Origin of the sequence: Yinghuangia aomiensis (assembly GCF_039542225.1) — a bacterium.
GTDB lineage: Bacteria > Actinomycetota > Actinomycetes > Streptomycetales > Streptomycetaceae > Yinghuangia > Yinghuangia aomiensis.
In genome coordinates, this window is sequence record NZ_BAABHS010000001.1 from 115,344 (window position 1) to 173,014 (window position 57,671).

At 72.5% G+C, this 57,671-nt stretch carries 46 protein-coding genes and 1 riboswitch (2 of these 47 cut by a window edge); of the genes, 30 read left to right on the top strand and 16 right to left on the bottom strand.

The genetic code is table 11. From position 1 onward, the window contains the following. The 6 genes from ABEA93_RS00465 to ABEA93_RS00490 all read right to left on the bottom strand — a co-directional run. Positions 1–29, bottom strand: partial view of a hypothetical protein gene (locus ABEA93_RS00465; RefSeq protein WP_345673175.1) — the beginning only. It extends 124 nt beyond the left edge of the window; the window shows 29 of its 153 coding nt (coding positions 1–29); it begins with the start codon at positions 27–29; the stop codon falls past the left edge of the window. A gap of 66 nt (positions 30–95) precedes the next feature. Beyond that, entirely contained in the window at positions 96–3,914 is a 3,819-nt protein-coding gene (locus ABEA93_RS00470; RefSeq protein ID WP_345673176.1) for an ABC transporter substrate-binding protein, read from the bottom strand. A 308-nt stretch (positions 3,915–4,222) separates the two neighbouring features. Then, on the bottom strand, positions 4,223–5,491 hold the full coding sequence (locus ABEA93_RS00475; RefSeq protein WP_345673177.1) for a S8 family serine peptidase: 1,269 nt from the start codon (positions 5,489–5,491) through the stop codon (positions 4,223–4,225). A 68-nt stretch (positions 5,492–5,559) separates the two neighbouring features. Beyond that, positions 5,560–7,035, bottom strand: coding sequence for a hypothetical protein (locus ABEA93_RS00480; protein WP_345673178.1), 1,476 nt, complete (start codon positions 7,033–7,035; stop codon positions 5,560–5,562). Positions 7,036–7,040: 5 nt separating this feature from the next. Then, positions 7,041–7,484, bottom strand: coding sequence for a hypothetical protein (locus ABEA93_RS00485; protein WP_345673179.1), 444 nt, complete (start codon positions 7,482–7,484; stop codon positions 7,041–7,043). 149 nt (positions 7,485–7,633) lie between these two features. Next, positions 7,634–8,506 carry a helix-turn-helix transcriptional regulator gene (locus ABEA93_RS00490; protein WP_345673180.1) on the bottom strand — a complete coding sequence of 291 codons (873 nt, stop codon included), beginning with the start codon at positions 8,504–8,506 and terminating at the stop codon, positions 7,634–7,636. Between the two features lie 181 nt (positions 8,507–8,687). Here ABEA93_RS00490 and ABEA93_RS00495 point away from each other — a divergent pair, with 181 nt between their 5' ends. Beyond that, the gene (locus ABEA93_RS00495) at positions 8,688–9,455 is read left to right on the top strand and encodes an SDR family oxidoreductase (protein ID WP_345673181.1); all 768 of its coding nucleotides are present in this window, start codon (positions 8,688–8,690) and stop codon (positions 9,453–9,455) included. Between the two features lie 213 nt (positions 9,456–9,668). Beyond that, on the top strand, positions 9,669–10,514 hold the full coding sequence (locus ABEA93_RS00500) for a hypothetical protein (RefSeq protein ID WP_345673182.1): 846 nt from the start codon (positions 9,669–9,671) through the stop codon (positions 10,512–10,514). Positions 10,515–10,623: 109 nt separating this feature from the next. On the opposite strand, the gene ABEA93_RS00505 is transcribed toward ABEA93_RS00500, so the two are convergent. The 3 genes from ABEA93_RS00505 to ABEA93_RS00515 all read right to left on the bottom strand — a co-directional run bounded on the left by ABEA93_RS00505 (position 10,624) and on the right by ABEA93_RS00515 (position 14,907). Continuing rightward, entirely contained in the window at positions 10,624–11,403 is a 780-nt protein-coding gene (locus tag ABEA93_RS00505) for a tyrosine-protein phosphatase (protein WP_345673183.1), read from the bottom strand. 166 nt (positions 11,404–11,569) lie between these two features. Next, complete coding sequence (gene glgX, locus ABEA93_RS00510) at positions 11,570–13,888, bottom strand: glycogen debranching protein GlgX (RefSeq protein WP_425584757.1); 2,319 nt, start codon at positions 13,886–13,888, stop codon at positions 11,570–11,572. A gap of 662 nt (positions 13,889–14,550) precedes the next feature. Further along, positions 14,551–14,907 carry a hypothetical protein gene (locus tag ABEA93_RS00515; RefSeq protein ID WP_345673185.1) on the bottom strand — a complete coding sequence of 119 codons (357 nt, stop codon included), beginning with the start codon at positions 14,905–14,907 and terminating at the stop codon, positions 14,551–14,553. Between the two features lie 497 nt (positions 14,908–15,404). On the opposite strand from ABEA93_RS00515, the gene ABEA93_RS00520 reads away from it, so the two are divergent. The 3 genes from ABEA93_RS00520 (at position 15,405) to ABEA93_RS00530 (ending at position 18,338) form a co-directional block, all read left to right on the top strand. Further along, complete coding sequence (locus ABEA93_RS00520; protein WP_345673186.1) at positions 15,405–15,848, top strand: SDR family oxidoreductase; 444 nt, start codon at positions 15,405–15,407, stop codon at positions 15,846–15,848. A 240-nt stretch (positions 15,849–16,088) separates the two neighbouring features. Further along, positions 16,089–17,357: a L,D-transpeptidase gene (locus ABEA93_RS00525; protein WP_345673187.1), complete on the top strand. Its 1,269-nt coding sequence runs from the start codon at positions 16,089–16,091 to the stop codon at positions 17,355–17,357. Positions 17,358–17,570: 213 nt separating this feature from the next. Continuing rightward, positions 17,571–18,338: an enoyl-CoA hydratase/isomerase family protein gene (locus ABEA93_RS00530; protein ID WP_345673535.1), complete on the top strand. Its 768-nt coding sequence runs from the start codon at positions 17,571–17,573 to the stop codon at positions 18,336–18,338. Between the two features lie 74 nt (positions 18,339–18,412). Here ABEA93_RS00530 and ABEA93_RS00535 read toward each other — a convergent pair whose 3' ends face one another. The 5 genes from ABEA93_RS00535 to gcvT form a co-directional block, all read right to left on the bottom strand. Continuing rightward, the gene (locus ABEA93_RS00535; RefSeq protein WP_345673188.1) at positions 18,413–18,805 is read right to left on the bottom strand and encodes a type II toxin-antitoxin system death-on-curing family toxin; all 393 of its coding nucleotides are present in this window, start codon (positions 18,803–18,805) and stop codon (positions 18,413–18,415) included. Then, positions 18,802–19,047, bottom strand: a complete 246-nt coding sequence (locus tag ABEA93_RS00540) for a type II toxin-antitoxin system Phd/YefM family antitoxin (RefSeq protein ID WP_345673189.1) — start codon at positions 19,045–19,047, stop codon at positions 18,802–18,804. The genes ABEA93_RS00535 and ABEA93_RS00540 overlap by 4 nt, the downstream gene beginning before the upstream one ends. Before the next feature lie 150 nt (positions 19,048–19,197). Continuing rightward, positions 19,198–20,463 (bottom strand): serine hydroxymethyltransferase, encoded by a 1,266-nt coding sequence (glyA, locus tag ABEA93_RS00545; RefSeq protein WP_345673190.1) that lies wholly within the window; start codon positions 20,461–20,463, stop codon positions 19,198–19,200. A gap of 26 nt (positions 20,464–20,489) precedes the next feature. Next, positions 20,490–20,873 carry a glycine cleavage system protein GcvH gene (gene gcvH, locus ABEA93_RS00550; RefSeq protein ID WP_345673191.1) on the bottom strand — a complete coding sequence of 128 codons (384 nt, stop codon included), beginning with the start codon at positions 20,871–20,873 and terminating at the stop codon, positions 20,490–20,492. Positions 20,874–21,020: 147 nt separating this feature from the next. Further along, positions 21,021–22,154, bottom strand: coding sequence for a glycine cleavage system aminomethyltransferase GcvT (gcvT, locus tag ABEA93_RS00555; RefSeq protein WP_345673192.1), 1,134 nt, complete (start codon positions 22,152–22,154; stop codon positions 21,021–21,023). A gap of 433 nt (positions 22,155–22,587) precedes the next feature. Continuing rightward, positions 22,588–22,703: riboswitch (glycine riboswitch) on the bottom strand. 171 nt (positions 22,704–22,874) lie between these two features. Here gcvT and ABEA93_RS00560 point away from each other — a divergent pair. The 4 genes from ABEA93_RS00560 to ABEA93_RS00575 all read left to right on the top strand — a co-directional run bounded on the left by ABEA93_RS00560 (position 22,875) and on the right by ABEA93_RS00575 (position 25,450). Next, positions 22,875–23,306, top strand: a complete 432-nt coding sequence (locus ABEA93_RS00560) for an OsmC family peroxiredoxin (protein ID WP_345673193.1) — start codon at positions 22,875–22,877, stop codon at positions 23,304–23,306. Between the two features lie 137 nt (positions 23,307–23,443). Then, the gene (locus ABEA93_RS00565; RefSeq protein ID WP_345673194.1) at positions 23,444–24,157 is read left to right on the top strand and encodes an enhanced serine sensitivity protein SseB C-terminal domain-containing protein; all 714 of its coding nucleotides are present in this window, start codon (positions 23,444–23,446) and stop codon (positions 24,155–24,157) included. A 57-nt stretch (positions 24,158–24,214) separates the two neighbouring features. Next, positions 24,215–24,913: an enhanced serine sensitivity protein SseB C-terminal domain-containing protein gene (locus tag ABEA93_RS00570; RefSeq protein ID WP_345673195.1), complete on the top strand. Its 699-nt coding sequence runs from the start codon at positions 24,215–24,217 to the stop codon at positions 24,911–24,913. A 63-nt stretch (positions 24,914–24,976) separates the two neighbouring features. Continuing rightward, on the top strand, positions 24,977–25,450 hold the full coding sequence (locus tag ABEA93_RS00575; protein WP_345673197.1) for a hypothetical protein: 474 nt from the start codon (positions 24,977–24,979) through the stop codon (positions 25,448–25,450). Between the two features lie 15 nt (positions 25,451–25,465). Here the strand turns inward: ABEA93_RS00575 and ABEA93_RS00580 are convergent, their stop codons facing one another. Then, positions 25,466–26,971 (bottom strand): DUF885 family protein, encoded by a 1,506-nt coding sequence (locus ABEA93_RS00580; RefSeq protein WP_345673198.1) that lies wholly within the window; start codon positions 26,969–26,971, stop codon positions 25,466–25,468. Between the two features lie 97 nt (positions 26,972–27,068). On the opposite strand from ABEA93_RS00580, the gene ABEA93_RS00585 reads away from it, so the two are divergent. The 15 genes from ABEA93_RS00585 (at position 27,069) to ABEA93_RS00655 (ending at position 47,056) form a co-directional block, all read left to right on the top strand. Further along, entirely contained in the window at positions 27,069–27,743 is a 675-nt protein-coding gene (locus tag ABEA93_RS00585; protein ID WP_345673199.1) for a trimeric intracellular cation channel family protein, read from the top strand. 28 nt (positions 27,744–27,771) lie between these two features. Continuing rightward, positions 27,772–28,134 carry a hypothetical protein gene (locus ABEA93_RS00590; protein WP_345673200.1) on the top strand — a complete coding sequence of 121 codons (363 nt, stop codon included), beginning with the start codon at positions 27,772–27,774 and terminating at the stop codon, positions 28,132–28,134. A gap of 13 nt (positions 28,135–28,147) precedes the next feature. Further along, positions 28,148–29,335, top strand: coding sequence for a cysteine desulfurase family protein (locus tag ABEA93_RS00595; protein WP_345673201.1), 1,188 nt, complete (start codon positions 28,148–28,150; stop codon positions 29,333–29,335). 88 nt (positions 29,336–29,423) lie between these two features. Beyond that, entirely contained in the window at positions 29,424–30,632 is a 1,209-nt protein-coding gene (mnmA, locus tag ABEA93_RS00600; RefSeq protein WP_345673202.1) for a tRNA 2-thiouridine(34) synthase MnmA, read from the top strand. 324 nt (positions 30,633–30,956) lie between these two features. After that, complete coding sequence (locus tag ABEA93_RS00605; RefSeq protein ID WP_345673203.1) at positions 30,957–31,883, top strand: hypothetical protein; 927 nt, start codon at positions 30,957–30,959, stop codon at positions 31,881–31,883. A 517-nt stretch (positions 31,884–32,400) separates the two neighbouring features. Further along, complete coding sequence (locus tag ABEA93_RS00610) at positions 32,401–33,606, top strand: NAD(P)/FAD-dependent oxidoreductase (RefSeq protein WP_345673204.1); 1,206 nt, start codon at positions 32,401–32,403, stop codon at positions 33,604–33,606. A 120-nt stretch (positions 33,607–33,726) separates the two neighbouring features. Next, positions 33,727–34,836, top strand: a complete 1,110-nt coding sequence (locus tag ABEA93_RS00615; RefSeq protein ID WP_345673205.1) for a methionine synthase — start codon at positions 33,727–33,729, stop codon at positions 34,834–34,836. Positions 34,837–34,913: 77 nt separating this feature from the next. Next, positions 34,914–37,163: an NAD-dependent DNA ligase LigA gene (ligA, locus tag ABEA93_RS00620; RefSeq protein WP_345673206.1), complete on the top strand. Its 2,250-nt coding sequence runs from the start codon at positions 34,914–34,916 to the stop codon at positions 37,161–37,163. Between the two features lie 296 nt (positions 37,164–37,459). Further along, positions 37,460–39,604: a putative bifunctional diguanylate cyclase/phosphodiesterase gene (locus ABEA93_RS00625; protein WP_345673207.1), complete on the top strand. Its 2,145-nt coding sequence runs from the start codon at positions 37,460–37,462 to the stop codon at positions 39,602–39,604. A 152-nt stretch (positions 39,605–39,756) separates the two neighbouring features. After that, on the top strand, positions 39,757–40,056 hold the full coding sequence (gene gatC / locus ABEA93_RS00630) for an Asp-tRNA(Asn)/Glu-tRNA(Gln) amidotransferase subunit GatC (protein WP_345673208.1): 300 nt from the start codon (positions 39,757–39,759) through the stop codon (positions 40,054–40,056). Positions 40,057–40,058: 2 nt separating this feature from the next. Then, the gene (gene gatA / locus ABEA93_RS00635; RefSeq protein ID WP_345673209.1) at positions 40,059–41,552 is read left to right on the top strand and encodes an Asp-tRNA(Asn)/Glu-tRNA(Gln) amidotransferase subunit GatA; all 1,494 of its coding nucleotides are present in this window, start codon (positions 40,059–40,061) and stop codon (positions 41,550–41,552) included. A gap of 39 nt (positions 41,553–41,591) precedes the next feature. Then, complete coding sequence (locus ABEA93_RS00640; RefSeq protein ID WP_345673210.1) at positions 41,592–41,825, top strand: hypothetical protein; 234 nt, start codon at positions 41,592–41,594, stop codon at positions 41,823–41,825. Continuing rightward, on the top strand, positions 41,822–43,327 hold the full coding sequence (gatB, locus tag ABEA93_RS00645) for an Asp-tRNA(Asn)/Glu-tRNA(Gln) amidotransferase subunit GatB (protein ID WP_345673211.1): 1,506 nt from the start codon (positions 41,822–41,824) through the stop codon (positions 43,325–43,327). The genes ABEA93_RS00640 and gatB overlap by 4 nt, the downstream gene beginning before the upstream one ends. Before the next feature lie 327 nt (positions 43,328–43,654). Continuing rightward, positions 43,655–43,840 carry a hypothetical protein gene (locus ABEA93_RS00650; RefSeq protein ID WP_345673212.1) on the top strand — a complete coding sequence of 62 codons (186 nt, stop codon included), beginning with the start codon at positions 43,655–43,657 and terminating at the stop codon, positions 43,838–43,840. A gap of 204 nt (positions 43,841–44,044) precedes the next feature. Beyond that, positions 44,045–47,056: a helix-turn-helix transcriptional regulator gene (locus ABEA93_RS00655; RefSeq protein ID WP_345673213.1), complete on the top strand. Its 3,012-nt coding sequence runs from the start codon at positions 44,045–44,047 to the stop codon at positions 47,054–47,056. Between the two features lie 34 nt (positions 47,057–47,090). Here ABEA93_RS00655 and ABEA93_RS00660 read toward each other — a convergent pair whose 3' ends face one another. After that, positions 47,091–48,101 (bottom strand): PQQ-dependent sugar dehydrogenase, encoded by a 1,011-nt coding sequence (locus ABEA93_RS00660; RefSeq protein ID WP_345673214.1) that lies wholly within the window; start codon positions 48,099–48,101, stop codon positions 47,091–47,093. A 214-nt stretch (positions 48,102–48,315) separates the two neighbouring features. On the opposite strand from ABEA93_RS00660, the gene ABEA93_RS00665 reads away from it, so the two are divergent. The 6 genes from ABEA93_RS00665 to ilvC form a co-directional block, all read left to right on the top strand. Next, the gene (locus tag ABEA93_RS00665) at positions 48,316–49,299 is read left to right on the top strand and encodes a 2-hydroxyacid dehydrogenase (protein ID WP_345673215.1); all 984 of its coding nucleotides are present in this window, start codon (positions 48,316–48,318) and stop codon (positions 49,297–49,299) included. Positions 49,300–49,455: 156 nt separating this feature from the next. Next, entirely contained in the window at positions 49,456–50,994 is a 1,539-nt protein-coding gene (locus ABEA93_RS00670; protein ID WP_345673216.1) for a DUF2079 domain-containing protein, read from the top strand. 393 nt (positions 50,995–51,387) lie between these two features. Beyond that, positions 51,388–54,105 (top strand): putative bifunctional diguanylate cyclase/phosphodiesterase, encoded by a 2,718-nt coding sequence (locus tag ABEA93_RS00675; RefSeq protein WP_345673217.1) that lies wholly within the window; start codon positions 51,388–51,390, stop codon positions 54,103–54,105. 248 nt (positions 54,106–54,353) lie between these two features. After that, positions 54,354–56,132 carry an acetolactate synthase large subunit gene (locus ABEA93_RS00680; RefSeq protein ID WP_345673218.1) on the top strand — a complete coding sequence of 593 codons (1,779 nt, stop codon included), beginning with the start codon at positions 54,354–54,356 and terminating at the stop codon, positions 56,130–56,132. 38 nt (positions 56,133–56,170) lie between these two features. Continuing rightward, complete coding sequence (ilvN, locus tag ABEA93_RS00685) at positions 56,171–56,695, top strand: acetolactate synthase small subunit (RefSeq protein WP_345673219.1); 525 nt, start codon at positions 56,171–56,173, stop codon at positions 56,693–56,695. Positions 56,696–56,869: 174 nt separating this feature from the next. Further along, positions 56,870–57,671, top strand: partial view of a ketol-acid reductoisomerase gene (gene ilvC / locus ABEA93_RS00690; protein ID WP_345673220.1) — the 5' portion only. It continues 197 nt past the right edge of the window; the window shows 802 of its 999 coding nt (coding positions 1–802); its start codon is at positions 56,870–56,872; its stop codon lies beyond the right edge, outside the window.

Here is a 57,671-nt window from a genome sequence, read left to right on the forward strand (position 1 = left end):
CTGTCCCGCTGCTCATCCTGCTCGGTCACGCGCAATGCCCCCCAAAGGACAACCCGGAGACCACTTGGACGGGTGCCCGGAAACGAGACGCGAGTTTAGCTCTTGGACACCAGCTCCCACCGCACAATCCCGTCCGCGTAGGCGCCGTCCAACCCGTTCAGCGCACCCTTCTTCTGCACGGCGGTCACGGACAGCTGCCCCATGATCCACCACGGCGGCGCCGCGTCGAGCGCCTTGAAGATACGCATGTACGCCGCCTGACGGTCAGCGGGCGTGGACGCGTTGCGGAGCAGCGTCCAGCCGGCGTCCACGTCGGCGTCCTTGTACCCCAGGTAGTTCGCGGGGGCGCCGCTCTGCGTGACGCCGCGCAGCCAGATGTCGAGATCCGTGCCGCCTTCCCAGCCCCACAGGGCCTGGAAGGTGCGCTTGCTGTACTTCTCGACCCAGGCCGAGCTGTCCAGGACCTCGTACTTGAACGTCACGTTCTGGTAGGCCGCCAGCTGGTTCTGAATCACCTGGAAGGCCGCCAGCTGGCTCTGCGAGCCGGACAGCGTGAACGACAACGGCTTGCCGGCCGCGGCGAGTTCGTCGAACAGCGCCTGCGCCTTGGCGTGGTCCTGCTTGCCCTGCCGCGGCGCGGACGAGGCCAGCGGGGAGGCGTCCGGGACGACGCTGTCGGTGGTCTGCGCCTGCAGCGCCTTCCCCACTTGGTCGGCGTCGAGCGCCGCGATGACCGCCTTGCGCGCCCGCACGTCGTCGAACGGGGCGGTGGCGTCGTTGAACGCCATCATGACGGCGCCCGGACCGACCACCGGAATCAGGTCGAGGCCGACGGCCTGGGCCCTCGACGTGTCGCGTCCGGAACTCGTGAAGGCGACGTCGGCCTGGCCGGCATTGAGCGCCGCCGTGGCGACCTCGGGGGTCAGCACCTTGAAGGTGATCCCGTCCAGGTAGGCCTTGTCGGCGCCCTGCCAGTAGGTGGGATTGCGCGCGAACACCTGGCTCGTCGTATCCCAGCTCTTGAGCACGTACGGGCCGGCGCCGACCGGCTTCTTCCCGAAGCCCTTCGAGTCCGCTTTCATCGCCGTGGGCGAGCCGACGTAGGCCAGCTCGTCGGCGACCACGTGGTCGAACGCCCGGTCGGGCGCGGCCAGCTGGATCGTCAGATGCGTCGGGTCGACGACCGTCAGCGTGACGCCCTTGAGCGTCTGGGCGTGCGGGGACAGCAGGGTCGGGTCGGCGAGCCGCTCCCAGTTGAACTTCACCGCGGCGGCGTCGAGCGGCGTCCCGTCGCTGAACGTGACGTTCGGACGCAGCTCCAGCGTCCACAGGGCGCCGTCCGTGGTGGTGAGCGACTTGGCCAGCTGGGGGGTGACGGTGCCGCTCGCCTGGGTGAAGACCACCAGCGGGTCGTACAGGGCGGACATCCGCTGCCCGTCGGCGTACGCGGCGAGTTCCGCGGTCGCCGGGTCGAGCGAGATCGAGTCGGCCGACACGGCCACGACGATGCTGCCGCCGCGCTTGGGCGCGGGCGTGCCCGGTGTGGTCGGCGGCACGACCGGGACGAGGGGCCCGCTGCTCGCACCGGTGTTGCCCGTGCCCTTCCCGCCGCCGTTGCCGCTGAACGCGGCGGCGATGGCGACCCCGGCCCCGGCCAGCACGGCCAGCGCGGTGACGACGGCCACCGGAAGCCAGACCTTGCGTCCGCCGGGGAGCCGGTCGAGCCGCCCGGGACTGTCCGGCGCGGGCGACGGGGCGTAGCCCTGCTGCCAGGCCGGGGGTTGCGGGTGCGGGTGGGGCTGAGCCTGTGCGTGCGGGTGGGCGTGCGGACTCGGGCCGGGGCCCTGCGGGATGTACGCGGGGGCGCCGGGCGGGGGCAGGCCGGGGCCCGGGTTCGGCCCGGCGGATTGCGGCGACGGCGGCGGAGGGGTGGGCATGCCGACGACGGGTGGGGCGGTCGGGGGTGGGGGTGGGGTGGTGCGGGGGATCGGCGGGGTGGGCGCGGGGGCCGGCCACGCGGCGCCGGGGGCACCGGGCTGCGGGTAGGCCGGGTTGGCGGAGGAGTTGGGGTGCGGGACCGGGGGCGGGTAGGCGGAGAGGGCCCCGGGACCTGGGGGACTCGCGTGCGCACTGCCGGGACTGCCGGGACTGCCGGGCGGGGTGGCGGAGCCGGGGTTGGCCGGCTGCGCGAGGTTCGGGCCGCCGGCGGGGGAGCCCGGGGCGGGGCTGGGGCTTTGGCCTTGGCCAGGGGGGAAGCCGGGCATGCCCGGTGCCGGTGCGCCTGGTGTTCCCGGCGCGCCCTGGCCGGATCCGGGAGGGCCGACCGGACCGGGTGCGGGCGCGGGCACAGGCGGGCCGGGGCGGTCCGGGACGCCGGGGGAGCCCGCCGCGGCGGGGCCGCTCGGCGGAGGCCAGCCTTCGAAGCCGGATGATGCCGGGGTGGGCGGGGGGCCGTAGCCGCCTGCGGGGTGGGGCGGTTGCTGAGCGTGCTGGGCTTGCCAGGGGGTTTGCGGAGCCGGTTGCCCGGGGGCGGGCGGCGGTGGCATCGGGGGTTGGACCGGGGCGGCCTGCGGCGTGTTCGGGGTGCCCGGGGCTTCCGCGGCATCGAACGGGCTTTGCTGCGGCGGGTATCCGGGCGTGGGCGCGGCGCTGCCGGGGGTGCTCGACGTGGGACCGGTCAGACCTCCGTGGGGCGCCCACGGGTTCGGGTCCGGGCGGGGGACGGAGGACGCGCCGGGCGGGGGACCGTAGAGCGAGGCGGGTGCGACACCGGGGCCGGAGGTCGGCGGGACGGCACTGTCCGGGGCTCGGGGCCCGTCGGCGTTCCCGCGCGACGACGCGGCCGGTGCGGATCCGGCGGCTGACGACGGCGTTCCGGACGAGGCCGCGGCAGCTGCGCCCGCTGCGCCTGCTGCTGCGCCTGCCGGTCCGCCCGCGAGCGCACCGCCGCCGGCCGCGGCACCGCCCGCCGCCCCGGCACCCGGCGCCACTCCCGGCCGCGACTGCCCCGCCGCGTTGCCGCCCGACGCCATCGCCTGTCGGGCCAACAGCCCGGCGTGGTCCCGGCGCTCGCGGATCGACGCGAGCACGCCGAGCGGCAGCCACTGGCCCGCCGGACCCGTCGACAGCATGTGGACGAGATCCATCGGCTGCGGACGATCCTCCGGGTCCTTGGCCAGACACGCGGTCACCACGGCATGCAGCTCGTCCGGCAGCCCGCCCAGATTCGGCTCCTGGTGCACGACCCGGTACAGCATCGCCTGCGCGGAACCCTCGCCGAACGGCGCGATCCCCGCTGCCGCACACAGCACCGCGCCCAGCGCGAACACGTCCGCCGCCGGGGTGATGCGCTCCGCCTGCAACTGCTCGGGCGACAAGAAGCCGACCGATCCGACCATGAACCCGGTCCGCGTCATCGTCGCGCCCTCGAGGGCGCGGGCGATCCCGAAGTCGATGACCCGCGGGCCGTCTTCGGCGAGCAGGATGTTCGACGGCTTCAGGTCGCGGTGGATCAGGTCGCACGCGTGGATCGCCTCGAGCGCCTCGGCGAGGCCCGCGCCGAGCACGCGCAGCGCATGGCCGGGGAACGGCCCGTGCCCGCGCACGGCTTCCTCCAGCGACGGGCCCGGGATGTACTCGGTGACCATCCAGGCCGGCGTGGCATCCGCGTCCGCCGCGACCACCGCCGCGGTGTGGAAGGCGCTGACCCGCCGCGACGCGTCCACCTCGCGCCGGAACCGGGCCCGAAAATCCGGATCCACCGACAACTCGGCACGCACGAGCTTGATCGCGACCAGCCGGCCGCTCGGCGACCGGCCGAGGAACACCTCGCCCATGCCGCCCGCACCGAGGCGCGCGACCACCCGGTATCCGCCGACCTCGTGCGGATCGCCCGGCCGCAGTGCGTGGATCATTCGCCCGCCCTTCCCTCGGCGTCGACGCCCCCGGGGCCGCTCCTCCGCCCCGCCGGACCCCGCCCGCTCACCGGCACGCCACACCCGGCCTGCCCGCTCCGATGACGGACGGTATCGCAGGTATCGCCGGGGGGTCAGGGGGTTGCCCCTCAGCCTGGGGACAACCGAAGTCCGCCCCCGGCCCGCACAAAACCGGTCGACGAACGGACGTCGCCGGTCCCCTTCGTGCGCGAGCCGTTACGCGGACGGGGTGGGAGCGCGGGATGCCGCGGGCTCTCATGAATCGGTGTTCGTCGCGGTCGCCGTGGCTACCAAGAGGCCTGCGGCGGGGCCGGAGGCATCGGGGGCGGAGGCGGCGCACCACGACCGCGCCGGGAACGGAAGTAGAGCGCGGCCACGGCGATCAGCACCACTACTCCGCCACCGATTGCCGCGAGCGGAAGGAGGTTGCTGTCGGAGCCTCCCTTGTCGCCGGCGGAGTCCACGGCAGGTGCGGGCGAGAGCGGAGGAGTTGACGCACTGTCGCCTGCGGCCGGTGCGGGTTGCGTCGACGGTGGTGGTGTGGACGGCGGCGGGGGGGTTGGCTTGAGGCCGCGGACGTTGATCAGCGGATTCACATCGGCGGGGCCCGGCGGATCGGTCGACTGCAGTGCATTCCGAGGATTCACGATCCCGAACCCGATTTCGTCGTTCGGGACGACCTCTCCCTTGCCTTTGTGCGCGCTGGTGATGAGCCGATTGATGACCTGGTTGGCGGTCCAGTCGGGGTGAGCGGACCAGACCAGGGCGGCCACTCCGGAGGTGAGGGCTGCCGAACCGGAAGTGCCGTCGGTCATGCAGTACCGCGTCGGTCCGGTGCACGCGGCCGGGATCTGCGTGCCAGGCGCTGCGATCGAGACCCAGAATCCCTGGTTGCTGTTCGACCAAGTTCCGCCGTTCTGGTCCACGGCACCCACGCCCAGTACGCCGGGGTCTCCGGCCGGGTAGATCGGGGCACGGCCGTTGTCGGTCCCGTTGCCGGCACTGGCAACGACCAACTTGCCGCGGCTGAGGGCGTACTGCACGGCCTCGGCTTTCTCCGGCTCGTTGACTGCTCCGCCGCTGGAGATGTTGATGATCCGCGCCTGGGAGTCGGCCGCCGCGCGGATGGTATCGGCGAGTTTGTCCGGATCGAAGATCCCGCTCTTGGGCGTGTCCGGAACCCTGAACGCAAGCACTTTCGCTTCTGGTGCCACCCCCCAGACTCCTTGCCCGCCGCCGTTGACGCCCGAGCCGACAATCATCGAGGTGATGCCAGTGCCATGCCCGTTGTCATCACCGTCACCCAGCGGGGCTCCCGCAATTTGGCCGACCAAGTCCGGGTGCGTGGCATCGACTCCGGTATCCACCACGGCCACGGTGATTCCGTCGCCTCGGGAGATCTTCCAGACTTCGTCGATCTTCCATGCATCCAGGTACCACTGCTTGGCTCGCACGGAATCCGCGAAGGCGGGCTGAGGAACCGCGAGCACGCTCGCACAAACGGCCGTCAGGGCAGCCCCTACAGCACACATGCGTCGCAGGAATCGGGCGGCCATGAATCGACTGTCCTCTCGGTAACGGACGAGGCGGGTGCGCGAGCACCCGCCTCGATCTTGTCAGGGTGTCAGTCGACGACTGGCGGAACTGGCTGCCCGTGAGCGGTCCAGGTGGATTCGTCTTCTTCGAGGTACTCGGCCCGCTGCCGCCGACGGCGGTCCTGGCGGGTCGGACTTGCGGAACTGTTTGGCATGGCACGTCCGGTCGGCGACGCCTCACCCGGATGGGCACCCTCCGGCGGGGTGACACGAATACCCGAACCGCCGCGTGAGAACGAGCGTCCGCCGACGCCCCCCGTTGGCTCCCCGCCTACGGTGCCGCCCGGGGTGCGCACGGACGAACGAGGCGTTCCGGTGCGGCCGCTGCCGCTGCTGGGCCCGGCTGTACCGCCGCTGACCGGCATGCCACCACGGCCGACTCCCTGTGGAGATTCGCCCGGTGACAGTCCTGGCCCGCGCATGGGGGTGCCGCCTTCGATGGGACCGGCGCGCAGGGTGTTGCCGGGGACTCCGCGCGGACTCGCCGACGGGGCTACTTCGCGCGGGTTGTTGACCGCTTTGCCGCCGGACACACCTGGCCTACCGAGTACCGGGGAGCCGGGATTGCCCGCTTCGCCCAGCGCGCCGGGCTTACCGGCCGAGGGGAGTTGCAGAGGGCTTCCGCCCATTGGCGGGACACCGATTGGCGAGCCGTACTTGCCGAGATCGCCAGGCCCGGAAGGCGGAGAGCCCACGGTCGTCAGAGGGCTGGGCTGGTCTGCGTGCAGCGTCCCGTTTCCGGTCAGTTCGACGCCGGTCGGCGGCAATGTGGCGGGTGCAGCGCCACCGCTGTCTGCGGCAACCACGTTCGTGGGCTGCACGCGACCGGAAACGCCGGTGCCCCCGCGCGATGTTCCCTCCGCACTGCCCCCTGCTGCTCCGCGTTTGGCGGCATCTGAGCCGGTTCCGGACGCTCTGTTGCTGCCGCCCCCAGGGCCGTCCAAATCGCTGTTCTCGTAGCTGGCTACGTTGTAGATATTGGCCGGAGGCGGATACTCCGGCGGCACACTGCCGTCCATCACCATCGCCGCATCGTTGTAGCCCTTGGCGATGTTGTTCATGGTGGTGATGGCCTCTTGGCGCTGTAGCTCCACGTAAGTCGCGGCGTTGACTCCGCCGATGGCGTCCAACTCGGTGGGCGCGGCCATGGCCTTGACGGTTTCGACGGTGGCCATTTCCGTCGTTGGGAGCTGTGGCATGGAACCGGCGGTGCCGGCGGCGCTGGCCACATGGCCGAGCTGTTTGCCCATTTCCGTGGAGTATTGCGACAGCTGGTGGGTCGACTCGGTGACGGCATCGGCCCACGTGTGGAAGGAATCCGCAGTCGCGCCGGTCCACCCCTGCCTGGAGTCGGCCAACTTGAGGTTGAGGGTCGTCGCGGCCTGCTTGAGCTGCTCGCCGACGAAGGCAAGTCGCAGGGCGGCCCACGCGGCGTCCTCGTGATTGACGTGGGCGACCATGTCGATGAGCTGCTGGTGCGTGAACCGGCTGAAGTCGGTGGCCATGGGCGTCACCCGAGGCCGCGGGTCGAGTCAGGCGCGGCCGAGGACACGGCGGGCCTGGCCGGGGTAAGGCCGGGCGGGACCGAGTAGCGCTGGATCTCGCCCAGAATTCTGGAGAGTTGGGCGCGGTTGGCCTCGTCGGCCTCCTGGGTCTTGTCGGTCGCCATCTTGACGGTGAGGCGCATAGCCTCGATCTGGCCGTGCACGACTCGGGCGAGGCGGTCGAGTTCGGCGTGGACCCGACCCAAACTGCTCTCGACTCGGGTGACTTCGTCGAATCCGGTGCCGAGTGTCCCGGCTTTGAGCGGCTCGCCCGTCGGTTTCTCCGCCCCCATCGGGCCTTGCTTCAGCGCATCGATCACCTTCTTGATTTCGTTCTCGAAGGTGGTCATGTGCTCGATGTCCATCGCAAATTTCTCGGCACTTCTGCCGATGGATGCGAAAAGATCCATGTGGTGCTGCCTCCCCCGCGGAAGCGCCAACTGGTGTGGTCGGTACCGAGTGTAGCCAACCGGTGTTTCTGTTCGCTGCGCGAGGATCCGCGGGAAGTGGGTCGCGGCCGTGCGCCTGTTCGAGGGTGCCATGCCCCGTCGGAGCGTGACTACCCCGTTACGGCCACCGTTGCCCACGCGCTCGACGACACTCCCGACGGCAGGGACGCGAGCTTGTCCGCGTCCACCGATCCCGGCACGGCCTGGAACGCCACGACGAGCTGGTCGACGTCGCCGGGCAGCGCCAACGTCTCGTAGCTCAGGTTCAGTTCGCCGACCGCGTCGTGCCGGATCCGCTTGGTGCCGAAGGTCTTCTCCCGTACCTCGTGCGCCGCCCACAGCTTCCGGAAGGCCGGGCTCCCGTCCGAGAGTTCGCGGATGAACGCGGCGATCCGGCGGTCGCCCGGATGCCGGGCCGCGTCGAGCCGCAGGTAGGCGACCGTCTCAGCAGCCACGTCCTCCCAGTCCGCGTACAGTCCGTCGCCCCGTGCCAGGAACGCGTGCCGGGCCTGGTTGCGCAGCTCCGGGGTGCGCGTCGCGAAGCCGTACAGCGCGTCGCCCGGTGCGTTCCAGGCGAGCACGTCCATGCAGCGGCCGAGGACGAACGCGGGCGCGTCCAGGAGGTCCAGCATGTGCTGCACCGCCGGCCGCACCGACTGCGGTGTCTCGGGGCTGCTTCCCGCCGGGATGCTGCGGGCGGGGCGGGCGAGGGTGCGCAGGTGGTCCTGTTCGGTGGCGTCGAGGCGCAGGACGCGCGCGACGGCGTCGAGGACCGCGTCCGAGGCGTTCTGGCCGCGGCCCTGTTCGAGCCGGATGTAGTAGTCGACGCTGACCCCGGCGAGCTGGGCCACCTCTTCGCGCCGCAGGCCGGGCACCCGGCGGCGCCGTCCGTAGTCCGGCAGGCCCACGTCTTCGGGCCGCAGCCGACCGCGGCGGGTCCGCAGGAAGTCGCCCAGCTCGTCGTACGCGGTGTCGGTGCTCATGCCCTCGACTCTACGAGCCCCCCGGTCCGCCGCCGCGGCGCAGGGAGCGAAGGTGGTAACCGCAGACCCAGGAAAACCGCAGCCCTGGGTGGCCCGCGGCGGACGCCCGAAAGTGGAGACCACAAGCCGGAAGCAACGCCCCGCCCCTTCGGACGCGGGCCCACCTCCAGGAGCGAACTCCATGACGAACACCTACCCCGCCCTCGCCGGCCGTACCGCCGTCGTCACCGGCGCCGCCAGCGGCATGGGTGCCGCGACCGCGCGGCTGCTGGCCGCCAACGGTGCGGCCGTCGCGCTGCTGGCGCGCCGCGAAGACCGGCTGAAGGCACTCGCCGACGAGATCGTCGAAGCGGGCGGACGAGCCGTCGCCGTCGCGGTCGACGTCACCGACCAGGCGTCGGTCGACGCCGCCGCCGCGCGGGTCCGCACCGAACTCGGCCGTGTGGACCTGCTGGTCAACAACGCGGGCGTCATGCTGCCGAACCCGATCGAGGACGGCCGCATCGACGAGTGGGCGCGCATGATCGACACGAACGTCACCGGCGCTCTGCGCGTCATCCGCGCCTTCACCGGCGACCTGCTCGCCGCCGCGGCCGACGGCGGTGCGGCGGACCTGGTGGACATCTCGTCCATCGGCGCGCACGTCACGTTCCCGAACTACGCGGTGTACGGCGCCACCAAGGCCGCCCTGAGCCACCTCTCCGCGAGCCTGCGCACCGAACTGGGTCCGCGCGACGTCCGGGTCACCAACATCGAGCCGGGCCTCACCGACACCGAACTCGGCACGCACATCGACAACGCTGCGCTCAGCGGCGAACTCGACGGGATGTACGACGCCCTCGGCCCGCTCGCCGCCACGGACGTGGCCGACCTCATCGCGTACGCGACCTCCCGCCCCCGCCACATGAACCTCCGCCAGCTCGTGGTGCTCCCGACGCGGCAGGCGTGACCCGGGTGCCGAGCGGCGTTGCCCGATCGGATGTTCGATGCGGGCCAGGTGTGCGGTGGAGGCCGCGGGCGTCGCCGACCGCCGTCCTACCTGCGGCGACGCTTGTCGGCGCGGCCGTCGGTTCGGGCGCGTGTGCGAGTCGGAAGCCCTCGCCGTTCACTCGTCCGAGAAAGCCTTTCGTGTCCGCTCGGACACCCGAACTACCCTCGCGGCATGAGGACTTCGTCACCACCCGCGGCCGTGCTGCGGCAACTTCTCGCCCTTCGGCGGCGGCTTGCCGCGGATGCGGTGCGCGACGCCGAGCACGAGGCGGCGGTCACCGGGCTCACCGCGCTGGAGTTCGCCGACGCGGGCCTCGTGCCGTTCGATCCGAAGCTGCACATCCTCGTGGCGCGCGGCTTCGACGGCCGTCGGATACCGGGGGTGCGGTACGAACGGACCCGGCGGCCGCCCGCGCCCCTGCCGCTCCGGCTCCCGCCGACCGCGCCCTACGCCCGGGCGGTCGTCGACGCCTGCCGACGGCTCCCGCGCGAGCAGGACGCCCGCTCGGTGGTCCTCGGCAGCGTCCGGACGCGGCTGTGCGACCCGGCCGCGATCGCCGCCGAATGCGAGCGCCTGCCCGCCCGGGAGCGGACCCGGCTGGCGCCGCTTCTCGCCGAAGCCCGGGTGGGCCTGCGCTCGGTGCCCGAGGCCGATCTGCGGCGCGCGGTCACCCGGTCGGAACTCCCCGAACCGTTGTGGAACCCGCACGTGTCCGCCCGCGACGGCGCCTTCCTGGGCCGCCCGGACGCACTGTGGCCCGACGAGGGGGTGGCCGCCGAAGTCGACTCGGTGGCGTACCACGGCTCGCCCCGGGACCAAGCGCGGACCGCGGCCCGCCGGGCCCGCCTGGAAGCTGCCGGGCTGCTCGTCCTGCCGGTCCTGCCGCGCGAGATCCGCGACGAACCGCGGCGAGTCGTCGCCCTGCTGCGCGGCACCCTGCGCCGGGCCCGCGCGGAAACCGCCGCGGGCGGGCGCACCGCCCATCGCGCACTGGTGGTGCAGCATGCGATGTGGTGACCCGCCGGTCCGCGGCCCGGCACGCGGCCCGGCACGTGGCCCGGCCCGGAGCGGAGCGGGCCGACGGTACGCCGGCGGCCGGGATACCGGTGGCCGGGCCTGCGCCGGGTCAGCCCTCCAGGAGCCGGGCCCGCAGCGCGTCGATGCTCGCCTGCGGCACGCCCATGCCGTCGCGGACGTAGTCCTCGACGGTGCCGTAGTGCGTCTCGACCTCGCCGAAGGCGGTGTTCAGGTACTCCTCGCGCACCGAGAACATCGGCCGCAGGTGCTCCGGGTCGAACCCGCGCTCGGCGATCACCGAGAGGATGCGGCTGTTCTTCTCGGTGAGGTGCGCCGCGCTGGCCAGGTAGTCCTCGAGGATCGTCTCGCGCGGCACGCCGAGCAGCGTCAGCAGCACCGCCGACGTCCAGCCGGTGCGGTCCTTGCCCTGCGAGCAGTGGAACACCGACGCCCGCTCGGCCTCCGCCATCCGCGTGAAGACCTTGCGGTACGCCTCGCGGGCGAGCCCGGTGGTCACGAACCGCCGGTACACCTCGCTCATCAGGTCGATCCCGGCCTGACCGCCCAGCGTCTCGCCGGCCCGCTGCGGGTCCGCGAAGACGTCGCCGAACAGCTCGTTGTTGCCCTGCCCCATGACGTCCGCGATCAGCAGGTCGACACCCGCCGGCAGCCGGTCCGGCTCGTTGTCGCGCTCCTGGTCCGACCGCAGGTCGCAGACCAGGCCGATGCCCAGGCGCACGAACGTTTCGGTGTCCGGGCCGTCCAGCGCGGCAAGGCCGTCCGACCGGTAGACGACCCCGGTGCGCACCTTGCGCCCGTCGGCGGTCGCGTGGCCGCCCGCATCGCGGAAATTCGGTGCGGTGGTCAGGATCGGCGTGGGCGCGGTCATCGGCGGCGGGCTCCGTTCGTGCGGCGGTCCGTGCGGTGGCGACGGGGCGCGGATCCGGGCCCGCGCCCTACCAGGGTGACATCCCCCGGATACGGGTGCCGCACAGCCCCTACGGTGGCGTACGCCACCGCATGCGGGTGCGGCCCGGGACCGGGAGACGGTCGGCTCAGGTGGGTGCCCAGACGGCGTGCTCCACCCGCAGCAGCACCGCGGAGCGGCCTGCCACGGTCAGCGCCGATCCGCCCGGGACCGGCTCGTTGAAGCGCGCCATCGGATCGGTGTCCAGCGCGGTGTCCAGGACCATTTCGTAGGAGTGCGCCCACGGCTCGCCCGGCAGCACGAACGGCATCGGCTGCGAGGACGCGTGCAGGATCAGCAGGAAGCTGTCGTCCACGATCCGCTCGCCGCGCGGCCCGCGCTGCTCGATGTCCAGGCCGGACACGTACATGCCGAGCGTCGCCCCGGGCGAGAACCAGTCCCGGTCGGTCATCTCCCGGCCTGCCGGGGTGAACCACGCGAGGTCGCGCAGCCCGTCCGGGAACGACGGCCGCCCGGAGTAGAACGCGCGGCGGCACAGCACCGGATGGCTGCGGCGGAGCCGGACGAGCCGCGCGGTCAGGTCGAGCAGCGGCCGCCAGTGCGGATCGTCCAACGCCGACCAGTCCAGCCAGCTCAGCTCGTTGTCCTGGCAGTACGCGTTGTTGTTGCCGCGCTGCGTGCGCCCCATTTCGTCGCCCGCGACCAGCATGGGCACGCCGGTCGACAGCAGCAGCGTGGTCATCATGTTGCGCAGCTGGCGGCGGCGCAGCAGGCCGACCGCGGGGTCGGCGGTCTCGCCTTCGTAGCCGCAGTTCCACGCCCGGTTGTCGTCGGTGCCGTCGCGGTTGTCCTCGCCGTTGGCCTCGTTGTGCTTGCCTTCGTAGGAGACGAGGTCGCGCAGCGTGAAGCCGTCGTGGGCGGTGACGTAGTTGACCGACGCGTAGGGGTGGCGGCCGTCCTGCTGGTACAGGTCGGACGAGCCGGAGAGCCGGTAGGCCAGCTCGCGCACGTCCGGGCGGGCGCCGCGCCAGAAGTCGCGCACGGTGTCGCGGTAGCGGTCGTTCCACTCCGTCCACAGCGGGGGAAACGCGCCGACCTGGTAGCCGCCCTCGCCGACGTCCCACGGCTCCGCGATCAGTTTGACGCGCGACAGCACCGGGTCCTGGCCGATCACCGTCAGAAACGACGACAACCGGTCGACGTCGTGCATCGAGCGGGCGAGGGCGGCGGCGAGGTCGAACCGGAAGCCGTCCACGCCCATTTCGGTGACCCAGTAGCGCAGCGAGTCGGTGATGAGCTGGAGCACGTGCGGCTGCACGACGTTGAGCGTGTTCCCGCAGCCGGTGTAGTCGGTGTAGTTCCGGCCTCCGTCGCGCAGCCGGTAGTAGCCGCCGTTGTCGATGCCGCGGAAGCACAGCATCGGGCCGTCGGGGCCGCCCTCGGCGGTGTGGTTGTAGACGACGTCGAGGATCACTTCGATCCCGGCGTCGTGCAGGGCGTGCACCATGCCGCGGAACTCGTGCACTTGGCCGCCGCGCCCGCCCGAGGCGGCGTAGCCGGCGTGCGGGGCGAAGTAGCCGATGGAGTTGTAGCCCCAGTAGTTGCCGCCCGCCTTGCGCAGCAGATGTTCCTCGTCGACGAAGTGGTGGACCGGCAGCAGCTCGACGGCGGTCACGCCGAGCCGGACGAGGTGGTCCAGCGCGGCCGGGTGCGCCAGCCCGGCATAGGTGCCGCGCAGGTGGTCGGGGATGCCGGGATGGCGGGCGGTGAACCCCTTCACGTGCAGCTCGTAGATGACGGTCTCGGCCCACGGGGTCTTCGGACGGCGGTCGTGCGACCAGTCGGCGTCGTCCTGCACCACGACCGACTTGGGGACGAACGGCGCCGAGTCGCGCGGGTCGGGGCCGTCCGGCCCGCCGCCGTAGACCGCGTCGTGGAGGACGAACGAGCCGTCGATCGCCCGGGCGTACGGGTCGAGCAGCAGCTTCTGCGGATTCCAGCGGGCCCCGCGCGCGGGGTCCCACGGGCCGTGCACGCGGAAGCCGTAGCGGCTGCCGGGGCCGATGCCGGGGACGTAGCCGTGCCACACCTGGAACGTCCGGTCGCGCAGCGGCAGCCGGGTCTCCCGCAGGCTGCCGTCCGGCCCGTCCTCGAACAGGCACAGCTCGACGGCCTCCGCACCGCCGGCCCAGACGGCGAAGTTCGTGCCCGTCCCGTCCCACCGCGCGCCGAGCGGCACCCGCCGCCCGGGCCACGGCGGATCCGCCCGCCCGTTCACGTACGAGGCCGACACCGCGGCCCCGTTCGCCACCCCCACGGCGGCCACCACCCCGCCCGGCGGCCCGGTCCCGTCCACGCTCCGCCCGCCGGGCACCGCCTCCGGCGCGGGCGCGTTCCCCCGAAACCGCCCGAACCTCCCGACCGCAACCTCCCGCTTACGCCCCATCCGTCGGCCTCCCGCCCGCACACCACCACTTGCAGAGGGGTGTTCCCGCTCCCGCCCCGCACCAAAGGCGCCACGCCCGTCCGGGGGAGGCACGGCCCGCTGACGGGGCATCAGGAAGCGGGCGGTGGACACCCGAACGTGCCCGTCGGCGCACGAGGGGCTCGCATCACGGCGCACGAGGACACCACCGGCCGAGCGGGGGAGGACCACGAACGACGCGAGCCGCCAGGGGCGCCGAGGCAGGCTCGCCCGACCGGGGTCCGCAGCACCACACCACACACGACGCGGCCGGGCCCCCTCGCGCAGCGCTCGCGGCGGAACACCGCCGGGCGCCAACGTCGGCTCGCGCGGCGAAGAGAGCCACCCGGCCGGGCGAGGCTCACAGCGAGTCGGCGCCGGGGCGGAGGAGGAATCGGGGCGACGGGGAGCCCAGGGATCGGCCGACGGCTTGCGCCCACCCACGAGGCCGCAACACCGCGCGCCGCGGTGCCACGCCCGGCAGTAAGGCCGCGGCACCCCGTGTTCTTCGTGCGCTCGTGTCCCGCGGCTCGGGGCGCGGGTCGCTGCCCGACGCCACCGGTGCCCGGCCCGGACGACCCACCGCTCCCGACAACACAACAGCCCGCGACCGCCGAAGCAGTCGCGGACCGTCGGTCGTTCCGTCAGGACCAGAACGGGAAGAAGCCGCCCCAGGCGCCCTGGTTGGCCAGGCCGTGGCTGGTGTTGCCCTGCTGGATGACCACGACGCCGCCGTTGTCCTTCACGCCCGCGGTGTTGTTCTGGTTGTTGGCGCCCGAGCCTGTGGCGCTCTGCTGCGTGGCGTTGTAGTTGCCGTCCACGCCGCCGTTCACGTTGCCGCTGCCCGAGTTCGACGTGGTGGATGTCGACGTCGTCGTCGAGGTGGAGGTGGACCCGTTGTTGGCATCCGCACCGTTGTCCGCGAACGCGGCGCCGGCGCCGAGGAGCAGCACGGCGGCGGCGACGGGGGCGGCGGCGAGGGTGCCGAGAGTGCGCTTCATGAGAGTCCTCCGTGATGGTTCCGGGCCGGCGGCGGCTCGCGCGGAGCGCCTTGTGCGGACCTGGAGTTCGGTGGTGCTGATCGAGTGCCGGACGGGGTGGCCGACCCCTCCGACGCGGCGACGTCGTGTGACCAACTTGTCGCATGCAGTGATCGAAATCCAACGTCTGCGGCGGGGTTCCCTCGCGGGGGTGATCCGGAAGCGCGGAAACCAACGAGTGCGCGCTGCGTGGGGGTGCGTCAGGCTCCGCCGTACGGGACGGAATTCGCCCGTTTCGCCCAGTCTCGTGACTTTATAGACAAGTGCTGGTCAGCCAACCCGGTTGGCGGAGCGCGCAATTGTGCTTCAACTCGATGTGTGCGGCGCACGGCACCAGACTCCGTGCTTCCACCTGCACAAGACCTTCACATTGCCGACGCGGACGCCGATGCCGCCGACTCCGAAGCGCGCCAAGCCACCGCACCGACGCCCCCGCGTACCCGGCTACCGTGGCCCCCATGCCCGTCGTCGTCACCGGCGCCGACCGCCCGCTCGGCCGGGCGCTCGTCCGCCACCTCGCCGCGGCCGGCGTGCCCGACCTGCGCGCCGTCGTCCGCGACCCGCACCGCACCGCCGCGCTGCGCGCCGCCGGTGCGCGCGTCTCGGTCGGCGACCTCTCCGACCCGCTGCGCCTCGGCGCGGTCCTCGAAGGCGCCTACACAGTCGTCCACCTCGACACCGGACCCGGCGGCGACGGCAGCCCGCTCGACACCTGGGACTGGCTCCTCGACGCCGCCGAGGGCACCGGGCTGCGGCGCATCGTCACCGTCCTCCCGCCCGGCACCGCGGCACCCGAATCGCCGTACGAGACCGTCGTCGTGCCCGGTCCGGACACCGCCCCCGACGCCGAGCCCGACCCCGGTTTGGTCGCCGCGCTCGCCGCCGCCGACCGGCGTGGCTGAGATCCGACGGCGGAACGGGACACCGCTGGACAAGCGTGCGAAGCCGCATGGAATCATGCGCCTGACGTCGTGCGAAGTGTTCCGATTCGGCTACGACGCGCCGGAAAGTGAAACCGATGTACGGCTCGTGACGTCAATCAAGCGAACGGTCAGTGGCGCATACCCCGGCACTCCGGCCGTTTTCTCCCCGGCAACCCGGCTCCCACCCGGGCCCAATTCGTACGTGAAGGGAACCCCGAGATGTCCCGTGCACCGATGCCGCGCCCAGGTCGACCACCGGCGCGCTGGCGCGCTCTCGTCGCGCTCCTGCTCGGTGCGATACTCCTGGTCACCGCGTGCAGCTCCGGCGGTGGCGACAAGAAGAAGACGGACAACGCGGCGGCCACGGCGGGCTCCGACCAGCCCGGCGCGCCCGGTTCCTCGAACGCGCCCGGCGCCGGAGGCGACCCCGCCCAGGTGACCGTGACCCCGGCCGACAAGGCCACCGGCGTGGACGTCGGCCAGGCGGTCAGCGTCGCGGTGGGCGACGGCGACAAGCTGGAAAGCGTCAAGGTCACGAACGCCCGCAACGAGGACGTCGACGGCAAGCTCGACGCCGACGGCAAGACCTGGAAGCCCGCGGTCCCGTTCACCTACGGCTCGAAGTACACGGTCACCGCGGTCGCGTCGAACAAAATCGGCCCGACGACCGCCACCACGACCTTCACCACGGTGACCAACGACAAGAAGATCACCGCCAGCTTCTCGCCGGAGGACGGCGCCACCGTCGGCGTCGGCCAGCCGATCTCCCTCACCTTCAACGCCCCGGTCAAGGACAAGGCCGCCGTCGAGAAGGCGCTGTCCGTCACCGCCACCCCGGCCGTGCAGGGCGCGTGGCACTGGTTCGGCAGCCAGCGTGTCGACTACCGCCCGAAGGATTACTGGAAGGCCGGCACCAGCATCAAGGTCGACCTGAACCTGCGCGGCGTGGACGCGGGCAACGGCGCGAAGTTCGAGCAGTTCAAGAGCTTCACGGTGAAGATCAGCAGCACCAAGACGGTCAGCGTGGTCGACGTCGACACCAAGACCATGAAGGTCTACAAGAACGACGCGCTGGTCAAGACGATCCCGGTCACCACCGGCGAGGTCCCGAAGTACGCCACCTGGGGCGGCATCATGGTCGTCCAGGAGAAGTACACGAAGACCCGGATGAACTCGCAGACCGTCGGCCTGGGCAAGGAATACGACATACCGGATGTGCCGTCCGCGGTCCGCATCACCTCGTCGGGCACGTTCGTGCACGGCAACTACTGGGCGGACCCCGCGAAGTTCGGCTCCGAGAACACCAGCCACGGCTGCATCAGCATGACCCCGGACAATGCGAAGTGGTTCTACGACAACGCCGCCACCCCGGGTGACGTCGTGCAGGTCGTGAACGCCAAGGAGAAGACCGTCGCGGCCGACAACGGCTACGGCGACTGGAACCTCTCCTGGGACCAGTGGACGGCGGGCAGCGCGAGCAAGGGCTGACCGACCGGAACCCGGCCGGCATCCGGCCGATCGAGGGACTCCCGCGGCGGGGTCGGGCACGCTTCGGCGGCCCGGCCCCGCCGCCGCGTGTACCGGGCCGTAGAGTCGGCGGCGGCAGGCTCCCGGGCCGTGCCGAGCCGTACGCGCGGCGCCGCGATCCTGCGCCGCCCCGTGTGACCGAAGCGCAGAAGGAGCTGGGACGTGGGCGAGTTCGTGAACCTCGAGGTGGCCGACGGGATCGGCACGATCCGGCTGAGCCGGCCGCCGATGAACGCGCTGAACGTGCAGCTCCAGGAGGAGTTGCGGGCGGCCGCCCAGGAGGCGACCGAACGCGCCGACATCCGCGCCGTCGTGATCTACGGCGGCGAGAAGGTCTTCGCGGCCGGCGCGGACATCAAGGAGATGGAGACCATGTCCTACACGGACATGGTCGACCGCGGCACCGCCCTCCAGTCCTCGTTCACCGCCGTGGCGCGCATCCCCAAGCCGGTCATCGCCGCGATCACCGGCTACGCCCTCGGCGGCGGCTGCGAACTCGCCCTGTGCGCGGACTTCCGGGTCTGCGGCGACAACGCCAAGCTCGGCCAGCCGGAGATCCTCCTCGGCATCGTCCCCGGCGCGGGCGGCACGCAGCGCCTCCCGCGGCTCGTCGGCCCGGCCAAGGCCAAGGACCTGATCTACTCGGGCCGGTTCGTCGACGCGCGGGAGGCCCTCGCGATCGGCCTCGTCGACCGCGTGGTGCCCCCGGCCGAGGTCTACGAGGCGGCGCTGGCGTGGGCCGCGCAGTTCGCCCAGGGCCCCGCGTACGCGCTCCGCGCCGCCAAGGAGGCCATCGACCGCGGCCTGGAGGCCGACATCGACACCGGCCTGGAGATCGAGCGCATGCAGTTCACCGGACTGTTCGCCACCGAGGACCGTGCGATCGGCATGAAGAGCTTCGTGGAAAGCGGCCCGGGCAAGGCCAAGTTCGTCGGCCGCTGAGCCGAAGCAGGACCCGCTGCACCGACGGCCCCGGCCCCGCGAGGGGCCGGGGCCGTCGGCCGTTGATGCGCGGCTCAGCCCTCGGCGCGCAGGGCGGCACGCAACGCCGCTGCGATGTCGTCGACTTCCACGAGCACGCCCTTGGCCACGCCGACCACCAGGTCGAACGCGGCGTCCTCGTCGAGCCGGTCGGTGTCGACGCCGTTGCGCGCGAGGAACACGACGGCGGCCACGAGCCCGGTGCGCTTGTTGCCGTCGACGAAGGCGTGGTTCGCGACCAGCGAGTGCAGCAGCGCCGCGGCCTTCGTCCACAGGTCGGGGTATGCGTCCTGGCCGAAGGCCGACGCGCCGGGGCGGGCCACCGCGGACTCGATCAGCCCGACGTCGCGCACGCCGGGGTTCCCGGTGATCTCCTCGGCCACCGCGATCACGTCCGCGGCGGTGAGCAGGTAGACGGGCGCCGTCATGCGTCCTTCAGCCGTTCGAGCAGGCCCGCGTGGCGCTCGGAGAACTGGCGGGCGAGTGCGCGCACCTGGACGTCGCCGGCCTTCTCCGGCAGGTCCGCGGGGACGATGGCGGCCACGCGGCGCCCGTGCCGGGTCAGGTAGACGACCTGCCCCTGGGCCGCGTCGTCCACCAGCTCGGCCAGCCGGGGGCGAGCCTCGCTGACGGGAACTTCGGTCGGAGTGTGCAGCGGCTCAGCAGTCATGTCTGAATTGTACAGAACAGCCATGGGTTTTGTACTAAGCGTTTTCATGCTGAGCCAAACGAGGGAGGCGCGTCCCGGTCACGGCACCCGGGAACGCCGACGGCCCCGGCGCGCGAGCGCGCCGGGGCCGTCGGATCAGGCAGGGAACCCTCAGAGGTTCGGGTACAGCGGGTGCTTCGCCGCCAGCACCGCGGTGCGGGCCTTGAGGGCGTCGCGCTTGGCGTCGTCGTAGTCGGGCTTGAGGGCCTCGACGATGACGTCGGCGACCTCGACGAAGTCCTCGTCGGAGAAGCCGCGGGTGGCGAGCGCCGGGGTGCCGATGCGCAGGCCCGAGGTCTTCATCGGCGGCAGCGGGTCGTTGGGGACCGCGTTGCGGTTGACCGTGATGCCGACCTCGTGCAGGCGGTCCTCGGCCTCGCGGCCGTTGAGGTGGTTCTCGACCAGGTCGACGAGCACCAGGTGGACGTCCGTGCCGCCGGACAGCACCTTGATGCCGGCCGCCGCCGCGTCCTCGCGCAGCAGGCGCTCGGCGAGCAGCTTCGCACCCGCGAGGGTGCGCTTCTGCCGGTCCTTGAACTCGTCGCCCGCGGCGACCTTGAAGGCCACCGCCTTGGCCGCGATGACGTGCTCCAGCGGACCGCCCTGCAGACCCGGGAACACTGCCGAGTTGATCTTCTTGATCAGCTCTTCGGTGGCCAGGATCGCGCCGCCGCGCGGACCGCCCAGCGTCTTGTGGGTGGTCGTGGTGACGATGTGCGCGTGCGGCACCGGGTTCGGGTGCAGCCCCGCCGCCACCAGGCCGGCGAAGTGCGCCATGTCGACCCACAGGTAGGCGCCGACCTCGTCCGCGATCCGGCGGAACGCCGCGAAGTCGAGCTGCCGGGGGTACGCCGACCAGCCCGCGACGATCATCTTCGGGCGGTGCTCCTTGGCGAGGCGCTCGACCTCGCCCATGTCCACCAGTCCGGCCGCGTCGACCTTGTAGGAGACGACGTTGTACTGCTTGCCGGAGAAGTTGAGCTTCATCCCGTGCGTCAGGTGGCCGCCGTTGGCCAGGTCCAGGCCCAGCACGGTGTCGCCGGTCTGCAGCAGACCGAAGTACACCGCGGCGTTCGCCTGCGCGCCGGAGTGCGGCTGCACGTTCGCGGCCTCGGCGCCGAACAGCGCCTTGAGCCGCTCGATGGCGAGGTTCTCGACGACGTCGACATACTCGCAGCCGCCGTAGTAGCGGCGCCCGGGGTACCCCTCGGCGTACTTGTTGGTCAGTACGGAGCCCTGGGCCTCGAGGACCGCGACGGGCGCGAAGTTCTCGGAGGCGATCATTTCCAGGGTCGACTGCTGGCGGTGCAGCTCGTCGGCGACGGCGGCGGCGACCTCAGGGTCCACCTCGGCCAGGGGACGGTCCAGGATCGTCACGGTGGGTCAGCTCCTCGATCGGGTGCTCAGGCGCCGGTGAAGGCGATGTACTCGTCGGCGGACAGCAGCGCGTCGGACTTCTCCGCCGGGGTGTCCAGGCGCACCTTGATCAGCCAGCCGTCGCCGTACGGGTCGGAGTTGACCAGTTCGGGTTCGTCGACGACCGCCGTGTTGACCTCGACGACCTCGCCGTCGGCGGGGGCGAAGATGTCGCTCACCGACTTGGTCGACTCCAGTTCACCACAGGGCTCGCCCGCGGTGACCCGCGTGCCGACCTCGGGAAGCTGGACGAAGACCACGTCGCCGAGGGCGTTGGCCGCGAACTCCGAGATGCCGATGACGGCCGGGTCGCCGTCCGTCGTCAGCCACTCGTGGTCCTTGCTGTAGAGCAGGTGCTGGGGTGCGCTCACAGGTCCATTCTCCATTCCGGGAGGGCGGCGCCGATCCTCAGGGGATTTCGTGCCGGTTTGCGGGGTTTCGCAGCGGGGGTTCCGCCGGGGTTCCGCTGCGGGTCTTGCTGCGGGTCGTGCGCGGGCCGCCGGGACGGGCGGCCCGGGTCAGGCGCGCTTGTAGAACGGCAGGGCGACCACGTCGACGGGCTCGGCGGTGCCGCGGACGTCGACGGCCAGGCGGGTGCCCGGCTCGGTGCGGTCGACGGGCACGTACGCCATCGCGATCGGCGCGCCCAGCGTCGGCGACGGCGCGCCGGACGTGATCTCGCCGATCGGCTCCTCGGTGTCCGGGTCGAGCACCGCGTACCCGGCGCGCGGCACGCGGCGGCCGACGGCGCGCAGGCCGACGAGGGCCGCGGCCGGGCCCGCCTGCTCGCGCGCGGCGAGCGCGTCGCGGCCGACGAAGTCCTCCGGCTTGTCGAGGCGCACGACGCGGCCGAGGCCGGCTTCGTACGGGGTGCGCGCGGTGGACAGCTCGTGCCCGTACAGCGGCATGCCGGCCTCCAGGCGCAGCGTGTCGCGGCACGACAGGCCGGCGGGGATGAGGCCGTGCGGGACGCCGGACTCGGCGAGTGCGGTCCACAGGCGCTCGGCGTCGGCGGGGGCGCAGAACAGTTCGAAGCCGTCCTCGCCGGTGTAGCCCGTGCGGGCGAGCAGCACGTCCACGCCGGCGACGGTGGCGCGGTCGGCGGCGTAGTACTTGACCGCGTCGAGGTCGAGGCCGGTGAGCGGCGCGAGGATCGCGACGGCGTGCGGGCCCTGCACGGCGAGCAGCGCGTAGTCCTCCGACCGGTCGGCCACGGCGGCGTCGAAGCCGGCCGCGCGGGCGACGAGTTCGGCGGCGACCACGGCGGCGTTGGAGGCGTTGGCGACGACCAGGAACTCGGTGTCGCCGGTGCGGTAGACGATCAGGTCGTCGAGGATGCCGCCGTCGGCGTCGCAGATCATCGAGTAGCGGGCGCGGTCGACGCCGATCTTGGACACGTAGCCGACCAGCGCGTGGTCGAGTGCGCGCGCCGCCTCGGGGCCGGTGACCGCGATCTCGCCCATGTGCGTGAGGTCGAACAGGCCGGCGGCCTCGCGGACCGCCCGGTGCTCGGCCGACTCGCTGCCGTAGCGCAGGGGCATCCGCCACCCGGCGAAGTCGGTCATGGTGGCGCCGAGCGCGTCGTGCACCGCGTCGAGCGGCGTACGGCGCTCGCGGGGTGCCTCGGCGGCGGGGGAGGGGCTGGACGTCATCGGCTGGACTCCTCGCGGGTGGGGCCGGCGGCTGGGGCCGAAGGGAACCTGACCGCCATGATTTCGTGCGGATTGTCGCGATGTCGCGCGCACACGCGCCGGGCAGGCGGTGCGACGGCGCGCGATCGGCGGCTCGCCGGCACGCAAAGCGGCGCGGCAGCCCGCGCGGCAGGCGCGACGACGGGCGGGACAAGAGACGGCGCGAGCGGCGGCGCAGGCGGCGGGCACAACGGGCGGTCCGGCAAGGGGGCTCCCTGGGCGTCGCGCGGCATGCCGGACGGGCCGGGCACGCAGCACGGGGCTGGTGGGTCGCCTCCCCCTCTGTCATGGACCTGAGAGCTTCACGCGCGGGCCCGAGCGGAGTCGGGCGGACCGCGGCTTGCACCGTGGGTGAGCCCCGCCGGGCGTGCGCGGGACTGCTTTCCAGAGTCGCCTCACCCGCGCGGTACTTGGGGCCTGAGAGTTTCCGGGGAGGAATTGCTCCTTCGGCGCCCCGGGACGCTCGGCCGGAAGGCCGCGCGGCGTCGGGGGCTCTCCCGCATGGGGTCGAGGGCCGGTGTGAAGTTGTGGGCGCATGCTATCGGTCCCGCCCGCGGATGCCGCGGGCGTGTCGGAGGTTTCTCCGATCGGCACCCGCGGCTTCCGTTGCTAGCGTGGGCGCGACCAGGCCGGATACCGCGGCCGACCGGAGACGCACGCACCGCACAGGGAGGCTCGCCCGTGGCGACCACGCGCACCGCGACCACTGACTGGAAGGGCCCGCTCATCGGCGGCTCGGGGACCGTTTCGCTCGACTCCTCGGGCGTGGGGACCTACGAGGTGTCCTGGCCGTCCCGCGCGGAGGCGGCGAACGGCAAGACCAGCCCCGAGGAACTCATCGCGGCCGCCCACTCGTCCTGCTACTCGATGGCGCTCTCGCACGCCCTCGCGGGCCGCGGGACGCCGCCCGACTCGCTGGAGACCCGGGCGGACGTGACCTTCCAGCCCGGCGAAGGCATCACCGGCATCGTGCTGTCGGTCAAGGCGCACGTGCCGGGTATCAGCACCGAGGACTTCGCGGCGGTCGCGGCGGACGCCAAGGAGAACTGCCCGGTGAGCAAGGCGCTCAAGGCCGGCGTGCCGATCTCGCTGCAGGCCGAACTCGTCGGCTGAGCGGCGGACGCACGCGACGGCGGGGACCGGAAGGTCCCCGCCGTTCGCATGTCCGCGGCCGCCGCCCCGCCACCGCGCCGCCAGGGGGCCCCGCCACGCCCTAGGCTGGCCGCAGATCATCAATTGGAGGTGGCCTGGTGGCGTTCCCCGCGAACCATGTCGAGCAGTGCCTGGCCGCGGCCCTGCACGATCCGGCGCGGACCGGCGAGCTGCTGGCGGTGCTCGCGGACGCCGAGGTCTGGGTGCCGCTGCCCGCGGGCGGCAGCCCGCAGGACACCGAACTCACGCTGCCCACCACGGAAATCGACGGCATGCCGTACGTGCCCGTGTTCAGCTCCGAGGAGCAGCTGCGCCGCGCCGCGGGCCTGATGCCGTTCACCGTCGCCCCGGTCCGCGAGTTCGCCCGCGGCCTGCCGCCGCACGTCGGAATGGCGGTCAACCCGGGCGGCGAGGTCGGCATCCCGATACCGCCGCAGGGCGTCCTGGAGCTGTCCCGCCCGCCGGGCGCCGGGGCGATGGGCGCCCGCGTGACGCTGGCCGAGCCGGAGCCCGCCGAGGAGCCGTACGTCTTCCTCGCCGCGGCCGCCGAGGAGTTCGCCGTGACCCCGGTCGTGCTGACCGCCCGCCGCGCCCTCGGCGTCGTCGAATCCGACGCCCCGTGCCTGTTCGTCGGCGTCGAACTCGACCGCTGGCAGGAGGAGGACCGCCGCGCCACCGTGGCCGCGCTGGAGCGCGCCGTGGCCCGCGCCGGATCCCCGTGGCCGGTCAACCTCGTGCTCGTCGATCTCGCCCAAGACCCCATCGGCGACTGGATGCTGGACGCGGTCCGCCCGTTCTACGAACGCCCTTGACGCCTGTCGGCACATACGATGGTTGCCTTCGTCACGCACCGCACGGGGAGGACACCGGTGGCGTTTCCCGCCAACGAGGTCGAGCACGCGATGCGGCAGGTCGCGCCGCAGGGATACGAAGCCTACGAAGTCCTGCTCCAGGCCCTGGACCGGGGCCACGTCTGGATGCTGCTCTGGCAGGGACAGCCCGGCAGCCCGGACGCGCAGTACGGGAACATGGAGGTCCACGGCTCGCACTACGCCCCGGCCTTCACTTCCGAGGAGCAGCTCCGGGAGAGCCGCTGGGACCGCGGGTGGGAGGTGCACGCGGTCAAGGAGATCGGCGCGACGCTGTACCCGGACCGGTGGGGCATCTGGCTCGACCCGCACATGCAAGGCGGCGGGATCGGCATCCCGTTCCTCGACCTGCGGCGCATCGTCACCGGCCTGGACCGCACCCTGCCCGGGCCCCTGCGGGTCGGCGAACCCACCGTGCAGGACCCGGCGTTCTGGTCGATGGTGGCCGCCGAGCTGGCGGGCAGCGGCGTGGTCCGCGCCGCGCACCGCGCCTACGTCGAACCGTCCGTCGGCGCGCCCCGCGTCGTCCTCGGCATCCGCACCGCGGACGCAGACCCGGCGACCACCGACCGCGTCCACGCCGCCGTCGCCCGGGCCTCCGCGGCGATGCCCGGCGGCCCGCTGTCGTGGGTGCCGCTCGACGACCCGTACGACCCGGTCGCCGGCTGGCTCCGGGACCACACGCGGTCGTTCGTCTGACGCCGGCCCGGAAGCCGGGCCCCGGCCGGCCCGCCGCGTGCCCGGTCTGCCACAGTGCCCGCCATGCGTGAGATACGGATGGTGCTGTCGCTCGGGCAGCGCTGGGCCCTGCTGGTTCCGGGCGCGGTCATTACCGCGGTGGGTATCGCCCTGATCGCCGTCGACGTGTCCCCGTTCGGTCTCGGCGCCGGGCCCGTGCTCCTTTTCATGGGCTTCTACTCGGCGAGGTTCGCGACCGTGCTCACGCCGCACGGCCTCACCCTGAAGGCCTTCACCACGCGGCACTTCGCGTGGGGGGAGATCGCCGCCGTCGAAGCCAAGCACACCCTCGGCACCTGGTACGTGCGCCTCACCCTGACGAGCGGCCGCCGGGTGCGCGTGCGTGTCCCGCTCGACGGCCCGGGGCAGCGCGACCCGGACTTCCACGCCAAGGTCGCGACGATCTGGCACTGGCGGGAGGCCGGGGTCGCCGCGGCACGGCAGGCCTATCTGCAGGCCTACCCGCAACAGCCGACCCCGCCCCAGCCCTACGCCTGACGATTCGGCCGCGCGTCAGCCGCGTTCCACCGCCGTGCGCACCAGTCCCACGGGCGGGCTGCCCAGGTCCAGCAGTGCGGTGTGGAAGCGCTCCAGCGTGAAGCCCGTGCCCCACGCGGCCTTCGCCTCGTCGCGAAGGTCGCGCAGGGCGAGCTTGCCCCACGTGTAGCAGCCGTAATTCCAGTCGAAGGTGCCACGGCGGGCCTCGCTCGCCGCGGCGGTGCGGGCGAGGTGGGCGTCCGCCATGAACCGGCGGGTGGCCTCCGCGACGTCCATCGCGCCGGTGTGCAGGCCGATCGCCGCGGCCAGCCGGGTCACCCGGATCAGCGCCTCCAGGCACATGCCGATCGCGTAGCGCGGATCGCCGGCCCGGAAGCCCTCCTCCAGGCACACCTCCTCGATGTAGTGCGCCCAGCCCTCGGCGAACGACGACGAATGCAGCACCCGGCGCACGTCCGACGGCGCCCGCCGCAGCGCGCGGCCGTGCGCGAAGTGCCCGGGCGCGACCTCGTGGACGGTGATCGCCGGGAGCGTGGTGCGGCTGAAGACCGACAGCCACTCCTCGATCTCGTCGGCCGGCCAGTCCGGCTCGGGCGGCGTCACGAAGTACCAGGACGGGGCCTCCGGCTCGCCCGGCGCGTTCCACGACATCATCGCCATCGCCCAGCGCATCGACTCCGGCGCGGGCCCGACCTCGCACACGCCGTCGACGTACGGCGCCAGCTTGCGGGCCCTGGTGAACTCGATGACCTCCAGCGTCTGCGCCCGCGCCTCGGCGAGGACCCCGTCCGCGTCCGGATGGTCGGCCAGCAGCTCCGGCACCAGGTCCTCGACCGTCCGCGCCGGGTTGTACGCCTTGCACGCCTCCGCCAAGAGCCCCCGCAGCCGGTCCCGCTCGGCGTCCGCCCGCTCGGCCAGCCTGCCGAGGTCGACCTCGACCGCGTCCGCCGAACCCATCAGCCGGGCCAGCGCCGCACCGCCGAGGGCCGTGTCCGGGTCGCCGACCTGCGTGGCCCGCTCCAGATGCGCGACCAGGCGGCGCAGCGAGGCCAGCGCCTTCTCGCCGACCTCCCCGTCCTCCGGCCGCACCGCGGCGGCCTGCCCGCGGGCGGCGCCGAGCAAGGCGTCGGCGACCGGCGCGGTCACCTGGTCGAGCGACGCCAAGGCCATGTCGACGGCGTCCGGCCACTTCTCCAGGTGCCGGGAGCGGGCCAGCGCGCGCTCCTCCGCGGGCGCGTACTCCCTGTCGTAGACGGAGAGTTCGAGGTTCTCCAGGTGCGGGCGCGGGTCTCGGCGGTGCATCTCCAGCTCGCCGTGGACGACGCGCGTGTGCTCCTCGAACGCGGCGATGTGCGCCTCGTCGTGCGGGTCGTCCAGCGGTGGGCCGCCCAACGCGTCGAGCGCGGCACGCACGCCGGCGGGGGAGAGGTCCTGAATCCGGCCGTCGTATTCGTGCAGGCCGGCACCCTCTCGGGCGGAGGCGAGGGAGAGATCGCACAAGGCGCGCAGTCGGGCATCCATTCCCCGAGGCTACCCAGCGGTTCCCGCCGGACCCACGGAAAACGGCGGTCCGCCCCGGGGGACCGCGCTGCCCGGACAACAAGGCACAATTTCTGCCATGCCGCCTCAGGAGATCCAGGAGATCTACAGCCACACCGTCCAACAAGTGCTCGACCTGACCGGCATCTTCGTCTTCGCCGTGGCGGGCGCCCTCACGGCGGTACGCAAGAACTTCGACGTCATCGGGATCGTGGTGCTCGCGGAGGTCACCGCCCTCGGCGGCGGTGTCATCCGCGACCTCATCATCGGCGACGTCCCGCCCGCCGCCTTCCGCGACCTGGGCTACTTCATCACCCCGCTCTTCGCCGCCTTCATCGTCTTCTTCCTGCACCCGCAGGTCGAGCGGATCTACGCGACGATCGACATCTTCGACGCGGCCGGCCTCGGCCTGTTCTGCGTCACCGGCACCGCCAAAGCCTTCGCCTACGGCCTCGGCCCCGTGCAGGCCGCCGCGCTCGGCATCGTCACCGCCGTCGGCGGCGGCGCCATCCGCGACGTCCTCGCCAACGAAATCCCGATGCTGCTGCGGTGGGACCGGGAGATCTACACCGTGCCCGCGATGCTCGGTGCCGGCCTGGTCGCGGCCCTCGTGGAAACGGACACGCTCAACGCGATCACCGCGACCTGCGCCGCCGTATTCGCGTTCGCCTTCCGCGTCCTCGCCCTCCGCTACAACTGGCGTGCGCCGCGGGCCTGGCGCCGCAACTCCGAGGTCTTCGAAAAGTACGAATAGGCCGGCGCCCCACCAGGCCGGGCGGCACGTGCTGGGGAACTCTGCCCGCCGCGCGTACCCAACCGGCGCGACCGGCGTTGCACCTGATGTGTGGGAGATCCAGCAACCCCTGACCTACGACGCCGACGTCCCCCCGCCCCCGCCGCGCGGCTTCCTCGCCGCGCGGTGGCTCGCGCTGCGCCTCGCCCTCGACGCGGTGCTGCCGGGCGGACCCCGCTACGGACGCGTGCGCGCACCCCGCCCGCGCGGCGCGAAGGCCGCCGGTGACGCGTCGGCCACGGCCGCCCCGCGCCCGGACGCACGCGTCGTACCCGCCCCGCGCTCCCCGCGAGACCCGCGGGAATCCGGCGACGGCCCGGCACGCCGCAACCGACTGGCGGTACGCGACTAGACTTCGCGATGCGATGGCCTACTTCGATCACGCGGCGACCACACCGATGCGCCCCGAAGCCGTCCGGGCCATGACCCGGCAGCTCGGCGTCCTCGGCAACCCCTCGTCCCTGCACGCATCCGGGCGCCGGGCACGGCGCATCGTCGAGGAATCCCGCGAGATCCTGGCCGAGGCCGTCGGCGCGCGGCCCAGCGAGATCGTGTTCACCGGGGGCGGCACCGAGGCCGACAACCTCGCCGTCAAGGGCCTGTACTGGGCCCGGTCCGGCGAGGCCCCCGTGCGGCGCCGCATCCTCGCGTCGCCCGTCGAACACCATGCGGTCATGGACCCGATCGACTGGCTGGTGGCCCGCGAAGGCGCCGAGGTCGAATGGCTCGACGTGGACAGCGACGGCCGCGTGTCGCCCGACGTGCTGCGCACCGCCATCGCCCGCGACCCGGACGGCGTCGCGCTGGTCAGCGTCATGTGGGCGAACAACGAGGTCGGCACGGTTCAGCCGATCGCCGAGCTGGTGGACGTCGCACACGAATTCGGCATCCCCGTGCACGCCGACGCCGTGCAGGCCGTCGGCCAGGTGCCGGTCGACTTCGCCGCCGCCGGACTCGACGCGATGACCGTCTCCGGACACAAGCTCGGCGGGCCCCTCGGCTGCGGCGCGCTCGTGCTCGGCCGCCACCTGACCCCCGTCCCGGTCCTGCACGGCGGCGGCCAGGAACGCGACGTGCGGTCCGGCACCCTCGACACCCCGGCCATCGCCGCGTTCGCCGCGGCCGCCGAGATCGCGGTCCGCGAGCAGCCCGAGTACGCGGCCCGCGTCGGCGCCCTGCGCGACGACCTGGTGCGGCGCATCCTCGCCGAGATCCCCGACGCCGAACTCAACGGCGACGCACGGCTCGACCCGGCCCACCGCCTGCCCGGCAACGCGCACTTCTCGTTCCCCGGCTGCGAAGGCGACTCGCTGCTGCTGCTCCTCGACGCCCGCGGCATCGAATGCTCCACCGGCTCGGCCTGCTCGGCCGGCGTCGCCCAGCCCAGCCACGTGCTGCTCGCCATGGGCCGGGATGCCGCCCGCGCCCGCGGCTCGCTGCGCTTCAGCCTCGGCCACACGTCCACCGCGGACGAGGTCGAGCAGCTCGCCGGAGCCATCGGACCGGTGGTGGCCCGGGCCCGGATGGCGGGACTGACGGCACAGCGGCGGTAAGCAGGCCCCGGGCGCCGCCCCGCGCCCGTGAGCGGCCGCGGATATTGCCGCCGGGCGGGGGCCGCGCACCCCGTACCCTGGTGGGGCCATGACTGATCACGACGCCACCCTGCCGCCCGCCGTCTGCGAGCCGCTGCCGATGCTGCCCGAGCCGAGCGCCGGGACCGCGCGCCCGGAGCAAGGCACGCTGCCCGGGCCCGCCGCCGCGGGGCGCCCGCTGCGCGTCCTCGCCGCGATGTCCGGCGGCGTCGACTCCGCGGTCGCGGCCGCCCGCGCCCACGAGGCCGGGCACGAGGTGACCGGCGTGCACCTGGCGCTGTCCGAGAACCCCAAGTCGTTCCGCACCGGCGCCCGCGGCTGCTGCACGCTGGAGGACGCCCGCGACGCGCGCCGTGCCGCCGACGTCATCGGCATCCCCTTCTACGTGTGGGACCTCGCCGAGCGGTTCCGCGAGGACGTCATCGAAGACTTCTTCGCCGAGTACGAGGCCGGCCGCACCCCCAACCCGTGCCTGCGCTGCAACGAGAAGATCAAGTTCGCGGCGCTCCTGGACCGGGCCTTGGCACTGGGCTTCGACGCGGTCTGCACCGGCCACTACGCGGTGGTCGTCGACGGCCCGGAAGGCCGCGAACTGCACCGCTCGGTCGACCAGGGCAAGGACCAGTCGTACGTGCTCGGCGTCCTGGACGCCGACCAGCTCGCGCACGCGCTCTTCCCGCTCGGCACCGACACCAAGGACGACGTGCGCGCCGAAGCCGAGCGCCGCGGCCTGGCCGTCGCCCGCAAGCCGGACAGCCACGACATCTGCTTCATCGCGGACGGCGACACCCAGGCCTTCCTCGCCACCCGGCTCGGCCGCACGCCCGGCGACATCGTCGACCGGGACGGCACGAAGCTGGGCGAGCACGAGGGCGCGTACGCGTACACCGTCGGCCAGCGCAAGGGCCTGCGCATCGGCCGCCCCGCCGACGACGGCAAGCCGCGCTACGTCCTCGACATCTCGCCGGTCACCAACACCGTGACCGTCGGCCCGGCCGAGGCGCTCGACGTCGACGGCCTCACCGGCATCCGCCCGCGCTGGTGCGGCCCCGCACCGACCGGCGTCCTCGACTGCACCGCGCAGGTCCGCGCGCACGGCGACGAGTACCCGGCGGTCGCGGAGATCGACGGCGACACCGTCCGCGTCCGCCTGCACACCCCGATGCGCGGGGTGGCGCGCGGCCAGGCGGTCGTGCTGTACGACGGGACGCGCGTCATCGGATCGGCGACGATCGACGGCACGAGCAGCGCCGCCTAGCGCTCCTCCCTTGCCTGCGTGGGCAGTTCGCCCGGGAGCCCCGCCCCGGGCGGGCACGGCCCTGCCCGCGCCGTCCGGCAAATCCCCCCGAGCTTGCGGCCGTTGCCTGTACACCCCACCGACCCTGCCCGGTCGATATGACGATCACATGATGTTTGGCGCCTTCGCCGGATTTCCGGATCTCCTGTTACGCAGAAGGCAACTTCGGTGACCGGCTGGGTAAGAGTAGGTAGCGAAACCACTCTCCGGCCCGCGTTCCCCGCGCCGGCCGGGCCTTTCGCTGGGTGTGCACGCTTCGGGACTCGGGGGCTTGGGAGGGGAGCGATGGCCGCAATCGTGCTGGTGCACGGGATCGCACAGGAGTTCAGGTCGGCCCGCAGCCTGGAGGACGAGTGGCTGCCCCGGCTGGCCCGCGGCGTGAAAGCCGCCGGCTACCCGGAGACCGCGGACCGTTTGTGGAAATACCGCCAGACCCGCCGCGGGATCGATGCCCGCATGGCCTTCTACGGCGACGTCATGCGCCGCCACCCGTCGCAGCCCGACGCCGCCGAAGCCGACGGCCTCCGGCACGCGATGGCCGACCGCATAGGCCGCGAATGGCTCGACCGCGCCGCCGCCCGCAGCTCCGCGCCGCCCGAGCGGCAGCGGGCCGCCCGCGAGATCGCCCGCCTCGAAGGCGGCCCCGACCAGACCGGCCGCACCGTCGTCCTGTCCCCGACCTGCGGGCTCTCCGGCCTCAAGTGGTTCGCCGCCGACGGCCCCGGCTCGGCGGGCGGCTTCGTCACCAAGGCCCTCGGCCAACTCACCCGCTACCTGACCGACGACGCCACCCGCAACCGCGTCCTCGACCGCGTCGCCGCCGACATCGGCTTCGACACCCGCGTCGTCATCGGCCACTCCCTCGGCGCCGTCGTCGCCTACGAGGTCGCGCACCGCCTGCGCCGCCCGCTCCCGCTGCTCATCACCCTCGGCTCGCCCCTCGGCCCCGACACGTGCATCGACGACTGGGTCCGCCCGCAGCCCGCCCAGCCGCCCGCGTACGTCGAACGCTGGATCAACCTCGCGGACCGCGACGACCTCATCGCCGCCGAACCCCGCCTCGCCCAGCTCTTCGCCGGCCACACCCCCAACACCGGCCCCGAACTCCGCAGCGGCTACACCCTCGAACACGGTGCGGCGCCGCACAACCCGGACTTCTACTTGATGCGCCGCGAGATCGGCAAGAGCATCGGCGAGGCCTTCGCGGCCTGAGCCGACGCGCGACTCCTTCGACCGAGCGGGCGGGGCCCTTCCACTCCGAGGAAGGGCCCCGCCTGTGCGCGTACTTGCGGTGGATGCCACCGATCCCGCGCCGCGAGACTCGCCGTCCGGCGGTCGCGGGCGGTGTCCGGCCCGCGTCAACTGCGGGCATGCAGGCGGTCGGCTGCCTGCTGCCTGCTGCCTGCTGCGTCGGGAGGGAGGCGTGCTCCGGTCGCCCGCTCTTGACGGTTTCCACGCCCGCAGTCGCGTCTCTTCGCCCACGGCCGCGGCTGCGGGCCGTACCAGGGCAGATGGGCGGCTGCGGTCCCCGACGGCCTCGGTGTGCCCCTCCGCACAGGTGCCGCCCGCGCCCGCCCGCGGTGGCGCCGCACGCCCGCGTCGCGGACCGCCGCGTCCGCCGGCCCGCGGAGGCCCCACAAGACCTGCGAGTGACCTGCGTCACGACCTGTCACGGGGGCTGGGGGAGCGGTGTCTTGAGGCCGAACCCCTGGAACACGGAGGAGACGCCATGATGGAGAGCACCAAGGTCCTCGTGATCGGCGGAGGCTACGCGGGCGTGATGGCGGCCAACCGCCTGACGCAGCGCGACGATGTCGCGGTGACGCTGGTCAACCCCCGCCCGAGCTTCGTCCACCGGGTCCGCCTGCACCAGCTGGTCGGCGGGACCGACAGCGCGGTCGTCGAATACCGGAAGGTCCTCAACGATCGGGTGCGGCTGGTCGTCGACACCGTGGCCCGGATCGACGCGGCCGAGCGCAGCGTGGCGCTCGCGTCGGGTGGCGCGGTCGGCTACGACTACCTCGTCTACGCGGTGGGCAGTGGCAGCGCGGGCACGGAAGTGCCCGGCGTGGCGGAGTTCGCCTACCCGGTCGCCGAACTGGAGGACGCGCAGCGGCTGCGCACGATCCTCGACGGCGAGCCCGCGTCGGCCGCGGTCACCGTCGTCGGGGCGGGCCCGGCGGGCATCGAGACCGCCGCCGAACTGGCCGAAGGCGGGCGCGCGGTGACCCTGCTCTGCGGCGGGGTCCTCGGCCCATACCTGCACGCGCGGGGACGGCGCTCGGTCGCCAAGCAGCTCGCCCGCCTCGGGGTGACGGTGCTGGACGGCCCGGACACCCGGGTGACGGCCGTGACCGCGGACACCGTGCGACTCGCCGACGGCCGCGAGCTGCCGAGCCGGGTGACGATCTGGACGGCGGGGTTCGCCGTGCCCGACCTGGCCGCCCGCAGCGGCCTGAGCACCGACGCGGCGGGCCGGCTGCTCACCGACGAGACGCTGACGAGCGTGGACGACCCGCGCATCATCGCCGCCGGGGACGCCGCGGCCCCCTCGGACCTGCCGCTGCGGATGAGCTGCCAGGCGGCGATGCCTCTGGGCGCGCGCGCCGCCGACACGGTGCTGTCCCGGATCGCGGGGGAGGAACCGGAGACGCTGAACCAGTCGTTCGCCGCCCAGTGCATCAGCCTGGGCCGCCACACCGGCATCTTTCAGTTCGCCACCCGCTCCGACGTCGCGGTGTGGTTCAACGTCGACGGCCGCATGGGCGCCAAGCTCAAGGAAACCGTGTGCACGGGCATCGTCAAACACCTGTCCGACGAGGCGGGCAAGCCCGGCGGGTACCGCCTGCACCGGATCTCCGGAGGCACCGCGCGGCAGCGGCACTTGGCCGCCAAGCGCGTCGACGAGCGGGTCACGGCCGGCCTGGCGGTCTAGCCGGGTGCGTGCGGCGGTGCCCGCTTCCGGGGCACCGCCGCGCCCCTGCGCCCGCGAAACGGAACGTGTCCCGATCACGGTCCTACGGCCCCCGACCACGCGGTCAGTACCCTCGACCCCGTGACCACGACCCCCGACGCCACCCCCACCCCCGCGTCCCCGTCTCCGTACCCCTGGCTCCCCGCCTCCGCCACCGGTGTCGGGTCTCTCCCCGGTACCGACGCCCGTGAGGCCGTGCGGCTCGTCGTCGGGGAGCTGGGGCAGTTCCCGCACCTGCCGGAGCTGCCCGACCGCGGGGTCGGGGCGGACCTGACCGGCCGTGGTGCCGGGCTGCTGGTCGACCTGTTCGCGGAGGTCCAGCCCTCCGGCTGGCGGTTCGCCGACCGGCCCGGGCGGGATCACCGGCGGGCGGTGTCGTGGCTGCGGGAGGACCTCGACGCACTCGAGGAGTTCACGCAGGGTTACCGCGGCCCGCTCAAGGTGCAGGTCGCCGGGCCCTGGACGCTGGCCGCGACGATCGAACTGGCGCACGGGGACAAGGCCTTGGCCGACCCCGGTGCCTGCCGCGACATCACCGGGTCCCTCGCCGAAGGCCTCCGCAACCACCTCGCCGACCTGCGGAAACGCGTTCCCGGCGCGGAGTTCGTCGTGCAGTTCGACGAGCCCGCGCTGCCGGGCGTGCTGGCCGGCACCGTGCCGACCGCGAGCGGGTTCGGGAAGCTCCGGGCGATCGACAAGGGTGTGGTGCGCGACGCGCTGGCCACCGTCGTCGATGCCGTCCGAGGCCCGGCGGCCGTGCACAGCTGCGCGCCCAACGTCCCGATCGGCCTTCTGCGCCAAGCCGGGGTCAAAGCCGTGTCCCTGGACTTCTCCCTGCTCCGCGACCGCGACGAGGAGGCGATCGGCGAGGCGGTGGAAAGCGGCGTCGGATTCCTGTTCGGGATCATCCCTTCGCTGCCTCCGGCCCCGGTCTCCGCGCGGGTGGCGAACCGTGCCACGACCAGGGGAAACACCGGCGCGGGAGCGCGTCCGTTGTCGGATCCGGCCGGTACCGTCAGGGGTGTCAAGACGCTGTGGCAGCGGCTCGGCTTCCGTCCGGAGCAGTTGGGCGCGGCCGTGGTCGTGACGCCGGCGTGCGGCCTGGCCGGGGCGGATCCGGCGTGGGTGCGCCGGGTGCTCAAGCACAGCGTGGAGGCCGCCCAGGTGCTGCACGAAGCACCCGAAAGCTGACCAGGCACAACCAGAGCAAGACAGCGGGACACACCCGGACACCTGCCGGCCCACCGGCATCGCTGGAGGTTGACGACGTGGCTGACCTGACCGACGACCAGGGCATCCCCGCCGAGGTGCGCGACCGGGCCGCGGCCCTCGCCAAGGAACTCGAAGAGCACCGGTTCCGGTACTACGTCAAGGACGCCCCGACGGTCAGCGACGCCGAGTTCGACGCGCTCATGCGCGAACTCGAAGGCATCGAGGAGCGCCACCCGGAGCTGCGCACCCCCGAGTCGCCGACCCAGACCGTCGGCGGCGCGCCCGGCGGCGACTTCGAGTCCGTCGACCACCTCGAACGCATGCTCAGCCTCGACAACGCGATGAACGAGGACGAGCTGGACGAGTGGGTCGACCGCCTGCACAAGGACCTCGCGGGCGCCGATTTCCACTACCTGTGCGAGCTGAAGGTCGACGGCCTCGCGGTCAACCTGCTGTACGAGAACGGCGAGCTGGTCCGCGCGCTCACCCGCGGCGACGGCCGCACCGGCGAGGACATCACCGTCAACGTCCGCACCATCGGCGAGATCCCCACGCGCCTGCGCGACGACGGCGGCCACGACGTGCCGGAGCTGGTGGAGATCCGCGGCGAGGTGTTCTTCCCGATCGAGGAGTTCGACGCGCTGAACGCCCGCCGCGTCGAGGCCGGCGACAAGCCGTTCGCGAACCCGCGCAACGCCGCCGCCGGCTCGCTGCGCATGAAGGACCCGCGCGCGGTGGCGCAGATGCCGCTGCACATGGTCGTCCACGGCATCGGCGCCCGCCGCGGCTTCGCCATCGACTGCCAGTCGCACGCCTACGACAGGCTGCTCGCCTGGGGCCTGCCGACGGCCAAGCACAACAAGGTCGTCAAGTCCGTCGACGAGGTGAAGGAGTTCATCCGCTACTTCGGCGAGCACCGCAACTCCGTCGAGCACGAGATCGACGGCGTGGTGGTGAAGGTCGACGAGATCGCGCTGCAAGGCCGGCTCGGGGCGACGTCGAAGGCGCCGCGGTGGGCGATCGCCTACAAGTACCCGCCGCAGGAGGTCAACACCAAGCTGATCGACGTGGCGGTGGGGGTGGGCCGCACCGGGCGTATCACGCCGTACGCCGTCATGGAGCCGGTCAAGGTCGCCGGATCCACCGTCGCCTACGCGACCCTGCACAACCAGGACGTGGTCAAGGCCAAGGGCGTCCTCATCGGCGACACCATCGTGCTGCGCAAGGCCGGCGACGTCATCCCGGAGGTCCTCGGCCCGGTCGTCGACCTGCGGGACGGCACCGAGCGTCCGTTCGAGATGCCGACGCACTGCCCCGAATGCGGCACCGAACTGCGGCCGATGAAGGAGGGCGACGTCGATGTGCGGTGCCCGAACGCGCAGTTCTGCCCCGCGCAGATCCGCGAGCGGCTCTCCTACCTGGCCGGGCGCAAGGCCCTCGACATCGACGGCCTCGGCTACGTGGCGGCGACCGCGCTGACCCAGCCCCTGGAGCCGGCCGAGCCGCCGGTGAAGAACGAGGGCGACCTGTTCGACCTGACCGTCGAACAGCTCATGCCGATCCAGGTGCTGGTCCGCGACCCCCGCACCGGCATGCCCAAGATCGACGACAAGACCGGCGAAGAGAAGGTCATGTCCTTCTTCGCGACGAAGGGCACGGAGAAGAAGCCGAGCGAGCCGAAGAAGACCGTGCAGGTCCTGTTCGACGGCCTGGAGAAGGCCAAGCAGCAGCCGCTGTGGCGGATCCTGACCGGGCTGTCGATCCGGCACGTCTCCGACACCACCGCCCGCGCCATCACGAGCGAGTTCCGCGACCTGGACCGGCTGGCCGCCGCGTCCGTCGAGGAGATCGCCGCGGTCGAAGGCGTCGGGCCGATCATCGCCGAGTCGATCGTCGAGTGGTTCGCGGAGGACTGGCACCGCGAGATCCTCGAGAAGTGGCGCGCCGCGGGCGTCCGGTTCGTCGAAGAGGGCGGTGCCGAGAAGGTGCCCGGCATGCTCACCGGGCTGACCACGGTGGTGACCGGCACGTTGGCCGGATTCACCCGGGACGGCGCCAAGGAAGCCCTGGAGAACGAAGGCGCGAAGGTGACCGGGTCGGTATCGAAGAAGACCGACTTCGTCGTGGTCGGCGACAACCCGGGATCGAAATACGACAAGGCCGTTTCGCTCGGTGTGCCGATCCTGGACGACGAAGGCTTCGCGGTCCTGCTCTCCGAAGGCGCGGACGCCGCCCGCGCATGGGTCGCGGCGCAAGCGGGAGAGACTCCGGAGGCGGCCGCGGAGGCCGGGGAACCGGCCGAATAACAACCCGCACCATCGCCCCGCCGCACCACGGCAACCTGCCGGACAGCGTATCTGACGTCCCGTCAAGGGCTGTGGTGCGGACGGAAGTCGGAAGCCGACCCTCCGAATCCGGACGCGGGCGTTCTGGGCGATAACGCTGCCGCCTGCACCCTTCGCCCCCTACCCTGATCGGGAACCCGGTCGTCGCCGGGCTTGCCGCCCGGTCGCGGAACGTGTTGCGTACCCCTTGCCGCGGCCGGGCAGTCCGGCCCGCCGGACGGGAGAACCGCCCGGAAGAGCCGCAGGGGAGCATGTGCATGCGACGGATCGGACGCACGGATCTGTCGCGTATCGCGCGCCCGGGCCCCTTCCTCGCCAACATCCTCGTCGTCACCACTGTCGGCAACCTCGCGCTGTTCGGCGCGGTCGCCGGCGAACTGGCGTCCGGCGAGACCCCGGTGCCGTACACCGAAGCCGACCTGTGGATCCTGCTCTGCCTCGTGCTGCTCGACGGCCTGCACACCGGCATCACCCGCCGCGGCCTCTACGTCCCCGGCGCCGTGCCGTCCGTCGCGGTCACCTACGCGCTGCTGATCGTGCACGGCTGGGTCGTCGCCTCGATCTGGCAAGCGGTCCCGGTGGTGGTGGCCTGCGCGCTCCGCCGCGACGCGCTGTGGCGGATCGCCTACCTCGTCGGCCACTACATCCTGGCGTTCCTCGCCGCGGAAGGACTGCTGCGGCTCTGCGGGATCAGCCCCGGACCCGACGTCGTCCGGCACCTCGACGCCGACGAACTGCCCGCGGTCCTGGCCGCGGGCGCTGTTTTGGTCGCGGTGTCCCAAGGCCTCGGCTGGCTGCTGCGGTCGAGCTGGCGCGGCACCCGGCCGAGTGCCCTGGCCCGCGAGGAACTCCGCTCCCGCCTCCTCGCGCACGGCGCGCTCATCGGCCTCGCGCCGCTCATCGCCGTCGTCACGCACGCCAACCCGTGGGCGCTCCCGCTGTTCGCCGGCCCCATGTTCAGCCTCTACCAGGCCACCCGGGTCAGCTTCGACCGCGAACAGGAAGCCCGCCACGACCCGCTGACCGGCCTGCCCAACCGGCGGCTGCTCCTGGAACGCGGCGAACGCGCCCTGCGGCGCGCCGACGGGTCCCGCAAAGTCGCCCTGTTCCTGCTCGACCTGCACCGCTTCCACGAGGTCAACGACACCCTCGGGCACCTGTCCGGCGACCGGCTGCTGCGCCAGGTCGGGCAGCGGCTGCGCGACGTGGTCGGACCCGCGGACACCGTCGCGCGGCTCGGCGGCGACGAGTTCGCGGTGCTCATCCCGGACCTGCGGCCGATCGACGTGGAATTCGGGGTCCTGCCGCCGGAGAAGATCGCGCTGGCCCTCGCCCGGCAGGTCGTCGAGGTCCTCGGCGAGCCGTTCGAACTCGACGACCTGTCCCTCGACATCGAAGTCAGCGTCGGCGTCGCGGTGTTCCCCGACCACGCGGACGGCATGCAGGGACTCCTGCAGTACGCCGACGTCGCCATGTACCTCGCCAAGCGGCTGCGCAGCGGCGTGGAGCTGTACGACCCGGCGCGCGACGTCAACACGCGCGAGAAACTGCTGCTGCTCGGCGACCTGCGCCGCGCCCTCGACATGCACCAGGTCGAACTGCACTACCAGCCGAAGGTGTCGTTCACGACCGGCCGTGTCGACGGCTGCGAGGCGCTCGTCCGCTGGTGCCACCCCGAACGCGGCTACATATCGCCGGAAGAGTTCGTGCACCTCGCCGAAGAGACCGGTCTCATGCCGCGGCTGACCCGCTACGTCGTCGACGAAGCGCTGGCCCAGGTGGCGATCTGGCACCGCGCGGGCATCGACGTGCCGGTCGCGGTCAACGTGTCCGCCCGCGACATCCACGCCCCGGCGTTCGCCGACACGGTCGCGGCCGGACTGCTGCGGCACGGCGTGCCGCCAAGCGCGCTGCACTTGGAGATCACCGAACGGGTGCTGCTGGAGGAGCCGCAGCGCGCCGCGGACAGCCTCGACTCGCTCCGCAAGCTCGGCGTGCGGCTGTCGCTGGACGACTTCGGCACGGGCTACTCGTCGTTCGTGCACCTGCGGCACATCCCGGTGAGCGAGATCAAGATAGACCGCTCGTTCGTGGCCCGGCTGACCGTCGACGAGGAGGACGCCGCGATCGTCCGCTCCACCGTCGACCTCGCCCACTCGCTCGGCCTCCGGGTGGTCGCCGAAGGCGTCGAGGACGACGCGACCTGGGACCGGCTGCGCGACCTGGGCTGCGACAGCGCGCAGGGCTGGCTGATCGCCCGCGCGCTGCCCCGCGACGAAGCCACCGCCTGGCTGGTCCGGCACGGCGTCGGCGCCCGCATGGCCCCGCACCGCCACACCGCCGACAAGCGGTCCGCGGAGCGGCCGCTGCCCGCGCAGCGGCAGACCCGGGTGACCGGCTGAAGCACCGCGGGGCCGTTTGAGGGCTGCCCGGACGGGTCCCGGACCGCCTCTCACCCTCAGGTGCACCCCTATATGCCATGGGGTCGGCCCCGCCCGGGAACTAGGATGGCCACGACCCAACCATCCCCAGCCACCCCTGAAGGAATCGCTGCATGCCTGGCATCACGCGCGAGGAGGTCGCCCACCTCGCCCGGCTGTCGCGGCTGGAGCTGCGGGCCGAGGAGCTAGACCACCTCGCCACGCAGCTCGACGACATCATCGGCGCGGTCGCCCGCGTCGGCGAGGTCGCCGCCGACGACATTCCGCCGACGTCGCACCCGCTGCCCATCACCAACGTGATGCGGCCCGACCGGGTCCAGCCGGGGCTCACCCCCGACCAGGCCCTGTCCGGTGCGCCGGCCGCCGAGGACCAGCGCTTCCGCGTCCCGCGGATCCTCGGGGAGGAGCAGTAGCGATGGCCGATCTGACCAGGCTCACCGCCGCCGAAACCGCCGCACGCATCGCGTCCGGCGACGTCTCCGCCGTCGAGGTCGCCCAGGCGCACCTCGACCGCATCTCCGAAGTCGACGCCAAGGTCCACGCCTTCCTGCACGTCGACACCGACGGCGCGCTCGCCGCCGCCAAGGCCGTCGACGACCGCCGCGCCAAGGGCGACGAACTCGGCCCGCTGGCCGGCGTCCCGCTCGCGCTCAAGGACGTGTTCACCACCGAGGGCGTCCCGACCACGGTCGGCTCGAAGATCCTCGAAGGCTGGCTCCCGCCCTACGACGCGACGGTCACCCGCCGCCTCAAGGACGCCGGCGTCGTCATCCTCGGCAAGACCAACATGGACGAGTTCGCGATGGGCTCCTCCACCGAGAACTCCGCCTACGGCCCCACCGGCAACCCGTGGGACCTCACCCGCATCCCCGGCGGCTCCGGCGGCGGCAGCGCCGCCGCGCTCGCCGCGTTCGAGGCGCCGCTGGCGATCGGCACCGACACCGGCGGCTCGATCCGGCAGCCCGCCGCGGTCACCGGCACCGTCGGCGTCAAGCCCACCTACGGCGGCGTCTCCCGCTACGGCCTCGTCGCGTTCTCGTCGTCGCTCGACCAGGGCGGGCCGTGCGCGCGCACCGTGCTCGACGCCGCGCTGCTGCACGCCGCGATCGCCGGGCACGACCCGAAGGACTCCACGTCCATCGACGCGCCCGTCCCGGACGTCGTCGGCGCCGCGCGCAGCGGCGATGTGCGCGGCATGCGCATCGGCGTGGTCAAGGAGTTCGGCGGCGAGGGCTACCAGGCCGGCGTCACGCAGCGCTTCACCGAAGCCGTCGAGCTGCTGCGCGAACTGGGCGCCGAGGTCGTGGAGATCTCCTGCCCGCACTTCCAATACGCGCTGCCCGCGTACTACCTGATCGCCCCGTCCGAGGCGTCGTCCAACCTCGCGCGCTTCGACGCGATGCGGTACGGCCTGCGCGTCGGCGACAACGGCGACCGCTCCGCCGAAGAGGTCATGTCGCTGACCCGCGAGGCCGGCTTCGGCCCCGAGGTCAAGCGCCGGATCATGCTGGGCACCTACGCCTTGTCGTCCGGCTACTACGACGCCTACTACGGCCAGGCGCAGAAGGTCCGCACGCTCATCTCGCGGGACTTCGACGCCGCGTTCGCGCAGGTGGACGTGCTGGTCTCGCCGACCACGCCGACCACCGCGTTCCCCATCGGCGAGCGCGCGGACGACCCGATGGCGATGTACCTCGCCGACCTGTGCACGATCCCGTCCAACCTGGCCGGGAACGCCGCGATGTCGCTGCCGTGCGGTCTGGCGCCCGAGGACGGCCTGCCGGTCGGCCTGCAGATCATCGCGCCGACCATGGCCGACGACCGGCTCTACAAGGTGGGTGCCGCCGTCGAGGCCGGGTACCTCGCCCGGTGGGGCGGTCCGCTGCTGGACCAGGCCCCGGCGCTGTAACGCCCGGAACTCGCACGGGAACTTTCGAGGAGACACGCGATGGCCAAGAAGAAGGCCCCCAAGAGCAAGGCCGGCAAGATCATCGGCGTCGGCATGCAGGTGTTCGGCGCGATCGGCGTCATGAAGCAGATCAAGGAAGCCAAGGGCAAGCACGACAAGCTGGAGCTGGCCGACGCGCTGATCTCGGCCGCCGCCGTCGTCACCGGCTTCGCGCTGCTCATCCGCTCGCTCCGCGAGGAGCAGGACGACCACGCGGAGATCGAGGAACTGTGACCGCCACGCAAAACCTGATGTCGTACGAGGACGCGCTCGCCGCGTACGACCCCGTCATGGGCCTTGAGGTCCACGTCGAACTCGGCACGCACACCAAGATGTTCTGCGGCTGCTCGACCGTGTTCGGCGGCGAGCCCAACAGCCAGGTCTGCCCGACCTGCCTCGGCCTGCCCGGCGCGCTCCCGGTGGTCAACGCCACCGCCGTGGAGTCCGCCATCCGCATCGGCCTGGCGCTCAACTGCAGCATCGCGGAATGGTGCCGGTTCGCCCGGAAGAACTACTTCTATCCGGACATGCCGAAGAACTTCCAGACGTCGCAGTACGACGAGCCGATCGCGTTCGACGGCTACCTGGACGTCGAGGTGCGGGGCAAGACGTACCGCGTCGGCATCGAGCGCGCGCACATGGAAGAGGACACCGGCAAGTCGACGCACGTCGGCGGCGCCACCGGCCGCATCCACGGCGCGGACTACTCGCTGCTCGACTACAACCGGTGCGGCATCCCGCTCATCGAGATCGTCACCAAGCCGATCGAGGGCGCGGGCGACCTCGCCCCGGAGATCGCCAAGGCGTACGTCGCCGAACTCCGCGACCTCATCAAGGCGCTTGGCGTCTCCGAGGCCCGCATGGAGCTGGGCCAGATGCGCTGCGACGCGAACCTCTCGCTGCGCCCGCACGGCCGGGAGAAGTTCGGCACCCGCTCGGAGACGAAGAACGTCAACTCCCTGCGGTCCGTCGAACGCGCCATCCGGTTCGAGATCCAGCGGCACGCCACCGTGCTGTCCGAGGGCGGCACGATCGTCCAGGAGACCCGGCACTTCCACGAGGAGGACGGCAGCACCACGGCCGGCCGCGTCAAGGAAGAGGCCGAGGACTACCGGTACTTCCCGGAGCCCGACCTGGTCCCGGTGGCGCCGTCCCGCGAGTGGGTCGAAGAGCTGCGCACGACGCTCCCGGAGAAGCCCTCGGTGCGCCGCAAGCGCCTCCAGGCCGACTGGGGCATCAGCGACTTCGACATGCAGTCCGTGGTCAACGCGGGCGCGCTCGACGCGATCGTCGAGACCGTCGACGCCGGTGCCGACTCGGACGCGGCCCGCAAGTGGTGGCTCGGCGAACTCGCCCGCAACGCCAACGAGCGCGGCGTCGAGGTGACGGCTCTGCCGATCACCCCGGCGCAGGTCGCCCGGGTGGCCGCGCTGGTCAAGGCCGGCGAGCTGAACGACAAGCTGGCCCGCCAGGTCATCGAAGGCGTGCTGGCCGGCGAGGGCGACCCCGACCAGGTCGTCGAGAAGCGCGGTCTGAAGGTCGTGTCGGACGAAGGCGCGCTCGGCGCCGCCATCGACGCCGCGATCGCCGCGCAGGGCGACGCGGTCGCCAAGATCCAGGGCGGCAACCTCGGCCCGGTGGGCGCGCTCATCGGCGCGGTCATGAAGGCCACCCGCGGCCAGGCCGACGCGGCCCGGGTCCGGGAGCTGATCCTGGAGAAGCTCGGCGTCTCCTGACGCCGGCCCGGCTCCGCCCGACGGGCGCCGTTCCCCACCCCGGGGACGGCGCCCGCCGGCGTTTCCGGGGGCGTCTGAGGCCCCCAACGCGGGCAAACGCCCCGCACGCAATGCATGTAGGTGCCACGTATCGCCTGCCTAAGCCCCCCTGAGGGGGGCCTTAGGCCCGCCTGAGGCCCCGCGGCCCGGCAAGATCGGGCATCCGCCCGATGCTCGGGCGGGGTCTGGGACGCGAACCTTATGACATGCCCCCGGAAGGCCGGGAGCCCCCGGAAAGAGCGGAACCGACAACGGAGCCGCCGCCGGGACGTCACAAGGAGAAATCGCATGTTGGAGTACGAGTACTTCCGGGCCCGCGAGAACGAACTGCACCGTGCCGCCGAGCACGAACGCACCGTGTCCCGCGCCCTGCGCACCCGCCGCGAGCAGCGCCGCCAGGCACGCCTCGCGGAGCGCGACTCACGATCTTCCAGTACCGGAGGCATTGCCGGGTCCGTACGGCCCGCACTGTGAAAAGACCAGAGGTCCGGGATGCCTGTCGGGGGCGGCCCGGACCTCTTCGGCGGACGCGCGGGCGCGCTGACAGGACGCGCCCGCGCGTCCGGCCGATTCCGGCGGGGGACCCGCCGGCCGTCCGGACGCCCCCGGAAAACCGCGCGGCGGTTCACGTGTGACCTGCGACAACGCAGTGCGCCCTGGGAGAAAAGGAGGGGCCCGATGACGGTCCTTCATGACATCCTCGACTGCGTGCCTTCTGTCGCTGTCAGTCCCGTTTTCGTCGGCCGCCTGCCCGAGCTGTCGCGGCTCGCCGAGGCCTTGCGGGACGCCGACGGCGGGACACCCGCGGTCGTCCTCGTCGGCGGCGAGGCCGGCGTCGGCAAAACCCGCCTGCTCCAGGAGTTCCTCGCCCAGGCCGAGTCCTCCGGCGCGGTCACCGCGGTCGGCGGCTGCCTGGAGCTCGGCGCCGAAGGCCTGCCCTTCGCCCCGGTCTCCGCCGCGATGCGCGCCCTGTCCGACGGCCTCGGCCCCGAACTCGCCGACGCGGTCGCGGGCCGCGAACACGACCTCGCGTGGGTCATGCCGCACATCGCCCCCGCCCCGGCCGGCGACGCCTCCGGCGACTACGACCGCGCCCGCCTGTTCGAACTCATGCTCCGCGTCCTCGAACGCCTCGGCCAGGACCGCACCCTCGTCGTCGCCTTCGAAGACCTGCACTGGGCGGACGCCTCCACCCGCGAACTCCTCGCCTTCCTCATCCGCTCGCTGCGCCGCGGCCGCATCCTCATCGTCGGCACCTACCGCGCCGACGCCGTCGACCGGCGCCACCCGCTGCGGCCCTTCCTCGCCGAACTCGACCGCATCCGCGCGGTCCGCCGGCTCGACCTCGGCCGGCTCACCCGCGCCCAGGTCGGCGAACAGCTCCGCGGCATCCTCGACGAAGACGTGCCGCGCCGCCTGGTCCGGCAGATCTTCCAGAAATCCGAAGGCAACGCGTTCTTCGTCGAAGAACTCGCGTGCAGCGTGCGCGGCGGGCGCCTCGACGGCCTGTCCGACACCCTCCGCGACCTGCTCCTCATCCGCGTCGAGGAGCTCCCCGAAGCCGGGCAGCGGGTGGTCCGCTTCGCCGCGGTCGGCGGCAGCACCGTCAACCACGCGCTGCTCAGCGAGGTCGCCGGGCTCGGCGGCATGGAACTCGACGACGCGCTCCGCGCCGCCATCTCGCAGTACGTCCTGCTGCCCACCAAGGACGGCGACGGCTACCAGTTCCGGCACGCCCTGGTCCGCGAAGCCGTCCGCGACGACCTGCTGCCCGGCGAACGCATGCGCAAGTACGTCCGCTACGCCGAAGCCCTCGAACGCAACCCCGAGCTGGTGCCCGCCGACGAGCACGCCAGCCGCCTGGCGATGTACTGGTACCACGCCGGGCGCGCGACCGAGGCGCTGCCCGCGGTCCTCGCCGCCGCCGAAGCCGCCCGCGCCCGCTACGCGTTCGGCGAGCAGTTCCGCCTCCTCGAACGCGCCCTCGAACTCTGGGAGCAGGTTGCCGAACCGGAAGCCCTCACCGGCATCACCCTGCTCGACCTGCTGCTGACCGCCATCCCTCCGGCCCGCTTCGACAGCGCCTACGACAAGGCCCTGGCGTTCACCCGCCAAGCCCTCGACCTCGTCGACCCCGCCGAAGACCCGCGTACCGCCGCCCACCTGTGGACGCTGCGCGCCGGACTGCTGCGCAACAGCAGCCGGTCCAGCGGCCTCGCCGAACTCCAGAAGGCCGAAGCGCTCCTCGTCGACCTCCCGCCGTCCATCGAGCACGCCCGCGTGCTCGGCCAGATCGCGCGCGACGAGATGCTCGAAAAGCCCACCGAGAAGTCCGTCGCCACCGCCCGCGAAGCGCTCGCCATCGCGCAGCGCATCGGCAGCCCCGCCGACGAAGCCGCCATCCTCAAGACCCTCGGCTGCCTGCTGGTCAGCCTGAGCCACGTCGAGGAGGGGCTGGCGCAGTTCGACGAAGCCCTCGCGATCGCCAAGCGCGCCTCCGAACCCGACATCATGTGCCTGGTGCTCAGCAACCAGGCCTCCGTCCTGGAAGGCCTCGGCCGGCACGTCGAAGCCGCCGACGCCGCCCGGGAATCCGCCGGGATCGCCCGCGAACGCGGCCTGATGCGCGGCATCGGCGCCTTCACCATCGGCAACCTCGCGGAAAGCCTCATCTCGCTCGGCCAGTGGGACGAAGCCGACCGGCTCCTCGACGAGTCGTTCGAATACGACCCCAAGGCCCAGACGCAGGCCCACATGCACCAGCTCGTCGTGCAGATAGCCCTGGCCCGCGGCGACATCGCCCGCGCCACCCACTGCCTCGACAAAGCCCGCGAGATGGCGGCCAGCAAGTGGTACATCGAGCCGCAGTTCCGGCTGCCACTGCGCACCCTCGAAGTCGCCGTCGCCCGCCGCCTCGGCCGCCTGACGGACGTCCGGGAAATCCTCGCCACCGAACTCGGCATCCCGCTGCCCGCCGGACACCAGCGCTACGTGTGGCCGCTTCTCGTCGAAGCGGCGCGCGCCGAGGGCGACGTCACCGAACTCGCGGGCTACCCGCGCGGGGGAGCGGAGCTGAAAGCCCGCCAGGAAGCCCTCACCCGGATCCGCACGGCCGCGCTGTCGCTGGCCCGCGACTGCGAGATGGATGCCGCGCACGCGGTCAACCTGCGCGCCGAACTCGCCCGCGCGGAAGGCGAAGCAACCGTCGCCCTGTGGGAGGACGCGGTCGCCGGATGGGAGAAGGCGGGCCAGCCCTACGTCCTCGCCCGGGTCCGCTGCCGCCTGGCCGTCGTGCTCATCGCGGCCGGCGACCGGGGTCGCGCCGCGGAGGTGCTGTCCGCGTCCCACCACGCCGCGGTCGCGCTCGGCGCCCGCCCGCTGGCCGAGGAAACCGAACTCCTCGCCCGCCGCGCCCGCCTCCCGCTCGACGGCACCCCCGTCCCCGGCCTGCGCGCGGCCGACACCGCCGACGCCATCGTGGCCGACGGCCCGGTCCTCACCCCGCGTGAACGCGACGTCCTGCGGCTCGTGGTGGACGGCCGCAGCAACCGGCAGATCGCCGAGGAACTCTTCATCAGCGTGAAGACGGCGAGCGTCCACGTGTCGAACATCCTCGGCAAGCTCGAAGTCTCCAGCCGCGGCGAAGCGGCCGCGCTCGCCAACCGGCTGCAACTGCTCGACACGGCGTGACCGGTGCCGGGACGCGGGCGCACCGCTCCCGGTCTCAGCTCGGACGCACCGCCAGCACCCGGTCGTCGCCCGACTGCGGGCTGCCGCGGCCGTCGGTGTTGTTCGTGAGCACCCACAGCACGTTGTCCGGCAGCGCGAGCACCGTCCGCAGCCGCCCGTAACGTCCCTCGAACCACGCGACCGGCGTGCCGACTTCGATGCCCCGGATGGGGATCTGCCACAGCCGCTCGCCGCGCAGCGCCGCCATGTAGATCACGTCGCCGGAGATCGCGATGCCGCTCGGCGAGGCCTCCGATGTCGGCCACTGCGCCTTCGGGTCGACGAACCTCGGGTCGCCCGCCTGTCCTTCCACGACCGGCCATCCGTAGTTCGCGCCCGGCACGATCAGGTTGATCTCGTCCCACGTGTCCTGCCCGAACTCCGACGCCCACAGCCGCCCCGCCGAGTCCCACGCGAGCCCCTGCACGTTGCGGTGCCCGAGGGTGTAGACGACCGAGTCGGCGCGCGGATTGCCCGGCGCGGGCGTGCCGTCCGGCGTCATCCGCAGGATCTTGCCGCCCAGCGACGACGGGTCCTGCGCGAGCGGTTTGTCGCCCGACTCGCCGGTTCCGGCGTAGAGCATGCCGTCCGGGCCGAAGGCGATGCGTCCGCCGTTGTGGTTCGAGCCCGACGGGATCCCCGACAGCACGACCTCGGCCGGGCCCAGGCCGCCGTCGGGCGAGTAGTGCATGCGCAGGATCCGGTTGTCCGAGTCCGTCGTCGTGTAGACGTAGAGCAGCCCGTCGCGGTCGAACGCGGGGGACAGCGCCAGCCCCAGCAGCCCGCCCTCGCCGCGGTGCACCGACCCCGGCACGCGGCCGACCTCCACGACGCCCGTGGTGTGCGGCCCGAACCGGGAGATCGCCCCCGTGTCCCGGTCGGTGACCAAGGTGTCCCCGTCCGGCAGCCGGGCGAGCGCCCATGGCGCGTCGAGCCCGGTCACCACGTCGCCCGTGACCGTCAGCGCCGGCACCGTGCCCGCCGTCGGCCCGGGTGGCTCGGACACCCGCGCACCGGAGCCCGGCGCGACGACCGACGGCTTCCCCGCCGAGGACGACGACGATTCCGAACAGCCCGCCGCGGCAACGGCCAACGCCGCCGCACAGGCCACCGCCACCGCCCGGGACCGGATACGCACCACGGGATCCGCCTCTCGCCGCCGACCATGCCGGGAGCCCGCCGCCCCGGCCGCCCCCTGGAGTGTCCGTAGAGTTCCCCGCATGGCTTCAGCGACAACCCCCGCGCACCCCGGCGGCGCCGCCTCCGCACCGCACCGCGTCCTCGTCCCGTACCCCCTGGCCGACCTCGGCCCGGTCCCCGAGGGCATCGACCCCGCCGCGGTCGACGTGTACGACGGCATCGCCGAGCCGCCCGCCGCGCACACCGACGTCGCGTTCTACGTCCTGCCCTACACGTTCGACCTCGCCCCGCTCCGGCTGCTCGCCGACATGCCGCAGGTCCGCGTCGTCCAGACGCTCACCGCCGGGTACGAGCACGCGCTGCCGTACCTGCCCGACGGCGCGACGCTGTGCAACGGCCGCGGCATCCACGAAGCCAGCACCGCCGAACTCGCCGTCGCCCTCACCCTCGCCTCGCTGCGCGGCATCCCCGCGTTCGTCCGCGGCCAGGACTCCGGCGAATGGCTCGCGGGCTTCTACCCGGCGCTCGCCGACAAGACCGTGCTGATCGTCGGCTACGGCGCCATCGGCGAAGCCGTCGAACGCCGCCTCGCCGGCTTCGAGACCGACATCGTCCGGGTCGCCTCCCGCGCCCGCACCACCACCGACGGCGCCCCCGTGCACGCCGCCGCGGACCTGCCGAAGCTGCTGCCGCGCGCCGACGTGGTCGTCCTCGTCACGCCGCTCACCGCCGCCACCCGCGGCCTCGCCGACGCCGAGTTCCTGTCCCACATGCGGGACGGGGCGCTGCTCGTCAACGTCTCGCGCGGCGCGGTCGTCGACACCGGCGCCCTGCTCGCCGAGGTCGCCACCGGACGGCTCACCGCAGCACTCGACGTGACCGACCCCGAGCCGCTGCCCGCCGACCACCCGCTGCGGCACGCGCCCGGCGTGCTCATCAGCCCGCACGTCGGCGGCAGTTCGTCGGCGTTCCTGCCGCGCGCCCAACGCCTGATCCACCGTCAGCTCACCGCGTGGGGGACCGGACGGCCGCTCGCCAACATCGTGGCCGGACCGGGCGCCTGACCCGTACCGCGAAGGGGCCCGCCGCGCCGCGGACATCGTTCGGATTATTTCCGGGGCAGCCGGCAACCGGCGGCCCCGGAGACCGCGTTTCCCGTTGTAAGGTCTGGGTCCGCGCCGCAGGGGGGCAACCGAAGGCCGCGCACGAAGCGGAGAACCATGAAGATTCCGGCCAGCCGACTCGGCCGCGCCGCGGAGGGCACGATCGCCACCGAAACGGACACCCGCACCCGCATCCCCGGCGACCTCCCGGGACCGGTGGAAGGCGGCCGGTCCGACCGGCGCGGGCTGCCCGCGCGGCTCGGACTCGGGCCGGCAGCCGTGCCGTACCTGCTCTTCACGGCCTTCGCGATCGTCTACACCACGTACGCGCTCCTCAAGCACCGCCGCATGGAGACGCACGCGTACGACCTCGGCCTCTTCGAACAGGTCGTCCGCAACTACGCGCACTTCCGCGCCCCCGTCTCGGACATCCGCGACCCCGGATTCAACGTCCTCGGCGAGCACTTCCACCCGATCCTCGCGCTGCTCGCCCCCGTCTACCGGATCTTCCCCGGGGCCGGCACGCTGCTCGTCGCGCAATCCGTGCTGATCGCGCTGTCCGTCGTGCCGATGACCCGCATGGGCATGCGCACCTTCGGCAACCTCGGCGGCGCGGCCTTCGGCATCGCCTACGGACTCAGCTGGGGCCTGCAGAGCGCCGTCGCGTTCGAGTTCCACGAAATCTGCTTCGCCGTGCCGATGCTGGCGTTCGGCCTCGAACGCCTGCTGCGCGCCGAGTACGGCCCGGGCGTCTGCTGGCTGCTGCCCTTGGTGCTGGTCAAGGAGGACCTGCCGCTCACGCTCGTCGCGGTCGGCTGCTGGCTCGCCTGGAAACGCCAGTGGAAGTGGGCGGCCGTCTCCGCGGGCGTCGGCATCGTCGCCTTCGTCCTCGTCGTGTTCGTCGTCCTGCCGTCGCTGAACGACACCGGCACCTATCCGTTCTGGGGCAACCTCGACGGCACCGAACGGGCCGGCAACGCGATGCCCGGCGCGAGCGCGTCGTCCGTCCCGCTCGGCGACCTGGCGCTCGGGCTGCCCAAGCACATGCTGTTCCCCAGCGTGAAGTGGATGACGTTGTTCATGCTGCTGCTGCCGACCGGGTTCCTCGCCCTGCGGTCGCCGCTGCTCGCGCTCGTCCTGCCGACGCTGCTCTGGCGCTTCACGTCCAGCAACCAGTACTACTGGGGCACCGCCTTCCACTACAGCGCCGTCCTGATGCCCATCGTGTTCGCGGCCTTCGCCGACGCGGTGACCAGCCTGCGCGCATCACGCCGGGACTGGCTGCGCCGGTACGCCGCCAAGGCGGCGATCGTCCCGATAGCCGTCTCGGCCTCCCTGGCCCGCGACTTCCCGCTCATGGAACTGCTCCACAAGCCGGCCTGGGTGGTGCCCGAACGCGTGCACCGTGCCGAGGAACTCCTCGCGCTCGTCCCCGACGGCGTCAACGTCGCCACCACCGAACGCCTCGCCCCGCGCCTCACCTCGCGCGACCGGGTCACCGCCTTCCCGACCGTGCTGCCCGGCCCCGGCTGGCTCGCCATCGACGCATGGGACGGCAAGCAGGAGTGGGCCAAGAGCTGGATCGACTTCATGGTCGAGCAGCAGGGCTTCAAACGCGTGGCCTCCGGCAAGGGCGTCGTCATCCTGAAGCGCTAGACGGCGCCGGGCCGACGGGTCGCCGGCCGGATCGAGCCACAGCCGTCCCACCCGCCTCTCCGTTCCCGAATTTCGCCGGTCGTTATCCGGCCACCGCCCTTTCCCCCGCGGGTTCCGGCGCAAGTTGCGGGAAGCCGTCTTGCACCACACCAAAGTCCGTTACCCTGAGTTTCTGAGAGAAAGCACACAGTGACGGAAGTGGTGTATCGTCCGATTCGTGGAACGCCGGGCCTTGGTTTCCCCAGGATCCGGTGAGGAGGGGAGTCGTCACATGCCGGGGGAATTCCGCGTCGCCTGCGCCGGTCCCGCCGCCCGCACGCCGAGTCCGGCCGCGGACGGCCCGAGCGGGCGCGATCGCTGACCTTGTCCGGAACCCGCACCAGGCGGCGTGTCGTGGCCGTCGCCGTCCCCCTGTGCGTCGCGTACACGATCGGCGCGATCCTGGGGTGGGGCAGCCCCGCGGTCTCGCTCACCATGGGCGATTTCGGGTTGTCCGCCGCCGCCGGGACCGCCGCCGTCTCGTGCCTGGCCCGCTCCGTCGGCCAACGCGACCGGGTCGGCCTGTCCTGGGCGCTGCTCGGCATGTCGGCCCTGATGGTCGCCGTGGGCAACGGCATCTGGGGCTGGTACGAAGTCGTCCTCGACCAGACCGTGCCGACGCCCGGCCCGGCCGACTGGTTCTTCCTGTTCTTCGCGCCGCCCGCGATCCTCGGCCTGCTGCTCGTCGCCCAGCGCCCCAAAGGCCTCGCCGCCTGGGTGTGCATCGTGCTCGACGGCTGGCTCGTCGCCGGATCGCTGTTCACCCTCGGCTGGAGCCTCGCGCTCGCCCGCGCCGCCGACGGCGACCGCACCGACGCGCTGAAGATCGCGCTGACGCTCGCCTACCCGGTGATGGACATCCTGCTCGTCAGCATGGTCCTCGGCCTGCGCTTCCGGGCCGGCAGCGCCGACCGCGCCGCCCTCAACGCGGCCCTCGTCGCCCTCGCCGTCACCGTCGTCAGCGATGCGCTGTGGACCACCCCCGGCCTGCACGGCGGCTACCGCTCCGGCGAACTCCTCGACGCGGGCTGGTTCACCGGCAGCATCCTGCTCGCCGTCGCCCCGTGGATGGGCGACGTCGACCACCCGCCGCCGGACGCCGCCGCCGACCCGGCGCCCGTGCACCGCACGCTGTCCATGCTGTCCGCGCTCACCCCCTACATCGCCGCCGCCGTGTGCACCGCGGGCGTCCTCGGCGACGCGGTGGCCGGACGGCGACTCGACCCGGTGGTCCTCGTCGCGGGCGGCTCGGTCCTCGTCGTCCTCGTGCTGCGGCAAGGCATCATGCTCGTCGACAACGTCTTCATGGCCCAGGAACTCGCGGTCGCGGAAAGCCACTTCCGGTCCCTCGTGCAGGGCTCCAGCGACGTCATCATCATCGCCCGCCGGGACGGCGTGCTGGAGTACGTCAGCCACGCCGTGCGCCGCGTCTACGGCTTCGAGCCCGAAGAACTCGTCGGGACCCGCCTCGACCTGCTCATCCACCCCGACGACAACGCCCGGGTGCAGAGCGAACTGCGGCGCTTCCTCGACGAGGCCGGACAGCCCGCGATGACCCGCGTCGACTGCCGGGTCCGGTCCGCCGACGGCACCTGGCTGCACACCGAATCCGCGGTCAACCGCTACGGCGACGGCATCATCCTCAGCAGCCGCGACGTCACCGACCGCGTCGAACTCCAGACCCGGCTGGAACACGACGCGTTCCACGACCGGCTCACCGACCTGCCCAACCGCGCGCTGTTCGAGGACCGCATCCAGCACGCGCTCGCCCAACGGCGCGGCCAGACCCCCACGGTCGCCGTGCTCTTCCTCGACCTCGACGGCTTCAAAGCGGTCAACGACGCCGGCGGCCACGCGGTCGGCGACGAACTCCTCGTGCAGGCCGCCCGCCGCCTGGAGCACGCGGTGCGGGTCGGCGACACCGTCGCCCGGTTCGGCGGCGACGAATTCGCCGCGCTGCTGGCCGGCGACGCCTCCCCGCAGGCCATCCGGGAAATCGCCGAACGCCTGCTCGCCACGCTGTCCGCGCCCTACCGGATCGGCGGACAGGAAGTCCGCGTCGCCGCGTCGATCGGCATCGCGTTCTCCACCCCCGGCATCGACCCCGCCGAACTCATGCGCAATGCCGACCTGGCGATGTACCGCGCCAAGTCCGGCGGCAAGGGCCGCGTCGAGGTCTACGCACCACAAATGCACATCGACGCCGTCCGCCGCGTCGAACGCGCCGCCCGGCAACGCCGCGCCCTCCACGAGAAGCGCCTCACCGTGCTCTACCAGCCGGTCGTCGACCTGGCCACCGGCCGGATCCGGGACGTCGAAGCGCTGCTGCGCCGCCGCGACGACCGCGGCGCGCTGATCGGCCCGGCCGAGTACCTGCGCCAGTCCGGCGCCGCGGACACCCCCGCCCCGCTCGGCCGCTGGGTGCTCGAAGAGGTCGCCGACCAAGCCGCGCGCTGGCGCGCCGAGGGCCACGACATCGGCGCCAGCATCAGCCTCCCCGCCCGGCAGCTCACCGCGCCCGGCTTCGTCGACACCGTCGACGCCGTGCTGCGCGGCTCCGCCCTGCCGCCGCACGCGCTCACCCTGGAGATCACCGAGAACGTCCGCGGCGAAGGCGCCGGCGCGTTCCTCGACCGCATCGGCGCCCTCAAGCGGCTGGGCGTGAGGCTGTCCGTCGACGACTTCGGCACCGGCCACTCGTCGCTCGCCTACCTGCGCCGCATGCCGATCGACACGCTCAAGATCGACCGCTCGTTCGTCGCCGAGGTCGGCACGTGTCCGCACCTGACCGCGCTCACCTCGACGATCGTCCGGCTCGGCCTCGACCTCGGGCTCACCCTCGTCGCGGCCGGCGTCGAGACCCCCGACCAGGCGGTCATGCTGCGCGACATGGGCTGCCAGCGCGGCACCGGGTTCCTGTACTCCGGCCCGCTCGAAGACGACGGTGTGCTGCACGTCCTGCGGACCGGCACACTGGGGGAGACCGCTGCGGTCCCGAGCGGTGCGGCACCCGCCGAAACCGTCCCGCCGGAACGCTCCCCGGCGCTGCCCGTCCAGCGCCCGCAAGGCTGAAATGGGACGATCAGTCCGTATGCTGAGACCCGAAACAAGCCCGCTTGACACCGAGTGGCCCTCGGAGGAATGGTCGACCCATGCAGACCCGCATCCTCGTAGTAGCCGCGCGCGTGAGCTGAGCACCGCACAGCCCACGCGCCTCCCCTCGCATGCCTGACGGCACGAGGGGTTTTTTGTTGCGGTGGACCGGTGCTCGCCTTGTCGAAGGCGCCGGGAGACCCGCCGCGGGACACCGCGACCACGAGATGCCGACCGCGATCGAGAAGAGACGAAATCCCATGACTGAGCAGGTGACAGGAGCACAGGCGCTGATCCGCTCCCTGGAAGCCGCCGGTGTCGACACCGTCTTCGGCATTCCGGGAGGTGCGATCCTCCCCGCGTACGACCCGATGCTCGACTCGACCAAGGTCCGGCACATCCTCGTCCGCCACGAGCAGGGTGCGGGCCACGCCGCGGAGGGCTACGCACAGGCGACCGGCCGCGTCGGCGTCTGCATGGCCACGTCCGGCCCCGGCGCGACCAACCTCGTCACGCCCATCGCCGACGCGCACATGGACTCCGTGCCGATCGTCGCGATCACCGGCCAGGTCGCCAGCTCGTCGATCGGCACCGACGCGTTCCAGGAAGCCGACATCTGCGGCATCACGATGCCGATCACCAAGCACAACTTCCTGGTGACCGACCCGGCCGAGATCGCGCCCACCATCGCCGCCGCGTTCCACGTCGCGTCCACCGGCCGCCCCGGCCCGGTCCTCGTCGACATCTCCAAGGACGCGCTGCAGGCCGCCACCGAGTTCGTCTGGACCGGCACCGCGGAACTCCCCGGCTACCGCCCGGTCACGCGCCCGCACGCCAAGCAGATCCGGGAAGCCGCGCGCCTGCTCTCCGAGGCCAAGCAGCCCGTGCTGTACGTCGGCGGCGGCGTCCTCAAGGCGCACGCGTCCGCCGAGCTGCGCATCCTCGCCGAGCTGACCGGCGCCCCCGTCATCACCACGCTGATGGCCCTCGGCGCGTTCCCGGACAGCCACCCGCAGCACCTGGGCATGCCCGGCATGCACGGCACCGTCGCCGCGGTCACCGCCCTCCAGCGCGCCGACCTGATCATCTCCCTCGGCGCCCGGTTCGACGACCGCGTCACCGGCAAGCTCGACACCTTCGCGCCGAACGCCACGATCGTGCACGCCGACATCGACCCCGCGGAGATCTCCAAGAACCGCGTCGCGGACGTGCCGATCGTCGGCGACGCCCGCGAGGTCATCGCCGACCTGGTGGTCGCCGTCCAGGCCGAGCACGAGGCCGGCCGCCGCGGCGACTACACCGCCTGGTGGGAGCAGCTGAACGACTGGCGCGACCGCTACCCGCTCGGCTACGACCTGCCGGACGACGGCACGCTGTCCCCGCAGCTGGTCATCGAGCGCCTCAGCGCGATCAGCGGCCCGGACACGATCTTCGCGTCGGGCGTCGGCCAGCACCAGATGTGGGCGGCGCACTACATCGACCACGAGAAGCCGTACACGTGGCTCAACTCCGGCGGCGCCGGCACGATGGGCTACTCGGTCCCGGCCGCGATGGGCGCCAAGGTCGGCATGCCCGAGACCACGGTCTGGGCGATCGACGGCGACGGCTGCTTCCAGATGACCAACCAGGAACTGGTCACCTGCGCGCTGAACAACATCCCGATCAAGGTCGCCGTCATCAACAACGGCAGCCTCGGCATGGTCCGCCAGTGGCAGACGCTGTTCTACAACCAGCGCTACTCGAACACCGACCTGCACAGCAAGCACATCCCGGACTTCGTCAAGCTCGCCGACGCGATGGGCTGCGTGGGCCTGCGCTGCGACAACCCGGACGACCTGGACGCCACCATCAAGCAGGCCATGGAGATCAACGACCGCCCGGTGGTCGTCGACTTCGTCGTCCACCAGGACGCCATGGTGTGGCCGATGGTCGCGGCCGGCACGTCCAACGACGAAATCCTGGCCGCCCGGGACGTGCGCCCGGACTTCGGCGACGGCGAAGAGTGAGCGCGCCCGCGCGGCAGCAGGAAGGCTGACGAAACACCATGACCAAGCACACCCTCTCGGTCCTCGTCGAGAACAAGCCCGGCGTCCTCGCCAGGATCACCGCGCTGTTCTCGCGCCGCGGCTTCAACATCGACTCGCTCGCCGTCGGGACCACCGAGCACCCCGACATCTCGCGCATCACGATCGTGGTGGCCGTCGAGGACCTGCCGCTCGAGCAGGTCACCAAGCAGCTCAACAAGCTGGTCAACGTCCTCAAGATCGTCGAGCTGGACCCGGCGCAGTCGGTGCAGCGCGAGCTGCTCCTGGTCAAGGTCCGCGCCGACCACGAGACCCGCTCGCAGGTCGTCGAGATCGTCCAGCTGTTCCGCGCCAAGACCGTCGACGTGTCGCCCGACGCGGTGACCATCGAGGCGACCGGCGGCTCGGACAAGCTCGACGCCATGCTGCGCATGCTCGAGCCGTTCGGCATCAAGGAGCTGGTGCAGTCCGGCGTCGTCGCCATCGGCCGCGGCGCCCGCTCGATCACCGACCGCTCGCTGCGCCCGGTCGAGCGCAGCGCCTAGGTCGTGTCCGGCGTCCGGCGGGCGCCCGCGCCGCCCGCCGCACGGCCCCTCACGGCCGTGCGGTGAGCAGCCGAGTCTCACACTGCAAACCACCGGGACGGACCGGCCGCATCATTTGCCAAAATGGGCGTGCGGGTCGCGACCCGAAATCCGTGTCCAAAGGAGATACCCCAAGTGGCCGAGCTGTTCTACGACGACGACGCCGACCTGTCCATCATCCAGAACCGCAAGGTCGCGGTCATCGGCTACGGCAGCCAGGGCCACGCCCACGCGCTGTCGCTGCGCGACTCCGGCGTCGACGTGCGTGTCGGCCTGCTGGAAGGCTCGAAGAGCCGCGCCAAGGCGGAGGAGGCCGGCCTGCGCGTCGTCACTCCGGCCGAGGCGGCGGCCGAGGCCGACGTCATCATGATCCTCACCCCGGACCCGGTCCAGGCCGACGTCTACGCCGAGGCCATCGAGCCGAACCTCAAGGACGGCGACGCGCTGTTCTTCGGCCACGGCTTCAACATCCGCTTCGGCTTCATCAAGCCCCCGGCGAACGTCGACGTCGCGCTGGTCGCCCCGAAGGGCCCGGGCCACCTGGTCCGCCGCCAGTACGAAGAGGGCCGCGGCGTGCCGTGCATCGTCGCGGTCGAGCAGGACGCCTCGGGCAAGGCGTTCGACCTCGCCCTGTCGTACGCGAAGGGCATCGGCGGCACCCGCGCCGGCGTCATCAAGACGACCTTCACCGAGGAGACCGAGACCGACCTGTTCGGCGAGCAGGCCGTGCTGTGCGGCGGCACCGCCGCGCTGGTCAAGGCCGGTTTCGAGACCCTCGTCGAGGCGGGCTACCAGCCGGAGATCGCCTACTTCGAGTGCCTCCACGAGCTGAAGCTCATCGTCGACCTCATGTACGAGGGCGGCCTGGAGAAGATGCGCTGGTCGATCTCCGAGACCGCGGAGTGGGGCGACTACGTCACCGGCCCGCGCATCATCA

Excerpts from the sequence above, each read along its gene's own strand:
- ABEA93_RS00490 (WP_345673180.1), bottom strand. The coding sequence starts at position 8,506 with ATGAGCACCGACACCGCGTACGACGAGCTGGGCGACTTCCTGCGGACC.
- ABEA93_RS00605 (WP_345673203.1), top strand. The coding sequence starts at position 30,957 with ATGGCCGCAATCGTGCTGGTGCACGGGATCGCACAGGAGTTCAGGTCG.
- ABEA93_RS00650 (WP_345673212.1), top strand. The coding sequence starts at position 43,655 with ATGTTGGAGTACGAGTACTTCCGGGCCCGCGAGAACGAACTGCACCGT.
- ABEA93_RS00480 (WP_345673178.1), bottom strand. The coding sequence starts at position 7,035 with ATGGCCACCGACTTCAGCCGGTTCACGCACCAGCAGCTCATCGACATG.
- gatC (WP_345673208.1), top strand. The coding sequence starts at position 39,757 with ATGCCTGGCATCACGCGCGAGGAGGTCGCCCACCTCGCCCGGCTGTCG.
- ABEA93_RS00640 (WP_345673210.1), top strand. The coding sequence starts at position 41,592 with ATGGCCAAGAAGAAGGCCCCCAAGAGCAAGGCCGGCAAGATCATCGGC.
- ABEA93_RS00540 (WP_345673189.1), bottom strand. The coding sequence starts at position 19,047 with ATGACTGCTGAGCCGCTGCACACTCCGACCGAAGTTCCCGTCAGCGAG.
- gatA (WP_345673209.1), top strand. The coding sequence starts at position 40,059 with ATGGCCGATCTGACCAGGCTCACCGCCGCCGAAACCGCCGCACGCATC.
- ABEA93_RS00525 (WP_345673187.1), top strand. The coding sequence starts at position 16,089 with ATGTCCCGTGCACCGATGCCGCGCCCAGGTCGACCACCGGCGCGCTGG.
- glgX (WP_425584757.1), bottom strand. The coding sequence starts at position 13,888 with ATGGGGCGTAAGCGGGAGGTTGCGGTCGGGAGGTTCGGGCGGTTTCGG.
- gcvT (WP_345673192.1), bottom strand. The coding sequence starts at position 22,154 with ATGACGTCCAGCCCCTCCCCCGCCGCCGAGGCACCCCGCGAGCGCCGT.
- ABEA93_RS00610 (WP_345673204.1), top strand. The coding sequence starts at position 32,401 with ATGATGGAGAGCACCAAGGTCCTCGTGATCGGCGGAGGCTACGCGGGC.
- ABEA93_RS00580 (WP_345673198.1), bottom strand. The coding sequence starts at position 26,971 with ATGGATGCCCGACTGCGCGCCTTGTGCGATCTCTCCCTCGCCTCCGCC.
- ABEA93_RS00680 (WP_345673218.1), top strand. The coding sequence starts at position 54,354 with ATGCCGACCGCGATCGAGAAGAGACGAAATCCCATGACTGAGCAGGTG.
- ABEA93_RS00665 (WP_345673215.1), top strand. The coding sequence starts at position 48,316 with ATGGCTTCAGCGACAACCCCCGCGCACCCCGGCGGCGCCGCCTCCGCA.
- ABEA93_RS00670 (WP_345673216.1), top strand. The coding sequence starts at position 49,456 with ATGAAGATTCCGGCCAGCCGACTCGGCCGCGCCGCGGAGGGCACGATC.
- ABEA93_RS00535 (WP_345673188.1), bottom strand. The coding sequence starts at position 18,805 with ATGACGGCGCCCGTCTACCTGCTCACCGCCGCGGACGTGATCGCGGTG.
- ABEA93_RS00500 (WP_345673182.1), top strand. The coding sequence starts at position 9,669 with ATGAGGACTTCGTCACCACCCGCGGCCGTGCTGCGGCAACTTCTCGCC.
- ABEA93_RS00495 (WP_345673181.1), top strand. The coding sequence starts at position 8,688 with ATGACGAACACCTACCCCGCCCTCGCCGGCCGTACCGCCGTCGTCACC.
- ABEA93_RS00515 (WP_345673185.1), bottom strand. The coding sequence starts at position 14,907 with ATGAAGCGCACTCTCGGCACCCTCGCCGCCGCCCCCGTCGCCGCCGCC.
- ilvN (WP_345673219.1), top strand. The coding sequence starts at position 56,171 with ATGACCAAGCACACCCTCTCGGTCCTCGTCGAGAACAAGCCCGGCGTC.
- ABEA93_RS00655 (WP_345673213.1), top strand. The coding sequence starts at position 44,045 with ATGACGGTCCTTCATGACATCCTCGACTGCGTGCCTTCTGTCGCTGTC.
- ABEA93_RS00625 (WP_345673207.1), top strand. The coding sequence starts at position 37,460 with ATGCGACGGATCGGACGCACGGATCTGTCGCGTATCGCGCGCCCGGGC.
- ABEA93_RS00485 (WP_345673179.1), bottom strand. The coding sequence starts at position 7,484 with ATGGATCTTTTCGCATCCATCGGCAGAAGTGCCGAGAAATTTGCGATG.
- ABEA93_RS00470 (WP_345673176.1), bottom strand. The coding sequence starts at position 3,914 with ATGATCCACGCACTGCGGCCGGGCGATCCGCACGAGGTCGGCGGATAC.
- ABEA93_RS00595 (WP_345673201.1), top strand. The coding sequence starts at position 28,148 with ATGGCCTACTTCGATCACGCGGCGACCACACCGATGCGCCCCGAAGCC.
- mnmA (WP_345673202.1), top strand. The coding sequence starts at position 29,424 with ATGACTGATCACGACGCCACCCTGCCGCCCGCCGTCTGCGAGCCGCTG.
- ABEA93_RS00505 (WP_345673183.1), bottom strand. The coding sequence starts at position 11,403 with ATGACCGCGCCCACGCCGATCCTGACCACCGCACCGAATTTCCGCGAT.
- ABEA93_RS00585 (WP_345673199.1), top strand. The coding sequence starts at position 27,069 with ATGCCGCCTCAGGAGATCCAGGAGATCTACAGCCACACCGTCCAACAA.
- ABEA93_RS00575 (WP_345673197.1), top strand. The coding sequence starts at position 24,977 with ATGCGTGAGATACGGATGGTGCTGTCGCTCGGGCAGCGCTGGGCCCTG.
- ABEA93_RS00520 (WP_345673186.1), top strand. The coding sequence starts at position 15,405 with ATGCCCGTCGTCGTCACCGGCGCCGACCGCCCGCTCGGCCGGGCGCTC.
- ABEA93_RS00475 (WP_345673177.1), bottom strand. The coding sequence starts at position 5,491 with ATGGCCGCCCGATTCCTGCGACGCATGTGTGCTGTAGGGGCTGCCCTG.